The sequence below is a fragment of the Janthinobacterium sp. NKUCC06_STL genome (assembly GCF_019345455.1).
GTDB lineage: Bacteria > Pseudomonadota > Gammaproteobacteria > Burkholderiales > Burkholderiaceae_D > Janthinobacterium > Janthinobacterium rivuli.
The window spans coordinates 681,553-739,223 of record NZ_JAHKQY010000002.1 but is presented as its reverse complement, the minus strand read 5'-3'; the positions used below and the strand labels follow the sequence as shown (position 1 = coordinate 739,223).

General features: G+C 64.8%; 50 protein-coding genes (2 of these 50 only partly in view). 39 read left to right on the top strand and 11 right to left on the bottom strand.

Translation table 11 applies throughout. The features are described from left to right. The 11 genes from gap to KO539_RS12310 all read left to right on the top strand — a co-directional run. Positions 1 to 328 carry the 3' end of a type I glyceraldehyde-3-phosphate dehydrogenase gene (gene gap, locus KO539_RS12360; RefSeq protein ID WP_099402139.1) on the top strand. Its footprint begins 683 nt before the window's first position, so the window shows 328 of its 1,011 coding nt (coding positions 684-1,011); its start codon lies beyond the left edge, outside the window; the stop codon is at positions 326 to 328. An 86-nt stretch (positions 329 to 414) separates the two neighbouring features. Beyond that, entirely contained in the window at positions 415 to 1,875 is a 1,461-nt protein-coding gene (pyk, locus tag KO539_RS12355; RefSeq protein WP_081922461.1) for a pyruvate kinase, read from the top strand. Positions 1,876 to 2,031: 156 nt separating this feature from the next. Continuing rightward, a complete protein-coding gene (locus KO539_RS12350) occupies positions 2,032 to 2,205 on the top strand; it encodes a hypothetical protein (protein WP_161784151.1) in 174 nt (57 codons plus the stop codon). A gap of 59 nt (positions 2,206 to 2,264) precedes the next feature. Continuing rightward, the gene (locus tag KO539_RS12345) at positions 2,265 to 2,747 is read left to right on the top strand and encodes a DUF3617 family protein (protein ID WP_219309644.1); all 483 of its coding nucleotides are present in this window, start codon (positions 2,265 to 2,267) and stop codon (positions 2,745 to 2,747) included. Between the two features lie 81 nt (positions 2,748 to 2,828). After that, complete coding sequence (locus KO539_RS12340; RefSeq protein WP_219309642.1) at positions 2,829 to 3,389, top strand: sigma-70 family RNA polymerase sigma factor; 561 nt, start codon at positions 2,829 to 2,831, stop codon at positions 3,387 to 3,389. Further along, a complete protein-coding gene (locus KO539_RS12335) occupies positions 3,386 to 4,351 on the top strand; it encodes a FecR domain-containing protein (protein WP_219309640.1) in 966 nt (321 codons plus the stop codon). The genes KO539_RS12340 and KO539_RS12335 overlap by 4 nt, the downstream gene beginning before the upstream one ends. A gap of 222 nt (positions 4,352 to 4,573) precedes the next feature. Further along, entirely contained in the window at positions 4,574 to 7,033 is a 2,460-nt protein-coding gene (locus KO539_RS12330) for a TonB-dependent siderophore receptor (protein ID WP_257626249.1), read from the top strand. Positions 7,034 to 7,107: 74 nt separating this feature from the next. Further along, on the top strand, positions 7,108 to 7,476 hold the full coding sequence (locus KO539_RS12325) for a hypothetical protein (protein ID WP_219309628.1): 369 nt from the start codon (positions 7,108 to 7,110) through the stop codon (positions 7,474 to 7,476). Further along, the gene (locus KO539_RS12320) at positions 7,473 to 8,129 is read left to right on the top strand and encodes a hypothetical protein (protein ID WP_219309625.1); all 657 of its coding nucleotides are present in this window, start codon (positions 7,473 to 7,475) and stop codon (positions 8,127 to 8,129) included. Before KO539_RS12325 ends, KO539_RS12320 begins: the two co-directional genes overlap by 4 nt. A gap of 358 nt (positions 8,130 to 8,487) precedes the next feature. Next, entirely contained in the window at positions 8,488 to 12,195 is a 3,708-nt protein-coding gene (locus KO539_RS12315) for a PAS domain S-box protein (RefSeq protein ID WP_219309623.1), read from the top strand. A 13-nt stretch (positions 12,196 to 12,208) separates the two neighbouring features. Continuing rightward, on the top strand, positions 12,209 to 13,204 hold the full coding sequence (locus KO539_RS12310) for an HD domain-containing phosphohydrolase (RefSeq protein ID WP_176389884.1): 996 nt from the start codon (positions 12,209 to 12,211) through the stop codon (positions 13,202 to 13,204). 218 nt (positions 13,205 to 13,422) lie between these two features. On the opposite strand, the gene KO539_RS12305 is transcribed toward KO539_RS12310, so the two are convergent. From KO539_RS12305 to KO539_RS12290, 4 genes are all read right to left on the bottom strand, one after another. Continuing rightward, a complete protein-coding gene (locus KO539_RS12305; RefSeq protein WP_219309621.1) occupies positions 13,423 to 13,857 on the bottom strand; it encodes a hypothetical protein in 435 nt (144 codons plus the stop codon). Positions 13,858 to 13,897: 40 nt separating this feature from the next. Then, entirely contained in the window at positions 13,898 to 14,542 is a 645-nt protein-coding gene (locus KO539_RS30210) for a hypothetical protein (RefSeq protein ID WP_257626248.1), read from the bottom strand. Between the two features lie 124 nt (positions 14,543 to 14,666). Then, positions 14,667 to 16,547, bottom strand: a complete 1,881-nt coding sequence (locus KO539_RS12295) for a triacylglycerol lipase (RefSeq protein WP_219309619.1) — start codon at positions 16,545 to 16,547, stop codon at positions 14,667 to 14,669. Between the two features lie 13 nt (positions 16,548 to 16,560). Then, the gene (locus tag KO539_RS12290; RefSeq protein WP_176389881.1) at positions 16,561 to 17,343 is read right to left on the bottom strand and encodes a YdiY family protein; all 783 of its coding nucleotides are present in this window, start codon (positions 17,341 to 17,343) and stop codon (positions 16,561 to 16,563) included. 256 nt (positions 17,344 to 17,599) lie between these two features. Here KO539_RS12290 and KO539_RS12285 point away from each other — a divergent pair, with 256 nt between their 5' ends. The 11 genes from KO539_RS12285 (at position 17,600) to hmgA (ending at position 29,418) form a co-directional block, all read left to right on the top strand. Beyond that, positions 17,600 to 18,286: a winged helix-turn-helix domain-containing protein gene (locus KO539_RS12285; RefSeq protein WP_035819315.1), complete on the top strand. Its 687-nt coding sequence runs from the start codon at positions 17,600 to 17,602 to the stop codon at positions 18,284 to 18,286. After that, on the top strand, positions 18,279 to 19,631 hold the full coding sequence (locus tag KO539_RS12280; RefSeq protein WP_219309616.1) for a HAMP domain-containing sensor histidine kinase: 1,353 nt from the start codon (positions 18,279 to 18,281) through the stop codon (positions 19,629 to 19,631). Before KO539_RS12285 ends, KO539_RS12280 begins: the two co-directional genes overlap by 8 nt. Positions 19,632 to 19,795: 164 nt before the next feature. Beyond that, positions 19,796 to 20,698: a DUF535 family protein gene (locus KO539_RS12275; RefSeq protein WP_219309614.1), complete on the top strand. Its 903-nt coding sequence runs from the start codon at positions 19,796 to 19,798 to the stop codon at positions 20,696 to 20,698. A 110-nt stretch (positions 20,699 to 20,808) separates the two neighbouring features. Then, a complete protein-coding gene (gene hemB / locus KO539_RS12270) occupies positions 20,809 to 21,783 on the top strand; it encodes a porphobilinogen synthase (RefSeq protein ID WP_070218449.1) in 975 nt (324 codons plus the stop codon). Between the two features lie 107 nt (positions 21,784 to 21,890). Next, positions 21,891 to 23,234, top strand: coding sequence for an MBL fold metallo-hydrolase (locus KO539_RS12265; RefSeq protein ID WP_219309612.1), 1,344 nt, complete (start codon positions 21,891 to 21,893; stop codon positions 23,232 to 23,234). A gap of 56 nt (positions 23,235 to 23,290) precedes the next feature. After that, complete coding sequence (gene msrA / locus KO539_RS12260; protein WP_219309610.1) at positions 23,291 to 23,812, top strand: peptide-methionine (S)-S-oxide reductase MsrA; 522 nt, start codon at positions 23,291 to 23,293, stop codon at positions 23,810 to 23,812. 10 nt (positions 23,813 to 23,822) lie between these two features. After that, entirely contained in the window at positions 23,823 to 24,641 is an 819-nt protein-coding gene (locus KO539_RS12255; protein ID WP_219309608.1) for a helix-turn-helix transcriptional regulator, read from the top strand. 175 nt (positions 24,642 to 24,816) lie between these two features. Further along, positions 24,817 to 26,145: an MFS transporter gene (locus tag KO539_RS12250; protein ID WP_257626247.1), complete on the top strand. Its 1,329-nt coding sequence runs from the start codon at positions 24,817 to 24,819 to the stop codon at positions 26,143 to 26,145. Between the two features lie 21 nt (positions 26,146 to 26,166). Further along, positions 26,167 to 27,834, top strand: coding sequence for an FAD-dependent oxidoreductase (locus tag KO539_RS12245; RefSeq protein ID WP_219309604.1), 1,668 nt, complete (start codon positions 26,167 to 26,169; stop codon positions 27,832 to 27,834). A 100-nt stretch (positions 27,835 to 27,934) separates the two neighbouring features. Further along, on the top strand, positions 27,935 to 28,120 hold the full coding sequence (locus tag KO539_RS12240; RefSeq protein WP_034755818.1) for a DUF2783 domain-containing protein: 186 nt from the start codon (positions 27,935 to 27,937) through the stop codon (positions 28,118 to 28,120). After that, positions 28,117 to 29,418 (top strand): homogentisate 1,2-dioxygenase, encoded by a 1,302-nt coding sequence (hmgA, locus tag KO539_RS12235; protein WP_219309602.1) that lies wholly within the window; start codon positions 28,117 to 28,119, stop codon positions 29,416 to 29,418. Before KO539_RS12240 ends, hmgA begins: the two co-directional genes overlap by 4 nt. A gap of 3 nt (positions 29,419 to 29,421) precedes the next feature. Here hmgA and KO539_RS12230 read toward each other — a convergent pair whose 3' ends face one another. Next, a complete protein-coding gene (locus tag KO539_RS12230) occupies positions 29,422 to 30,717 on the bottom strand; it encodes an LLM class flavin-dependent oxidoreductase (RefSeq protein WP_219309834.1) in 1,296 nt (431 codons plus the stop codon). 169 nt (positions 30,718 to 30,886) lie between these two features. Here KO539_RS12230 and KO539_RS12225 point away from each other — a divergent pair, with 169 nt between their 5' ends. The 4 genes from KO539_RS12225 (at position 30,887) to KO539_RS12210 (ending at position 37,165) form a co-directional block, all read left to right on the top strand. Beyond that, the gene (locus tag KO539_RS12225) at positions 30,887 to 32,077 is read left to right on the top strand and encodes a sigma-54-dependent Fis family transcriptional regulator (protein ID WP_219309600.1); all 1,191 of its coding nucleotides are present in this window, start codon (positions 30,887 to 30,889) and stop codon (positions 32,075 to 32,077) included. A 233-nt stretch (positions 32,078 to 32,310) separates the two neighbouring features. Beyond that, positions 32,311 to 33,390: an LLM class flavin-dependent oxidoreductase gene (locus KO539_RS12220; protein ID WP_219309598.1), complete on the top strand. Its 1,080-nt coding sequence runs from the start codon at positions 32,311 to 32,313 to the stop codon at positions 33,388 to 33,390. A 27-nt stretch (positions 33,391 to 33,417) separates the two neighbouring features. Next, on the top strand, positions 33,418 to 34,572 hold the full coding sequence (locus tag KO539_RS12215; RefSeq protein ID WP_219309596.1) for an LLM class flavin-dependent oxidoreductase: 1,155 nt from the start codon (positions 33,418 to 33,420) through the stop codon (positions 34,570 to 34,572). Positions 34,573 to 34,792: 220 nt separating this feature from the next. Next, positions 34,793 to 37,165: a TonB-dependent receptor gene (locus KO539_RS12210; RefSeq protein ID WP_219309594.1), complete on the top strand. Its 2,373-nt coding sequence runs from the start codon at positions 34,793 to 34,795 to the stop codon at positions 37,163 to 37,165. 49 nt (positions 37,166 to 37,214) lie between these two features. On the opposite strand, the gene KO539_RS12205 is transcribed toward KO539_RS12210, so the two are convergent. Then, positions 37,215 to 38,267, bottom strand: a complete 1,053-nt coding sequence (locus tag KO539_RS12205) for an ABC transporter substrate-binding protein (RefSeq protein ID WP_219309592.1) — start codon at positions 38,265 to 38,267, stop codon at positions 37,215 to 37,217. A 33-nt stretch (positions 38,268 to 38,300) separates the two neighbouring features. Between KO539_RS12205 and KO539_RS12200 the strand changes: the two genes are divergently transcribed. Genes KO539_RS12200 through KO539_RS12160 form a run of 9 tightly spaced genes read left to right on the top strand, consistent with a single transcriptional unit; the run spans position 38,301 to position 46,267 of the window. After that, positions 38,301 to 38,447 (top strand): hypothetical protein, encoded by a 147-nt coding sequence (locus KO539_RS12200; RefSeq protein WP_219309590.1) that lies wholly within the window; start codon positions 38,301 to 38,303, stop codon positions 38,445 to 38,447. 45 nt (positions 38,448 to 38,492) lie between these two features. Then, on the top strand, positions 38,493 to 39,242 hold the full coding sequence (locus KO539_RS12195; RefSeq protein WP_219309588.1) for a class II aldolase/adducin family protein: 750 nt from the start codon (positions 38,493 to 38,495) through the stop codon (positions 39,240 to 39,242). Between the two features lie 22 nt (positions 39,243 to 39,264). After that, a complete protein-coding gene (locus KO539_RS12190) occupies positions 39,265 to 40,338 on the top strand; it encodes an ABC transporter substrate-binding protein (protein WP_219309586.1) in 1,074 nt (357 codons plus the stop codon). Then, entirely contained in the window at positions 40,335 to 41,171 is an 837-nt protein-coding gene (locus KO539_RS12185; protein WP_219309584.1) for an ABC transporter permease, read from the top strand. The genes KO539_RS12190 and KO539_RS12185 overlap by 4 nt, the downstream gene beginning before the upstream one ends. Continuing rightward, positions 41,168 to 41,932 (top strand): ABC transporter permease, encoded by a 765-nt coding sequence (locus tag KO539_RS12180; protein WP_257626246.1) that lies wholly within the window; start codon positions 41,168 to 41,170, stop codon positions 41,930 to 41,932. The genes KO539_RS12185 and KO539_RS12180 overlap by 4 nt, the downstream gene beginning before the upstream one ends. Then, the gene (locus KO539_RS12175) at positions 41,925 to 43,190 is read left to right on the top strand and encodes an MFS transporter (protein ID WP_219309582.1); all 1,266 of its coding nucleotides are present in this window, start codon (positions 41,925 to 41,927) and stop codon (positions 43,188 to 43,190) included. Before KO539_RS12180 ends, KO539_RS12175 begins: the two co-directional genes overlap by 8 nt. After that, complete coding sequence (locus KO539_RS12170) at positions 43,187 to 44,068, top strand: ABC transporter ATP-binding protein (RefSeq protein ID WP_219309580.1); 882 nt, start codon at positions 43,187 to 43,189, stop codon at positions 44,066 to 44,068. The genes KO539_RS12175 and KO539_RS12170 overlap by 4 nt, the downstream gene beginning before the upstream one ends. A gap of 39 nt (positions 44,069 to 44,107) precedes the next feature. Further along, positions 44,108 to 45,163, top strand: a complete 1,056-nt coding sequence (locus KO539_RS12165; RefSeq protein WP_219309579.1) for an ABC transporter substrate-binding protein — start codon at positions 44,108 to 44,110, stop codon at positions 45,161 to 45,163. A gap of 48 nt (positions 45,164 to 45,211) precedes the next feature. After that, positions 45,212 to 46,267 (top strand): ABC transporter substrate-binding protein, encoded by a 1,056-nt coding sequence (locus tag KO539_RS12160; RefSeq protein ID WP_219309577.1) that lies wholly within the window; start codon positions 45,212 to 45,214, stop codon positions 46,265 to 46,267. A gap of 19 nt (positions 46,268 to 46,286) precedes the next feature. Here the strand turns inward: KO539_RS12160 and KO539_RS30205 are convergent, their stop codons facing one another. After that, positions 46,287 to 46,409 carry a hypothetical protein gene (locus tag KO539_RS30205; RefSeq protein ID WP_255206395.1) on the bottom strand — a complete coding sequence of 41 codons (123 nt, stop codon included), beginning with the start codon at positions 46,407 to 46,409 and terminating at the stop codon, positions 46,287 to 46,289. A gap of 161 nt (positions 46,410 to 46,570) precedes the next feature. On the opposite strand from KO539_RS30205, the gene KO539_RS12155 reads away from it, so the two are divergent. Together KO539_RS12155 and KO539_RS12150 are read left to right on the top strand one after the other, a co-directional pair. Then, positions 46,571 to 49,264: a polysaccharide deacetylase family protein gene (locus tag KO539_RS12155; protein ID WP_219309575.1), complete on the top strand. Its 2,694-nt coding sequence runs from the start codon at positions 46,571 to 46,573 to the stop codon at positions 49,262 to 49,264. A gap of 2 nt (positions 49,265 to 49,266) precedes the next feature. Further along, positions 49,267 to 49,647, top strand: a complete 381-nt coding sequence (locus KO539_RS12150) for an immunity 22 family protein (protein ID WP_219309573.1) — start codon at positions 49,267 to 49,269, stop codon at positions 49,645 to 49,647. Here KO539_RS12150 and KO539_RS12145 read toward each other — a convergent pair. Further along, a complete protein-coding gene (locus KO539_RS12145; protein ID WP_219309571.1) occupies positions 49,632 to 50,849 on the bottom strand; it encodes a response regulator in 1,218 nt (405 codons plus the stop codon). The two genes, KO539_RS12150 and KO539_RS12145, sit on opposite strands and share 16 nt — an antisense overlap. A 111-nt stretch (positions 50,850 to 50,960) precedes the next feature. Between KO539_RS12145 and KO539_RS12140 the strand changes: the two genes are divergently transcribed. Together KO539_RS12140 and KO539_RS12135 are read left to right on the top strand one after the other, a co-directional pair. After that, positions 50,961 to 53,039 (top strand): TonB-dependent receptor, encoded by a 2,079-nt coding sequence (locus tag KO539_RS12140; RefSeq protein WP_219309569.1) that lies wholly within the window; start codon positions 50,961 to 50,963, stop codon positions 53,037 to 53,039. 17 nt (positions 53,040 to 53,056) lie between these two features. After that, the gene (locus KO539_RS12135) at positions 53,057 to 53,602 is read left to right on the top strand and encodes an RNA 2'-phosphotransferase (protein ID WP_219309567.1); all 546 of its coding nucleotides are present in this window, start codon (positions 53,057 to 53,059) and stop codon (positions 53,600 to 53,602) included. On the opposite strand, the gene KO539_RS12130 is transcribed toward KO539_RS12135, so the two are convergent. The 3 genes from KO539_RS12130 to KO539_RS12120 form a co-directional block, all read right to left on the bottom strand. After that, the gene (locus tag KO539_RS12130; protein WP_219309565.1) at positions 53,603 to 54,802 is read right to left on the bottom strand and encodes a PepSY domain-containing protein; all 1,200 of its coding nucleotides are present in this window, start codon (positions 54,800 to 54,802) and stop codon (positions 53,603 to 53,605) included. After that, on the bottom strand, positions 54,802 to 57,276 hold the full coding sequence (locus KO539_RS12125; RefSeq protein WP_219309562.1) for a TonB-dependent siderophore receptor: 2,475 nt from the start codon (positions 57,274 to 57,276) through the stop codon (positions 54,802 to 54,804). The genes KO539_RS12130 and KO539_RS12125 overlap by 1 nt, the downstream gene beginning before the upstream one ends. A gap of 103 nt (positions 57,277 to 57,379) precedes the next feature. Further along, positions 57,380 to 57,671: the end of a FecR domain-containing protein gene (locus tag KO539_RS12120; RefSeq protein WP_219309561.1), read on the bottom strand. Its footprint extends 695 nt past the window's final position; 292 of the gene's 987 nt are visible here — the last part of the coding sequence; the start codon falls outside the window, past its right edge — the gene reads right to left on this strand; it ends in the stop codon at positions 57,380 to 57,382.

Genomic DNA, 57,671 nt, shown 5'->3' with positions numbered 1-57,671 from the left:
CAAGCTCGATGGCTTTGCCATCCGCGTGCCGACGATCAACGTGTCGCTGGTCGACCTGTCCTTCATCGCCAAGCGCGACACCAGCGTCGAGGAAGTCAACGCCTTGCTGAAAACGGCGTCGGAAGGCGCCCTGAAAGGCATCCTGACGTACCAGACGGAACCGCTCGTCTCCATCGATTTCAACCACAACCCGGCTTCGTCGAACTTCGATTCGACCCTGACCAAGGTTTCGGGCCGCCTCGTGAAAGTGTCGTCGTGGTACGACAACGAGTGGGGCTTCTCGAACCGCATGTTGGACACCACGGTCGCCCTGATGGCGGCCAAGTAAGAACGTAGTACCGCTGATCCAGCGCACCAGGACGGCCGGCCCACAAGGCTGGCCCTTGTAGCAACTTATTTTAGAAAGCAGCAACCATGACCATGCAAGTACAGCAACGCGCCACCAAGATCGTTTCCACCATCGGCCCCGCTTCGAACGATATCGATACCCTGGTCCGCATGTTCAAGGCCGGCGTCGACGTCGTGCGCCTGAACTTTTCGCATGGCAAGGCGCAAGACCATATCGACCGCGCCCGCATGGTGCGCGAAGCGGCAGCCCTGTGCGGCCGCGAAGTGGCCATCATGGCCGACTTGCAAGGCCCGAAGATTCGCGTCGGCAAGTTTGAAGAAGGCAAGATTTTCCTGGAAAATGGCGCCAAGTTCATCCTCGACGCGAAATGGGGCGAAAACGGTGAACTGGGCAATCTCGAGCGCTGCGGCCTCGACTACAAGGAATTGCCGCGCGACTTGCGCGCCGCCGACGTATTGCTGCTCAATGACGGCCTGATCGTGCTGACGGTCGACAAAGTCGTCGGCAGCGAAATCCACACCACCGTCAAGATCGGCGGCGAGTTGTCGAACAACAAGGGCATCAACCGCCAGGGCGGCGGCTTGTCCGCGCCAGCGCTGACGGCAAAGGATATGGAAGACGTGAAAACGGCGATGAGCTTCCAGGCCGATTACGTGGCCGTCTCGTTCCCGAAAAACGCCACCGACATGGTGATGGCGCGCCAGCTGGCCAATATCGCCGGCGAAGCGTGGGACCACAAGCCGATGATGATCGCCAAGATCGAACGCGCGGAAGCCATTCCTGCGCTGCAAGAAATTCTCGACGCCTCCGACGGCATCATGGTGGCCCGCGGCGACCTGGCCGTCGAAGTGGGCAATGCGGCCGTGCCTGCCTTGCAAAAGCGCATGATCAAGATGGCGCGCGCGTCGAACAAGCTGGCGATCACGGCCACGCAGATGATGGAATCGATGATCGTCAACGCCGTGCCGACCCGCGCGGAAGTGTCCGACGTGGCCAATGCCGTGCTCGACGGCACGGATGCCGTCATGACGTCGGCGGAAACGGCGTCGGGGCGTTATCCGATCGAAACGGTGGAAGCGATGGCCGCCATCTGCCTGGACGCGGAGAAATGGGACACTTGCAAGCTGGACGCCGATTTCCTCAACGCCACGTTCTCGCGCATCGACCAGTCGATCGCCTACGGCGCCCTGTTTACGGCCCACCATTTGCGCGTCAAAGCGATTGCCACCCTGACGGAATCGGGTTCGACGGCACTATGGATGAGCCGTTGCAACATCGACATCCCCATCGTCGCCCTGACCCCGAGCGTGGGCACGCGCCGCAAGCTGGCCCTGTACCGCAACGTCAGCACCCTGGAACTGACGTCCGGCACCGACCGCGACAAGGTCTTGCAGCAGGCGGAAGATTTGCTGGTCGAGCATAAAGTCGTGGCCAAGGGCGACACGGTCGTGCTGACCTGGGGCGAGCCGATGGGCAAGGTCGGCGGCACGAATGCACTGAAAATCATGAAGATCGGCCAGCACTGACCGTCTCGCCCGCCGCCAGTCGCCTGCAGCCTTAAGAATGGCTGAAAAACAGGCGCTTGGCCACCCGCCGCAATGGCAGATGCCCAATCTGCCATTGCGGTCGCCACATTTCCGTGTCAGCATGGCTTCCTGCCCTCCAGGGCGCATCCGGAGTTCATGATGACCGAGTACTTGCCTGCCTTGATCTGGTCGCTGTCGGCCTTCGCTTGCCTCTTCATCGCCAAACACCGCGCCTTACGAATAACGGCCATCCGTGCCGTCCTGGTGACTTTCCTGGGGCCGTTTGTTATTCCCTTCGTGCTGGCCGCAAGGCCCGAGATACGCCGCTAAGCGTGTGGCCTGCGCGCGTTCCTCTTTGCTATAGTCAAGTTTTTAGCTGAGGAATGCCCATGCAGCGCAGCGCGCCCCTGTTTCTGATGACCATCCTTGCCCTGTCCACGGCCACGTTCGCTTCGGCGGCCGAGCCGGCGCAGCGCTTGCAACGTGCTACGGGGCTGTGGAAGGTGACGCCCGCCACCTCGCCATTTTCCTGGGAAATCTGCGTCGACCACGCGCGCGACCGACTGATCGACGATGACCTGTGGTCCGATTTCGAACAGGAATGCAAGATCGAGTCGCACAGCCGCCAGGGCGATAGTTACCATTTTCAGTCCAACTGTCCGGACGCCAGGCTGGCCGTCACCTTCAAGGGCGACCTGGCCATGGCATATACCCTGAGCGCCGACACCACCGTGCAAGTCAATGGCAAGAGCGAAGTGCAGCGCACGGAACTGGCGGCCGTGTTCCATGGCGCTTGTCCGGCCGGGCTGGCGCCGGGCGCGAAGAAAATGCGCGGCGGCATGGTGATGAAGAGCTTGTATACCGACCGCTAGAAAATTGCCGCCACGTTGAAACAACAGTTTCCAGGGATAGGCAGGCATTGGCATTGACGCCGGAGGCCATGATTTGTGATAATGAGAATTATTATCAATTGGCCGCGCCTTGCCTTGCGCGCATCGGAGTCCCCAGTGAACATTGCGCAGTCCAGCGAGTCGATAGCCGGCATTTACAGCCACCACCATGGCTGGCTGATGCGCTGGCTGCGCGCCAAGCTGCAGTGCGCTGACCATGCGGCCGACCTGGCACAGGATACCTTCGTGCGCCTGCTGACGGCGCCACCGGAGAACCGGCAAAGCTTGCGCGAGCCGCGCGCCTATCTGACGACCGTGGCGCAGCGCCTGCTGATCGATCATTACCGGCGCCTGTCGCTGGAGCAGGCCTGGCTGGAAACGCTGGCGCAGCAGCCTGAATTGCTGATGCAGTCGCCGGAAGAACGGCTGCTCGTGCGCGAAGCCCTGCAGCGCATCGATGCCATGCTCGACGGCTTGCCGCCGCCGGTGCGCAGCGCCTTCCTGTTGGCCCACGTTGACGGCCTCGGCTACGGGGAAATCGCCCGGCGCCTGGCCGTGAGCGAGCGCAGCATCAAGCGCTACATGGTGCAGGCGTTCGAGCGCTGCATCCTGCTGATCCTGTGAGCGCCATCGATCCCCGCGCCGCGCGCGCGGCGGCGCAATGGCTGGTGCGCCTGCACGGCGGCGCCTTGACTCACGACGAGCAGCAAGCGTTCCAGGCCTGGCGCGCCAGCGATCCCGCGCATGAAACGGCCTGGCAGCGGGCCGAACTGGTGTGCAGCACCCTGGCCAGCGTGCCGCCCGCGCTGCGCCAGGCGGCGGACGCGGCGGGGCCGTCGCCGCAGCGGCGCGCCGTGCTCTATGGCCTGGCGGGGTTGATCGCGGCCGGGCCGGCGCTGTGGCTGGCCAGCCAGTCGGCACCCTGGCAAGCGTGGCGCGCCGACGTCCGCACGGCCAGGGGCGAGATTCGCCACATGACATTACCCGACGGCACGCAGCTGGTGCTCAATACGGACACGGCCATCGACGTGCGTTTTGACGCCGCGGCGCGACTGGTGGACTTGCATGCGGGTGAACTTCATGTTGCCACGGCGCAGGACGGGGCCGTGCCGGCGCGTCCGTTTCTCGTGCGCAGCAGCAATGGTTCCGTGCGCGCGCTGGGCACGCATTTCAGCGTGCGCCAGCGCGGTACTGTGCTGGCGCCGCGCACCGAGGTCAGCGTCAGCGAGGGGGCCGTCGAGATCGCGCCATCGCAGGCGCCCGAGACCTTGCACAGGGTCGATGCGGGCCGGCAGGGCAGTTTCGACGACGTCGCCGTTTCCGCCTTGACGCCGCTGTCACCGCATGCGGATGCCTGGCTGCGGGGCGTGCTGATCGCCGAGCGCATGCCGCTTGGCGAGGTGCTGGAACAGGTGGCGCGCTACCGCTATGGCGTGCTGCGCTGCGATCCCGCGCTGGCCGCCATGCCCGTGGACGGTATCTTCCAGCTGAACGACCCGGACAACATCCTGCTCTTGCTGCAGCGCTCCCTGCCGATCCGGCTGGCGCGCCGCACGCGCTACTGGATCAGTGTCGAGGCGGCTTGAGCTGGTCGGATTACGCGTGGCCTTGCCCCGCTAAGCCGACCTACGCCTGTCGGGTATGGTAGGTCGGCTTAGCCCGTAGGGCGTAAGCCGACGTGCTCCAATTTACTTCTTGCCTGTCCCTTTTTGCGGATTGCTTCGTCATACAAGATAGAGAACGAACAATCCGAACCATCGAAAGGGCTTTACATGGCTTTGCAGCACCGCAGTTTGACAACGGCACGCATGACGCTCCATCCCACCACCGGCGCCGTGCGCGCCGCGCTGGTTCTGTTCCTCGCCGTGGGCGCCGCCGGCGCCGGCTTGCCGCAAATGGCGCTGGCCGCCGAGTCCGCCCCGGCCGTCACCGCGCGCGACTATCATATCCCCGCCGGCAGCCTGCGCGATGCGTTGCCCGCGTTTGCCATCGCCGCCGGGATCAATCTGTCCACCCAGGGCGTGGCGCTCGACGGCATGGCGACGCCGGGCTTGCAGGGGCGCCATGGTGTCACGGCCGGCCTGCAAAAACTGCTGCAAGGCAGCGGCCTCGAAGTGACGGATGGTGGCAATGGCAATTACCTGCTGCGCAAGATCAATGCCAGCACGGCCGATGGCGGCCTGGCCAGCATGCCGGCCGTCGTCGTCAGCGCCGAAGCCGACCGCGCCACGGAAGGCACGGGGCTATACACGTCGAGGAATATGTCGACGGCCACAGGCTTGAACCTGTCGCAGCGCCACACGCCGCAAACGGTGAGCGTCATTTCGCGCCAGCAAATGGAAGATTTCGATCTGACCACCCTGCAGGACGTGGCGCGCGCCACACCCGGCATCTATGGCAAGACGCAGGGCGTGTCCGACCAGGAAACCAGGTATTTCGCGCGCGGCTTCGCCTTGAGCCACGTGAATGTCGATGGCTTGCCGCTCGACGTCACGGATTTCAATGAGCGCAACGTCTCCGCCGACATGCTGATGTACGACCGCGTGGAAGTGGTGCGCGGCGCCACTGGCCTGATGGAAGGGGCGGGCGCGCCGTCTGGCAGCATCAACATGGTGCGCAAGCGTCCCACGGCCACGCCTTTGCTGGACGCCTCCATTCACCTGGGCAGCTGGAAGGACCGGCAATTGACGGTGGACGCCAGCAATGCGCTGAACGACTCGGGCAGCGTGCGCGGGCGCGTGGCGGCCAGCCTGCGCGACAGCGATAGTTTTGTGGACGTGGTCAACAACAAGAACAGCACCGTGTATGCGATCGTCGAGGCGGACCTGACGCCATCGACCACGGCCGGCATCTGTTTTTCGCGCCAGCACAGCCGCACAGACGGCGTGTTCGTCGGCTTGCCGACCTTGCTTGACGGCCGTCACATGGACTTGCCCCGCTCGACTTTCCTGAACAATGCTGATTCCTTCCAGAAACGCGACAACAACGTCGTCTTCGCCGACCTGGAAACAAAGCTGGAGAAGGGCTGGCGCAGCCGCTTTGCCATCACGCATATCGACGCCTCGTCGGACACGCGCAATACCACCAACAGCCGCGTCGCTGGCGAAACGTATCTGCTGGAACAGTCGGAAACGGGCTGGAAGTACGGCACGAAGCAAGTGGTGGCGGACTGGCGCTTGAGCGGCCCCGTCACCTGGTTCGGCCGCCAGCATGACGTCATCGTCGGCGCCAGCTACCGCCATGACGATTCGGACGCGGCCCAGAGCTGGGAAGGCGCGCAAACGCGCGTGATCGATATCCGCCGCTGGAATCCGCGCGCCTACCGCATGAACGGCGCGCCATTTGAGCCGTACAACTGGGGCCGCAAGACGGACGAGAAGGGCCTGTACGCGGCCGGCAACTTCAGCCTGGCCGATCCGCTGCGCCTGGTGCTGGGCGGGCGCTTCGGCTGGTATGCGCAGGATGTCACGGGCTGGTATGCCACCAATCCGACGTGGCGCCGCAGCCTGACGGAGAACGCGAAATTTACGCCGTACGCTGGCCTCGTCTACGATCTGGACCAGCACCACTCCATGTATGCGAGCGGCACGCAGATTTTCGAGCCGCAAAGCGTGCTCGATGTCAAAGGCAGTACCTTGCCGCCGTTGAGCGGCACCAACCTGGAAGTGGGCGTCAAGGGAGAATATTTTGGCGGCAGGCTCAACGCCAGCGGCGCCTTGTTCCGCATCCGGCAAAACAACCGCGCCATGACCGATGAAGTCAATTGCCCCACGGGCGGCCCCATCTATTGCGCCCGCGCGGCCGGTCAAGTGCAAAGCGAAGGCGTCGACTTGCAATTGTCGGGCTCACCATTGCCGGGCTGGCAGATTTCGGGAGGCTACACCTATGTGCTGGCCAAGTACACGAAGGACAGCGTGGCCGCCAACATCGGCCAGCGCATCGCCACCGATGAACCGAAGCAATTGTTCAAGCTGTACACGAACGTGCAGCTGAACGGCAGCCTGGCGCCATGGAATGTGGGTGCCTCCGTGTACGCGCAGGACAAGATCTACCGCCGCGATACGGCCTACCTGACGCGGCAGGGCGGCTACGCCACCGTCGGGTTGACGGCCGGCTATCGCATCAATGAGCAGCTGCAGCTGCGCGTGAATATCGATAACGTGCTCGACCGCCGCTACTATCAGGCGCTCGGCTATTCCTGGTCGGGCGGGCTGGAGCGCTATGGCGCGCCGCGCAGCGTGCTTGTCTCGCTGAACTACAAGATGTAGCGGCTGCGCCAGCGGAGCGCGCCCGTGCGGGCGCCTCTGCTACACTGCCGCCGTCTTTATCTTTCCCCTTTGCCATGACCGCTACTCCTGTCCTCACACCCCTGAAAAGCGCCTTCCAGCAATCGCGCGCCGAGAATAACATCGAGCTGATCCTGCCTGAACTGCTGGCCGCGCAACTGCACGTCGTCATCGGCGGGCAAAGCGAGCAGATCGACCTGTTCCTCGTGCCGTCGCCCAATCCCGAGCGCCAGTGCGTCACGGTGGCGGAAGATCTGGCCTTCCTGGCCGGCATCGCCTTTCCGAAGATTCCCGTCACGGGCGCGCAATTGGTCGCCTCGATTCCGGCCGAGATCGAAATCGTCATCCTGCATGGCGATGGCGCCAATTACCTGACGCGCGAGCAACTGGCGTGGTTCCGCGGCATGCTGGCGCAGCATACTTGAGCGGCATTCCCGCCAGGCGCTTCAAGCCGGCGCGCGCGGAATGGATACGCTTTGCGGCCGCCGACGATGCCAGCGCGCAAGCGGCGATGCTGGCCAATCTGCGTCCCGTGCTGTGGCGCAGCGTGCTGCTGGGCGGCTGCGGCCTGATCCTCGCCTTTGTCGGACAAGCCGTCTGGCGCGATGCGGCGTACGCGGGCGAGGCAGTGCTGCTGCTCCTGCCGGCGCTGGCCGCATGGATCGTCGCCCTGTTGGTGCTGACTGGCCCCGCTCTGTCTTTTCATGTCGAGATCAACGACGCCGGCCTGTTGCTGCGCCGGGTGGCGCGGCGCCTGCCTGGCCATGACAAGGTGCTGCAACTGGCGCCGCGGCAGATCCGCGCGCTCGAGGTGGTGACCTACGCGGGCGCCGTGAATGTCTACCGCGGCGGGCCGCCGATGGCGCGCGTGGAGCTGCTGCTGCACACGACCCTCGACGACTGTCCGCTGATCCGCGTGGTGGGCATGGATCTGCCCGTGCCGCAGCGCTGGTCCTTGCGGCAGATCAAGGACGAATTGAGTCGCCGCTGTACGTTGGCCGGTATCCCTGTGGCCGTGCGGGCCGGTCCGTCCTATCAGGCATCTGCCGCGATACGCGCGCAGTGGCCGCCAGCCTGAACAGACGAGCGCTGTCGCATGGCGACCTCAGAATATTGCCTTTCTTGTCATAATATTGCTGAAGTCCTATGAATATGTTCGCAAAGCAACTATACTCATGGCTCTTTAAAAATCATCGTCACGCTGGCGGCCAGCCATCCGCGCCAGAGTTCGTACGCATTCCGCTTTTTCCCTCTGTAAAAAGCACCTTTCCCCCGCGCGGCAGGCGCGGGCGTGATGACCGAGCCTTGCCCTGGTCGACTGCTACCGTTGTCTTTTCCGCTGTGTTGCCGCTTTAGTAAAAAGCGTGGCGCCGGCGCGCGCGGTGCGCCGTCATGTTTTGCGACGTCACGTTTCACTCTATTGAGTTCACGACAGTATGCTGAGTTCCATCTTTGCCGTATCGACCGATACCATGCAGTACATCTATGGCACGCACAATGCGTGGCTGGTGCTGTTTTCCATCGGCATCGCCATCTTTGCCTCGTTCATGGCCTTGCAGATCGCCGGCATGGCGCGCAGCAGCGAGCGCGGCTTCCAGCGCCAGACGGCCATCATCACGGGCGCCATCGCGCTGGGCGGCGGCATCTGGTCGATGCACTTCATCGGCATGCTGGCCTTCGACATTTGCACGCGCGTCTCCTTCGACCCCAGCCTGACCTTGCTGTCCATGCTGCCCGGCGTGGCCGCTTCGTGGGTGGCGCTGCACATGCTGGCGCGTCCGAGCATCAACTGGCGCCAGCTGGTGGTGGGCGGCGTGCTCGTCGGCGTGGGCATCGGTTCCATGCATTACAGCGGCATGGCCGCCATGCAGACGTCGCTGACCCTGCATTACCAGCCGTGGCTGTTCGCCCTGTCGCTGGTAGTGGCGGTCGTCATGGCCATGCTGGCGCTGTGGATACGCTTCGGCCTGAGCGCCATGCGTTTGCGCCTCAGTCCCCTGGCGTCCTTGCTGGTCAGCAGCGTCGTCATGGGGTTGGCCATTTCCGGCATGCATTACACTGGCATGCTGGCGGCGCGTTTTTCCGGCACCCCCACGGCGGGCGAGAACACAATTACCGTGCAAGCGTCGTTCGTGGCGCTGGCCGTGGCCCTGATCACCGTCACCCTGACCGTCTTCGTGGCCGCCGCGAATGGCTTGCTGCGCTACCGCCAGTTGCTGCGCCACGCCAGCGCCAGCGAATCGCGCCTGCGCGCCATCGTCGATACGGCGGCCGACGGCTTGATCACCATCGATGGCCAGGGCAAGGTGCGTTCCTTCAACCCCGCCGCGGAAAGCCTGTTCGGCTGGCGCGAAGCGGACATCGTGGGGCGCGACGCCAGCGTGCTGCTGCAGCCGGCCGATGCGGCCGAGTACCAGGGCTATCTGCGCGACTACCTGGAAACGGGCGCCTCGCGCATCCTCGACAGCGGACGCGAACTCGATGGCTGCCACAAGGATGGCACGGTGCTGCCCATGCGCGTGGCGATCGGCAAGATCGACACGCCGGGCCAGCCCCTGTTCGTGGCGTTCGTCACGGACATGCGCTCGTCGCGCAGCATGGAGCAGGCGCTGAAAGACAGTGAGCGCCAGTACCGCACCCTGATCCGCAATATCCCGGGCGTGTCCTTCCACTGCAGCTTCGCGCCCGAATGGAAGATGATCTTCATCAGCGACGCCGTTTTCAACCTGACGGGCTGGATGCCGCAGGACTTCATCGAGGGGAGAGTCAGGCTGTTCGAGCTTGTGCACCCGGACGACCGCCAGCGCGTCAACGACACCTGCGTGCAGGCGGCCGGCGAAAAGCGTGATTTCGAAAACGTCTACCGCATGATGCACCGCGACGGGCGCGAGCGCTGGGTGCGCGAAAGCAGCGGGCCCGTGCTCGATAACGACGGCGTGGTGCGCTGGATCGACGGCGTCATCCTCGACATCACGGAAAGCGAATTGCGCAACGCCGAATACGAAGGCAAGGTGACGGCCATCTCGCGCGCGACGGCCGTCGCCGAGTTCGACCTGCAGGGGCGCATCCTGGCGGCCAACGAGAACTTCCTCGACCTGGTCGGCTACCGGCTCGACGACGTGCTGGGCCTGCACCACAGCATCTTCTGCGAACCGGGTTATGTGACTTCGCCCGATTACATCGCGTTCTGGCAGCACCTGGCGCAGGGGGAATTCAACACGGGCGAGTACAAGCGCATCGACAAGGATGGCCGCGAAGTGTGGATACAGGCCTCGTACAACCCGATCTTCAACACGGACGGCAAGCCGTTCAAGGTGGTCAAGCTGGCCACGGACGTGAGCGAACGGCGCGCCATGCAGGAAAACCTGCGTGCGGCAAAAGACCGCGCCGAACTGGCCGCCGAATCGAAGACCAGCTTCCTGGCCAACATGAGCCATGAAATCCGCACGCCGATGAACGCCATCATCGGCTTTACGGAAGTGCTGCTGGGCACAGCCCTGGACAGCCTGCAGCGCCGCCACCTGGGCACGGTGCGCCAGTCGGCCCGCTCGCTGCTGGAACTGCTGAACGACATCCTCGATACGGCCAAGCTGGAAAAGGGCGCCACCGAACTGGAACTGGTGGACTTCTCGCTGCCCGACCTGGTCGATCACGTGGCCGCGTCGCTGCGCGTCACGGCGCATGCGCGCGACCTGGTGCTGCATGTCGATGTCGATCCCGGCATGGGCCAGTTCTTTCTGGGCGACGCGCGCCGGGTGCAGCAGGTGCTGACGAACTTGATCGGTAACGCCGTCAAGTTCACGGAAGTGGGCCATGTGCGCGTGGCCGTCGACATGCAGGGCGAGCAGGTGCATATCGCCGTGCACGACACGGGCATCGGCATTCCTGCCGACCGCCTGGATAAAATCTTTGCCCCGTTTACGCAAGCCGATTCCTCGATGAGCCGGCGCTTTGGCGGCACGGGCCTGGGCACGACGATTTCGCTGCAGCTGGTCGAGCTGATGAAAGGTACCATCACCGTGGAAAGCACCCTGGGCGTGGGCAGCGTGTTCCACGTGCTGCTGCCGCTGGCGCCGGGCAAGGCCGTGGCGCGCCGCAGCGAGCAACCGGTGGTGGCCCTGCCGCCGCTGCGCATCCTGGCGGCCGACGACGTGCCGCAGAACGTGGAGCTGCTCTTGATCAGCCTGGGCGCGGCCGGCCACCAGGTGATCGCCGCCAGCGATGGCGAGAGCGCCGTGCGCGAGTTCAGCAAGGGCAGTTTCGACATCGTCCTGATGGACGTGCAGATGCCACGCATGGATGGCCTGGAAGCGACGCGCCTGATCCGCGTATTCGAGCGCGAGCAGGGCCTGAAGGCGACACCCATCATCGCCCTGACGGCCAGCGTGCTGGAACAGGACCGGCGCGCCGCGCAGACGGCCGGCATGAACGGCTTTGCTTCAAAGCCGCTGGAAATGCACAAGCTGACGGCGGAAATCGCCCGCCTGCTCGATATCGCCGTGGCCATGCCGCCGCCAGCCGCTGGTGCTGCGGCACGCGCGGCGGCCGGCCAGGTCGACTGGCAGCGCGGCATCGCCCTGTGGGGTGGACGCGAAGCCTTGCAGCGCGCGATTGGCCGCTTCGTGCAGGCCAATGGCGATTGCGCCGCCATGCTGGCGGCGGAACTGGAGCGCGGCGGCGTCAGCGTGGCCGGCCATCTGCTGCACCGTATCAAGGGTGCGGCGGGCAACCTGTGCCTGGTGCAGGTCGAAAGCCTGCTGGGACGCATCGAGCAAGCCATCGCGCGCCAGCTGCCGGTGACGCAATTGCTGGTGCAGCTGGCGGCCGCCTTCATGGCGCTGGCCGGCGAGCTGGAAGAGGCGGGGCTGCCGGCCGTGGCCATGCAGGCGCCGGCCGCCGGCGCGCTTCTCGATGCATCCGCCGCGGGCGCCTTGCTGCGGCAAGCCATCGCCAGCCTGGAAGGCGGGCAACTGGACGACGCCCTGATGGCGCAGATCGCCGCCATGCTGGCGCCGCACGGCCAGCAGCCGCGCCTGCAGGCGCTGGCCAGCGCCATCGACGACTTTGAATTTGCGCGCGCCGCGGGCGTGCTGCGCCAGCTGCTGGCGTGGCTGGAAACGCCAGCGCCTGCCGACCTTTCCTGATACTGGGCTAACGATGACCTTACACGAAGACAAACCGATCCTGCTGCTGGTCGACGATGAAGCGACGAATCTGCAGGTGCTGCGCCAGATTTTGCAGGACGATTACCGCCTGCTGTATGCGAAGGATGGCGAGAAGGCGCTGGAACTGGCGCAGAACAATCCCGTCGAACTGATCCTGCTCGACATCATGATGCCCGCCATGACGGGCTATGAAGTGTGTCGGCAACTGAAGGCCATGCCGGCCACCGCGTCCATCCCCGTCATTTTTGTGACGGCCCTGTGCGACGTGAAAGACGAGGCGGACGGCTTTGACGCGGGCGCCGTCGACTACATCACGAAACCCGTCAGCCCGCCCATCGTGCGCGCCCGCGTGCGCACGCATCTGTCGCTGGTCGACGCCGAGGAATTGCGCCGCTCGCGCCTGCAGGTGATCCAGACCCTGGGCCAGGCGGCCGAGTACAAGGACAACGAGACGGGCATGCACGTCATCCGCATGAGCTATTACGCGCGCCAGCTGGCACTGGCGGCCGGCTACAGCGCGGCCAGGGCGGAAGATTTATTGAATGCGGCGCCCATGCACGACGTGGGCAAGATCGGCATCCCCGACGCCATCCTGCAAAAGCCGGGCAAGCTCGATGCGGACGAATGGCAAGTCATGCGCCGCCACGCGGAAATCGGCGCGGCCATCATCGGCGAGCACGCAAGCGGCCTGCTGAAAATGGCGCGCACCATCGCCCTGACGCACCACGAGAAATGGGATGGCAGCGGCTATCCGCAAGGCTTGAAAGGCGAGGAAATCCCCCATGAAGGCCGCATCGTCGCCATTGCCGACGTCTTCGACGCCCTCACCAGCGAACGCCCGTACAAGCGCGCCTGGACCATCGACGAAGCCATCGCCACCATGCAGCGCGACAGCGGCACGCACTTCGACCCGGAGCTGCTGGCGCTGTTCGTGGAACAGCTGCCAGCCATGCTGGAGATCAAGGACAAGTGGCGCGAGCCGGTATAGGGAATCTCAGATCAGGGCGGGTCCACGCGCAGGTGATCGGCCAGCAACTGTGCATACGCAGCGCTGTCGCCAAATGCCAGCTGTGAGCACGCCATGGTCTGGCCCAAGGTTGCCATGTGGCGCGATGAAATGGCATACGCAAGTTTGCCGGGCTGGCGGCGCGATGGATACATGAAACCGTGAATCGCGCCGGCTTCCTGTGCGATGATCTGATCCAGCTACCAGCCCAGCCATTGGCACCAGCCGTGATCGGGGCTGCGCAATTGGTCAAAAATGCCGAGCCGGCTGGCGGCAAGCCCTGTCAGATCGAGCAATTGCAGCGGGGTGCTGAATGGCAAGGTCGCGATCAGCGCTTGTTCCGCCCTGTGCGCGATGTAAAACGTGCCCGGGCGCGTGACGTCGTTGCGGCAAAGCTGGGCTTCCCAGGCTGCCGTGTAGGCATCCTCCGCAATATATACCCAGTGATAGGGGAAGCCGTTTGAGTCAGCCAGCTCGGCGGGCGGCCCGAAGCGGTAGGTGCGTTCGACCTTCGCGGGCCAGATGGATGCCACGTTCCACGCTGCGCGTATCAGGGCCTGGCCAGCTGGAAAGGTGACGATATTGCGCAATAATTCTGCGCTCAACGATGCCAGCGCCGGCAGGCGCGCAGCCATGTCCGCTGGGACGGGGGACGTTGTATGTCCGTGTTGCATGTTAACCCACGATGTCAGCCATCCCCCTATGCTGCCACTTCGCCACCGCAAGCACCTTGCGCAATCTCTCGTTTGCCGGCAGATTCAGCAGCGCCTGCTGGCCTGGATGGATCTCGGCCCGCGTCTCGAACGATTTGCCTGCAAGCATCTCTGCTGGCGACAGTTCGTTGAGTTCGTCTGCACCACTGATCCAGAAGGCATGGATTTCACTGCTGGGCTGGCCGGCAAGGATGGCCAGTACCGGCGCGATCAGTTCCGGTACGGGCTGGACAAATTGCCACGCAGGAAATTCCTTGCCGATACTGCGCCCCTTGGGCGTTACGCAATAAAACCGATTGTTTTCCACCGCGCGATACAGCGACGCCTGCGATAGTTCCACCCATCCTTGTCCAATGACATCGGATACCTTGAGTTTTGACCCTGGGAGCTGGCGCGGCGTGAGCGGCGGCGGGGCGCCCAGCGAGGCGCGCGCCTCATGGAGCGCACGCGTGGCCAGGTCGATCAGGCGCGGGCGCTCGGGCCCTTGCGCCAGTATGTCGAGCTGTGCGGTCACGAGGCGCGAGAATTGTTCCACCAGCCGCAGGTCGCTATCCGTTAATGCCTGAAGCTCGGGCGCCAGAGTATCGTGATGCAGATGCGCTGTCATGATGATTCCTTTGCAGTAGCGTGGTAAAGAACATCATATACAAGATTCTCATGTTTCGCAACTTTATCATGCGATGTAACTTTCTTATCCAGCGATAAGGCATGCGGAAAGAATGCCAGGTGCATCAGGGCAAGGTGTCAGGCATGCGCAAAATCCGCCGTATCTCCAGAATCGCCTGCGGACTTTCCTGCACGCTGTGCCACGACGGGATGACTTTTTCCGACAGGGCGCCGTCGAGGTGGGCGCTGGCGTAGGGCACCACGCCGTCGCTCGATTCCGCCAGCGGCAGCTCCGGCGTGTCGTTGCCCATGATGGAGTAGTAGCGCACCTTCGGGCTGATGGGCAGGTCGGCTACCAGGCGCACGAACGGATCCTTGTCGCTGAGGTTATCGATGCTGTTGGGGATGCGCAGCGGTTCGCTGCTGCCCGTGTCGAGCTGCGCCAGGCTGCCGGCTGCGTCGGACAACTGGTCGAGCATGTTGATGGGCAGAGTGATCAGGTTGGCGATCCAGCGCGCCACCTTGTGGTTGGCGAACGAGGTGCCGCGGTGCGGCGCGGCGATGAAGATGGCGCGGTTCACTTGCGGCATGGCCGTGAAATTCAGGTAGGGCGCCAGGCCGGCGCGCACTTTTTCCGCCTTCTTGCCCTTCAAATTGTATTCTTCCGTGATGGCGTCGAGCAGGGTGTTGCTGGCATCGGAGACCATCAGGCGCGCCAGCACGCCGCCCATGCTGTGGCCGATCAAGACCATGTCGTTGGCCGCGTCGGCCTTGGCCGAAGGGTCGAACTGCGCCAGGGTCGCATTCAGCGCCTTGCGGATGGCGGCGTTGTTGGCCGCCAGCGGCGCATTGCTCGGGTAGTACACTTGCCAGATCTGGTAGCGGCGACGCAGCTGTTCGTCGCCCATCAGTTCATTCGCCACGTTGATCCACGCTTCCGGGCTGCTGGCCAGGCCGTGCAGCATGACGATGGTGCGCTTGTTCGGATCGTAGGGCTGCATCAGGTGCACCTGCGGGCGCGAGATGCCGTCGGCGCGGCCGAACAGGGTGCGCAGCGCCTGCACGCCGAAGCCGGAACGGGCCAGCCACAGGCCATAGCCGGCCGTGAAATTGGCGGCCACGGGCAGTTCCTGGCCCGCCATGCGCGTCGATTCGCTGCGCGTCGGGTCGACCAGCATCACCAGCAGCTGCTGCGTGGCCAATACTTCCTGCAGGCTGTTGCCGTCGAAGCGGATCAGCGCCGTGACGACGGGGAAGCGGGTTTCCTGGTACGGTACGTACTCGCCTTTCGACGCCTGGGGCTTGGGCATGACGGCCACCAGGTCGGCGCCGAAGCCGTCGCGCCGGTACACATTGCGCAGGCCGGAAAACGACAGCGAGGTGGCCGGCAGCAGTTCGTCGGGCAGGGTGCCGTCGTCGGGCAGGCGCAGGGCCGACAGTTCGCTGTCGATCTGCCAGCCGGCGACGCGGATCACATTGCCGTCCGGCCGGTATTCGCCACGGTGGCGAAACAGGTTGCCGACGGCTTTTTGCACGGCATAGTTATAGTAGTCGCGGATTTGCGTCTGGCGTTCCTCGAAGGCGCGCTGGCCCGGCGTGCGCGTCGTGTAGAACAAATAGGCATACGCGTAGCGGGCCGATTCGAGCCAGGCGGCCAGCGTTTCGGCACTCGGGTGGCCGCCCTGTTTTTCTTCCGCCAGCGCGCTTTCCAGCCACAGTTCGGACAAGGTGGCCAGGCGCTGCTCGTCGCTGAGCAGCTCGGAGCGGGCCAGGTCGGCGCGGCAGCTGCCCGTATTGGCTTCGCAAGCGGCGATGTCGCTGCCGATGATGCGCAGCACTTCGCTGGCCGAGGCGCTGAGTTTGCCCGTGGTGAGGATGTCGCCGCGCCGCTGCTGCAGGTAGTCGGCCGGCGAGATCGCGCTGACGGTGACGGCGGCGCAGCCGCTCAGGAGCGCCGCCGCGCACAGCAGGGCGCATACGCGCAGGCGCCGCATCGGCATTAGCATGTAGGCGCGCGCCTTAGAACGAGTAGACCAGGGTCAGCGACGTTTGCGTATCCGTGTTCTTCTTGTCGTCCGGTACGCGCGTGTCGTTGCGGGCGCTGAAGGCGGCCTTCATCTGCATGGTGCCGTTGATTTTCGTGCTGAGCGCTGTTTCGGCGATCGAGTGGGTGTTCGAGGTGCCCCGTTCCACGCTGACCGTCTGGGTGAACATGGCTGACTGGCTGATCTTCCACTTCATGGCGGCCGCGCCGCGCACCGTCAGGCCGTGTTCCGATTCACCCGCGTCGTTGGTGCCGCTGAAATAGCCCGGACCGACTTCCACGTCGACGCTCTTGTCGCTCGACTGGTACCAGCGCGAGCCATGACCGACGGCCAGCGTCGAGTATTTGGTGTAGGCGCCGAACTTGTCGTTGACATGCGAGGCCAGCACGAACAGCTTTTCATGGTCGGCCATCAGCTTGTAGGCGGCCTTGGCGGAGGCGGAAAAGCGTTCGGCCGAGCGTTCGCGCACTTTCTCGCCATCGTCGTTGGTCGTTTCGTCTTCCTTGAAGTAGCCGCTGAAGATGTACTGGTTGCTCCAGTCATCGAGTTCCTGGCGCGCGTCGATCTTGCCCGTGACGGAAGTGCCGACCGTATTGCCCGAGGTGGTGATGGCGCCCAGTTCGGCGGAAGTGCTCCAGCTGCCGATGGGGATTTCATCGAACAGCATGCTTTGTTTGGTGTCTTTGGTGTCTGCGGCGGCGCTGCCGCAGCTGATGGCCATGGCCAGCGCCAGTGCGAGAGAGTGGGTCGATTTCATGGCAGTATTGGTTTGTGGCGTGCGCCAGGCGCGCCTGATCTTCGTTAATGGCAGTGGTGGTTTGCAGGCCGCGGCAAGCCGGAAGGCGCCGAAAACATGCGCACATCAGCATGCGCGCGCGGGCGCGGCCAAACATTGTCGAGGCTGTATTGTACCCGACCCTGCCATCGCGCGCCGCACGCGGCGGGGCTGGCAAGTGGCGCGCGCCTGGCGTATGCTGCGCCTATTTGCTGCCTGATCTTTACAAGGAACTCCCGTGCGCTGCCTGGTCATCGAAGACGAAGCTGAAACTTCCCGCTATATCTGTGCCGGCCTGCGCGAGGCGGGCCACGACGTCACCGCCTGCGACAATGGCATCGACGGCATGCGCCTGGCCTGCGGCGAAGACTGGGATGCGCTGGTGCTCGACCGCCTGCTGCCCGGCGAGATCGATGGCCTGGCCATCGTCGCGCGCCTGCGCGGCATGGGCCGCAACACGCCCGTGCTGGTGCTGTCGGCCCTGTCCAGCGTCGACGAGCGCGTGCGCGGCCTGCGCAGCGGCGGCGACGACTACCTGTCAAAACCGTTCGCCATCGCCGAACTGCTGGCGCGCATCGAGGCGCTGCTGCGGCGCGCCGCGCCCGTGCCCGAAGCGACGCAGCTGCAGGTGGCCGACCTGGTGCTCGACATGCGCACCATGCGCGTGACGCGCGCCAACCGGCAGATCGCCCTGCAGCCGCGCGAATTTCGCCTGCTGGAATACCTGATGCGCCACCAGGGCCAGTCCGTCACGCGCGCCATGCTGCTCGAAGCCGTGTGGGACTACCATTTCGACCCGCAGACCAACGTCATCGACGTGCAGGTGAGCCGTTTGCGCACCAAGGTGGACAAGGAATTCTCGCCGCCGCTGATCCACACGGTGCGCGGCGTCGGCTACACACTGGGCGTGATCGACGGTGCGTAACTGGCACCGCTCGATCGCTGCCCGCCTGGCGCTTGGCTACGGCGTGCTGGTGGTCGTCTCGATCAGCATCGTCTGCGCCGTGTTCTATTTCGGCACCATCGGCGTGCTCGATCGCAGCGTGGACCGCAAGCTGACCCTGCTCTCGGAGCGCCTCGCCGCGCTGTACCAGCAGGGCGACAGCAGCCGCACGACGGCGGAAATCGCCCATTTGCTGACCGACCGCACCGACAGCGACACGGAGATCTTTTTGCTGGTGGGCGCCGATGGCCGCCGCGTGGCGGGCAATCTGTCGGCCTGGCCCGACGTGGGCAGCCCCGTGGGACGCTTGCTGCACCGCGACGTCACGCGCGAAGGGCGCAGGGTGCCCGCGCGCATGCTGATCCGCGATCTCGATGGTGGCGCGCGCCTGTTCGTCGGGCGCGACATGGAAGAGGGCAAGTCGATCCGCACGCTGGTGCTGCGCTCGCTGGCCTATGGCGGCGGGGTGGCCATTTTGCTGGTGGTGGCGGGCGCGTGGCTGTTCCGCCGCCAGCTCGAGGCGCGTATCGGGCAGATCCGCCGCACGGCGGGCGAAATCGAGGCCGGTGACCTGAGCCGGCGCATTCCCGTCGCCAGCGAGGATGAATTCGGCTTGCTGAGCCGCGACATCAACCGCATGCTCGACCGCATCGAACACCTGATGGAAGGCGTGCGCCACGTGTCGAACGCCATCGCGCACGACCTGCGCACGCCGCTGGGCCGCATCCGCAACAAGCTCGATGGCGCCTTGCGCCAGCAGCAGGACGTGGCCGGCTATGCGCAGACGGCGCAGGCGGCCATCGATGATATCGACGACCTCACGCGCGTGTTCGACAAGCTGCTGCAGATCGCGGCGGCCGAATCGGGCATGCGCCCCGAGAATTTCGACGACATCGACCTGCAGCAGATCGGCGCCGACATCGTGGAAATGTACGAGGCCACGGCCGACGAGCAGGGCGTGCTGCTGGTGCAGATGTATGGCGACGGCGTGCCCGCGCGCGGCGACCGCAACCTGCTGGGCAGCGCGCTGGCCAGCCTGGTCGACAACGCCATCAAGTATGCGGGGCTGGGCGCCACGGTGGAAGTGTCGGCCGGCAGCGACGAGCAGGGCGGCTGGCTGGCCGTGCGCGACAACGGCCCCGGCGTGCCAAAGGAAGAACTGCCGAAGCTGACGCAGCGCTTTTACCGGCTCGACAAGAGCCGCCACTTGCCCGGCAATGGCCTGGGCTTGTCCATCGTGGCGGCCATCGCGGCCCTGCATGGCGGCAGTCTGGAGATCGAGGACGCGGCGCCGGGCTTGCGCCTGCGTTTGCGGCTGCTGCGCTAGCATGGCCGGCGTGGCGTATCGGCACATTACCAACTTGTAACCCCCTTCATTTTCGCCTCCCCCTATCATCGGCTCTACCCGGCGTGGAGCGGCTGCGTGCGCGCAGCCGCCTGTTCCGGGCTGCCCGCGGCCGTCGCCGCGTCCATTTCAGTAGAGCCGTTTTCATGCATACTTTTACCGCCACCGGCGACAACGCCGCGCCGCAGCAGGCGCCACTGCGCCAGCATGGCCACCGTATCAAGGCCGCGCTGGGCGCCATCGTCTTTCCCGTGCAGCGCGCGCGCTGGCAAGCGTTCATTGCCGCGACGCCGGGAATGGCGGCGCTGGCGCAAGCCCATCCCAGCCTGCTGTACAAGATTTATCGTCCCTACGCCAGTCGCCAGTTCGGCTGCGCGGCGCGGGTGGACCTGCTGTGCGGGCATTACCGTTTCCTGTGGCAGGCGGGCGCTCGGCCGCTGGTGGAATACGCGGCGCGCCGCGCGCTGGTGCTGGCCGCCATCGAGGGCAAGGATGGCGCCAGCTACCGCTTGCAGCTGACGGCCATCCACGACAGCCACCGCGAAGGGGAGTTGTGCCTGCGCCTGACGCGCGACGGCGTGCCGCTGTACCTGGCCAGTTTCCTGTTTCGGCCCCAGCCTGGCGGCGCCGTCATCCAGCTGGGCGCCTTGCAGGGCTTGCGCTCGCCCGCCGGCGCGCAGGCGGTCAAGGACGCCACGCGGGCGCTGCACGGCTGCCGGCCGAAAAACCTGATGGTGGCCGCCTTGCGCGACCTCGGCGATTTTTTTGGCTGCATCCACCTTGACCTGGTCAGCAACGCCAACCGCATCGCGCTGAACTGGCGCCGGCGCCGGCATATCTCGTGCGATTACGACCTGGCGTGGCGTGAATTGCATGCGCTGCCCACCAGCGGCGGCAATTACCGCCTGCCTTGCGGCCCTTGCCGGATGCCGGATATCGAGCTGGTGCCGTCGAAAAAGCGGGCGGACGCGCGCCGCCGCGGCGCCATGCTGCTGCAGCTGGCGGCGGACATGCGCTGGCAAGTGGCGGCCCTGCTGCACGCGCAATGACGGGGCGGGGCCGGGTTTCTTGACCTGCGCGGCTTTTTTGCCGGGCGGCCCGGCGCAAGCGCCTTGATCGGCGTATACTTGCGGGCGTCCTTAACCTGAAGCCAGTTACCATGCCAGCACAATTCCCCACTTCGCGCATGCGCCGCCTGCGCGCGACCCCGCAACTGCGCGAGCTGTTCCGCGAAACCGAGATCAATCCGCGCGACCTGGTCCTGCCGATCTTCGTCGACGAAGGCAGCAGCGATTTCATCGACATCAAGTCCATGCCCGGCGTGCGCCGCATTCCCGAAGCGAAGCTGGCGCAGGAAATCGAGCGCTACGCGCGCGCCGGCCTGCGCTCCGTCATGACCTTCGGCATTTCGCACCACAAGGACAGTCACGGCACGGACACCTTGAACCCGGACGGCCTGGTGGCGCGCATGTCGCGCATCATCAAGGACGCCGTGCCGGAAATGGTGGTAATGTCCGACACCTGCTTCTGCGAATACACGGACCATGGCCATTGCGGCATCCTGCATGGCGATACGGTCGACAATGACAGCACGGTGCTCAACCTGGGCAAGCAGGCCGTCATCGCGGCCCAGGCGGGCGCCGACATCATCGCGCCATCGGCCGCCATGGATGGCCAGGTGGCGGCGATCCGCAGCGCGCTCGACGCGGCCGGCTTCCACGATACGCCCGTGATGGCGTATTCGACCAAGTTCGCCTCCGGCCTGTATGGCCCGTTCCGCGACGCGGCCGGCAGCACCCTCAAGGGCGACCGCAAGACCTACCAGATGGACCCGATGAACCGCCGCGAAGCCGTGCGCGAGTCCTTGATCGACGAAGCCGAAGGCGCCGACGCGCTGATGGTCAAACCTGCCGGCGCGTATCTGGACATCATCCGCGACCTGCGCGAAGTGACGCGTTTGCCGATCGGCGCCTACCAGGTCAGCGGAGAATATGCGATGATCAAGTTCGCCGCGCAAGCCGGTGCCATCGACGAGCGCCGCGTGGTGCAGGAAACCCTGGGCGCCATCAAGCGCGCGGGCGCGGACATGATTTTTACGTATTTTGCGATGGATGTGCTGAATAATCCGTATTGAACATTCCCTGCATTTTTTTCACCCCAAAAGCAAATTCCGGGGTCAGACCCGCCGGGTCTGACCCCAGCATTTACGCTGTTGGGGTTCTTTCTGCATTCCCGCCTCCCATGCCTCTGAAAATCTCCCGCATCCTGCACGCCGGCTATGTCTTCGAATGCGAAGGCACGGCCATCGCCTTCGACCCCATCGTCGAAAACCCGTTCAGCCGCAACTGCCACGCGTTTCCGCCCGTGCGCTTCGACCTCGACGCCGTGCGCCGGCTGCGCTGGGATGCCGTCTTCATCTCGCACTTCCACGACGACCACTGCTCGCTCGACAGCCTCGATGTGCTGGACCGCGCCACGCCCATCTATTTGTACTGCGTCTTCGACGAACTGTTCGCCATGCTGCGCGCGCTGGGTTTTAGCCGCGTCGAGCGGCTGCACGTGGACGTGCCGGTACAGGTGGGCAGCATCGAGGTGATCCCGCGCCGCGCGCTCGATGACGATGTCGATTCGCTGTTCCAGGTGCGCGCCGCCGGGCTGAATGTGCTCAACGTCGTCGATTCCTGGATCGGTCCTGAAACTCTGGCGCAGCTGGCCGCTTTTGCGCCGTGGGACATGGTGCTGTGGCCATTCCAGACCATGCGCGAGATCGCCGTCATCGCGCCGTCGCAAGCGCAGCCTGGCCCAGTCGAACTTCCCGATGACTGGATTTCCCAGCTGCGCGCGCTGGCGCCCCGGTACCTCGTGCCCAGTTCCTGCCAGTTCGTGCAGGAAGACTGGTCCTGGTACAACCATGCGATGTTCCCGATTACCTATAGCCGCTTTGCCGATGAAATCGGCGCCGCGCTGCCCGAGACGCACATCTTCCGCCTCGACCCATCGACGGCCGTGTTGCTCGATGCGCACGGTGTGAGCAGTGCCGAACCCTTGCCCTGGGTCATACCCGTGGGCCCGCAAGACGTGGATTTCGACTACCGCCCCGAGGCGCTTGCGCCCGCCACGGCGGACATCGCGCGCCGTTTCGCGCCATTGAGTGACGCCGATGCGGCCCTGGTGCTCGATTTCTGCCGCCACGGTTTGCTTGAGCGCTACCGCGACATGGAGCTGCCCGAAGACAGCTATTTCCAGGCTCCGCGTGTGTGGCGGCTGTCGCTGTACGGCCATGACGGCGCGGCCACGGTCCTGCATTACCGCACGCATGGCGACCTGATCGACCTCGTGCCGGACACGGGCGAGGCGCCGGGATGGACCACCGAGGTACCGCTGGTGAAATGCCACGCGGCGCTGGTGCTCGGTGAATCGCTCACCTCGATGTACATGCGCATCAACGATGGCCCTTTCGATGCCGAGGCGCGGGCGGAACTGGACGAGGCCGACATCGTGGACGACCCGCTGATCCGCTGCCTGTTCAACGACGCCATCGGCGCCTACCAGGCGGCGCAGCTCAAGCGCTTGCTGGCCCGCTGAAGAAAGTCGCGCGACAGGGTAAGATAGCTGCTTCTGACTAGAACGGGAAAGACACCATGGCACAAGACAATGCACAAGGCAATGAAACCGCGATCCTGGCCGGCGGCTGTTTCTGGGGCGTGCAAGACTTGCTGCGCCGTTATCCGGGCGTGATCGCCACGCGCGTCGGTTACAGCGGCGGCGACGTGGCCAACGCCACCTACCGCAACCACGGCACGCATGCGGAAGCGATCGAGATCATTTTCGACCCGACCACCATCAGCTACCGCAAGATCCTGGAATTTTTCTTCCAGATCCACGACCCCAGCACGGAAGACCGCCAGGGCAATGACCGCGGCACGAGCTACCGTTCAGCCATCTTCTACACCAGCGACGAGCAAAAACGGGTGGCCGAAGACACCATCCGCGACGTCGACGCTTCCGGCCTGTGGCCCGGCAAGGTGGTGACGGAAGTGGCGCCCGCCGGTCCGTTCTGGGAAGCGGAACCCGAGCACCAGGATTATCTGCAGCGCTTGCCGCACGGCTACACCTGCCATTACATCCGGCCGGACTGGGTCTTGCCGCAGCGCGGGCAATAAGGAGCGAGGCATGCGTTACTGGCGCGTCGAGCGGCAGCCGGCGGAAGGGCAGCTGGACTTCGGGCGTACCCTGGAGTTGATGGCGGCCATCGGCCATGCGGACGTGAATGCCGTCGCCGGGGCCATCCTGAAAACGGTCAGCACGGTTGCGCCGATTGCCCAGTGCACGATCTTTGCCTATGAATTCGGCAACCGCCCACGGACTATCGCCGTGGCCGACCGGCGCGGTGGACGTTTCCTGCAAGATATTGCCGACAGCTACGCGCGCCACTATTACGCGCTCGATGGCAACCAGCGCGTGATCGCGCCAGCGCCGGGGCGAAAAACCGATCCCGCCATCGTGCTGCACCAGCAGGCCAGCGACGAGATCGACCATCCCGGCTACCGCGCCGTCTGCTATCAAAAACCGCATGTCTCGGACCGGCTATCGCTGCTGCTGCAGCCGGCCGGCGATATCTGGCTGTCCGTCAATTTCTACCGCGACAGCAGCCAGGGCAAGTTCCTGCCCGGCGAAGTGGCGGGCATCGAAACTCTGTCACCGCTGTTTGCCCATGCCGTCAAGCATCACTACAGCCTGAACGGCCAGAATACGCAAGGCGTCGCGCCCATGATGCTGGCACGGCTGCGCCAGCATTGTCCCGCCTTGAGCAAGCGCGAACTGGACGTGCTGCGCTGCGTGCTCGAAGGCCTGACGGCCGTGGAAATTGCCGAGATCATGGGCGTGCAGCCGTCCAGCGTGATCACTTACCAGAAACGCGCGTATAAACGCCTGGGTATTTCCAGCCAGCGCCAGTTGTTCGCCCTGTGCATGGCGCCAGCGCACGTCTAGTCCCTTCGGCGTAGGGATGGCTCCGCCTTCTTGACTGTTTTGGCCGCAAAACGTCCCCAAAATGGGGACAGCCGCCGGCATTGTCGTCTGCATACTGTGTTTCAAGCCGGGATCACCCGGCCGCTCTCACCCAATAAAATCAACAAGGGGAGGGCGACACCTTATGGAGACAAGCATGACCATCGCCACCACTGCGCCCGTTCCCGACGTGGCCGCCAAGCAACTGGAACAGCAGGTGATGCGCAAGGTATCGCGCCATTTGCTGGGATTTTTGTTCCTGCTGTTCGTGTTTTCCTTCCTTGACCGCATCAATATCGGCTTCGCCGGCCTGACCATGATGCAGGACCTGGGCTTGAGTGGTACCCAGTTCGGCTTTGCCACCACCCTGTTTTACATCGCCTACATCGCCTGCAGCATTCCCAGCAACATCGTGCTGGCGCGCATCGGCGCGCGTAAATGGATAGGCAGCATGATGATCGCCTGGGGCCTGGCCTCGACGGCGACCCTGTTCGCCGCCGGCCCGGCCAGCCTGTATGCGCTGCGCTTTCTCGTCGGTGTGACGGAGGCGGGCTTCCTGCCCGGCATGCTGCTGTACCTGACGTACTGGTTTCCCAGCGCCTATCGCGCGCGGGCCAATGCCCTGTTCATGATCGCCATGCCCGTGACGGCCGCCATCGGTTCCGCCTTGTCGGGCCTGATCCTGGGCCTGGACGGCCACTGGGGATTGAAGGGATGGCAATGGCTGTTCTTGCTCGAAGGCATGCCTTCCGTGTTCCTGGGCCTGGCCGTGTACGGCTACCTCGACGACTCTCCCAACAAGGCAAACTGGCTGAGCAAGCTGGAACAGCAGGTGCTGGCGCGCATGCTGGCGGCCGAGCACAAGCCTGCCGTCGTACACCTCGCGCAGCAGCAGAAGACCTCGGTGCTGGCGGAAATGCTGTCGCCCACCGTGCTGAAATTCGGCGTCGCCTATTTTTGCCTGGTCAACACCCTGGCGATGGTGGCCGTGTGGACGCCCTTGATCGTGAAAAGTTTTAACAGCAATGCCAGCAACACGCAGATCGGTCTGCTGGCCGCCATCCCGCAAGTGTGCACCGTCATCGGCATGATTGCCTGGGGCCGCCGCTCGGACCGCCTGCAGGAACGCCGCTGGCACATCGTCTGGCCCATGCTGCTGTCGGCGGCCGGCTGGCTGTTCACGGCGTATTCCGGCAACCCCGTGGTGCAACTGCTGGGTGTGTGCATGGCCTCGACGGGCGCTTACACGGCCATGTCCGTCTTCTGGACCACGCCGGACCGGGCCCTGAGCCTGGGTGCGCGCGCCATCGGCATCGCCGTCATCAACGCCACGGGCAATATCGGCTCGGCCCTGAACCCCGTCGTCGTGGGCTGGCTGAAGGACATCACGCACAGCTTTGCCACGGGCTTGCTGTACGCCAGCGTGCTGCTGGTGGCGGGCGCGGCCATCGTGCTGACCCTGCCCATCGCCCGTGGCAGCAAATAATATTGTTGAAGAGGAAACATCATGAGCGACACCTTCCACCCTTATCCCCATGTGCCGAAAGTCTATCCGCCTGGCAAACCAGCGTGCGCATCGACGCAGCACGTTCCTGTCCTGATCGTCGGCGGCGGCCCCGTCGGCCTGGCCACGGCCCTGGGCCTGGCGCGCCACGGCGTGCGCTCGGTGCTGATCGAAGCGGACGATGGCGTCTGCACGGGCAGCCGCGCCATCTGCATTTCGCGGCGCAGCCTGGAAATCATCGAACGCCTGGGCGCGCTCGACGGTTTTATCCGCAAGGGCTTGCCATGGGCGGGCGGGCGCAGCTTTTACCGCGACGAGGAAGTGCTGCATTTCACGATGCCGCAAGACGCGAACCAGAAGCTGCCGCCGATGGTCAACCTGGCGCAATACCATATCGAACAATTTCTGCTCGACGCGGCCGAACGCCAGCCGGAGCTGATCGATATCCGCTGGCAAACGCGGGTCACCGGTGTGGACCAGCGCGCCGATGGCGCCACGGTCACCGTGGCCACGCCCGATGAAACCTACAGGATCGACACGGACTGGCTGGTGGCGGCCGATGGCGGGCGCAGCGTCGTGCGCGAAGCGCTGGGCCTGAAATTGCAGGGCACGAGCTATGAAGGGCGCTATGTGATCGTCGACATCCATCTGAAGAGCGAGCGCCCGACGGAGCGCCTCGCGTATTTCGACCCGCCATCGAATCCCGGTTCCACCGTGCTGGTGCACAAGCAGCCCGACGATATCTGGCGCATCGATTACCAGTTGCGCGACGACGAGGATGCGCAGGCGGCCGTGCTGCTGGAAAACGTGGCGCCGCGCGTGGACAGCCTGCTGGCCATGATGGGCGAAACAGCGCCGTGGCATCCCGTGTGGATCACCATCTACAAGGCCAACGCGCTGACCCTGGAAAAATACCGGCATGGCCGCGTGCTGTTCGCGGGCGATGCGGCGCATTTGGTGCCCATCTTCGGCGTGCGCGGGGCGAACTCGGGCATCGACGACGCGGACAACCTGGCCTGGAAGCTGGCGTATGTCGTCAAGGGGCTGGCGCCGGACAGTTTGCTGGACAGCTATTCGGACGAGCGTGTGTACGCCGCCCATGAAAACCTGCGCCACGGCACCAAAAGCACGGAATTCATGGCGCCGCCGACCTTCGCTTTCGATCTCATGCGCACAGCCGTGCTGGGCCTGGCGGGCAAGCATGCGCACGTGCGCTCGCTGATCAACCCGCGCCAGACGAGCGCCATCGCGTATGCGCAGTCGTCCCTGAACGCGCAGGATAGCGAGACGTTCGCCGCCGGTCCCGCGCCGGGCACGGTCTTGCCCGAATGCCCGCTGGCGCTGCTGCAAGACGGCAGGCAAGAAGCCGGGTATATTACCGATTTGCTGAAACGCGCCGATGGCGATTTCACGGGACTGTACTTCAGCGAGGACGGCGCCGTGCCAGCCGAACTGCTGGCGCTGGGCGATACATTGCCGTTGAGTACCGTGGCGATCGCCCGCGGCGGGGCGCAAGGGTGCGCCTGGGACCATACGGCGCAGGTATTCCCGCTGTTTGACGCGCAGCCTGGCAGTTTTTATCTGGTGCGCCCGGATGGGCATGTGCTGGGGCGCTGGCGTGAGGTGAAAGCGGGGCAGGTGATTGAAGCGCTGGCGAAAGTTTTAAACTGAATAAACCCAAGAGCTGAACGGCTGGGGTCGGACCCTCAGGGTCCGACCCCGGAATTGGCAAGGGGTTAAAAATGGCGAGAGCCAGAGAAGAGGCAAAAACATGACCGACATCGAACTGGATAATTTGTACACCGAGCTGTGCCATACCATGGGCGGCCTGGGCGAGCAGCGTTCGCCCCTGTTCCTCGCCCGCTTCGCCCTGCTGGCCATGGGCGCCATCGGCAAGGCCGACGTGGTGCAAGGCTTGCTGCGCGACGCGGCCGACGGCCTGGCGGAGCGCGCATGATAGGCGCCGGCTACCAAAGCGGCTTCGGCAACGAATTTGCCACGGAAGCCGTGCCCGGCGCCTTGCCGCAGGGGCAGAATTCGCCGCAGCGGGCGCCATTGGGCCTGTATGCGGAACAATTGTCTGGCACGGCCTTCACGGCGCCGCGCGCGCAGAACCGGCGCTCGTGGCTGTACCGCATCCGTCCCGCCAGCCAGCATCCGCCATTTACCCTGGCTGAAAATACCCGCATCGTCAGCGATTTCCACGCCATGCCCCCCACGCCGCCGAACCAGCTGCGCTGGGACCCGCTGCCGTTGCCCGACGGCGCGACGCCAACAGACTTCATCGACGGCTGGCAGACGATGGCCGGCAATGGCAGCGCCGAAACCATGAGCGGCTGCGCCATCCACGTTTACGCGGCCAACCGCCCGATGCAGCGCTTCTTTTATTCGGCCGATGGCGAATTGCTGGTGGTGCCGCAGGAGGGCCGGCTGGCGATTGCCACGGAGCTGGGCTTGATCGAGCTGGAACCGCAGGAAATCGCCGTGATTCCCCGCGGCGTGCGCTTCCGCGTGACCCTGCCCGATGGCGCGGCGCGCGGCTATGTGTGCGAAAACTTCGGCACGCCCTTCCGCCTGCCCGACATGGGCCCCATCGGTTCGAACGGCCTGGCCAACAGCCGCGACTTCCTCACGCCGCACGCGGCCTATGAAGACATCGATGGCGCATGCGAACTGCTGGCCAAGTTCGGCGGCCATCTGTGGCGCACGACGCTCGACCATTCACCGCTGGACGTGGTGGCCTGGCATGGCAATTACGCGCCCTATAAATACGATTTGCGCCGTTTTAATACCATCGGCTCGATCAGCTACGACCACCCGGACCCCTCGATCTTCCTCGTGCTGCAGGCGCCCAGCGAAAATCCGCTATTTGGTTCCATCGACTTCGCCATCTTCCCGCCGCGCTGGCTGGCCGCCGAACACACGTTCCGTCCGCCCTGGTTCCACCGCAATGTGGCCAGCGAATTCATGGGACTGATCCACGGCGTGTACGACGCCAAGGCGGCCGGCTTCGTGCCGGGCGGCGCCAGCCTGCACAACTGCATGTCCGGCCACGGCCCCGATGCGCAAACGTTCGAAAAGGCGTCGCACAGCGACACGTCCGCGCCCGTGAAGGTGGGCGACACCATGGCCTTCATGTTCGAAACGCGCACCATCCTCAAGCCCACGCCATTCGCCTTGAACAGCGAACTGCTGCAAAACGATTATTTCGAGTGCTGGCAAGGCTTGCGCAAGCATTTCGACCCGGAGCCGTGATGGTCACGCGGCTCGCGCCAGCGTATGCGGGTTGGCGGGCCGCGCCAGTCCCAGATGCCCGCGCAGGGTGCTGGCAGCATATTCGGTGCGGAACAGGCCGCGCCGCTGCAATTCCGGCACCACCAGCCGGGTAAATGTCTCGAAGCCTTGCGGCAGCAGGGGCGGCACGACATTGAAACCGTCCGCCCCCCGTTCCACGAACCATTGCTCCATTACGTCGGCCACCGTCTTGACGGAGCCGATCGCTTGCAGATGGCCGCGCGCCACGCGAAAGCGCAGCACCAGCTGGCGCAAAGTCAGGTTCTCGCGGCGGGCAAGCTCCAACTGCTGCTGAAAACGCCCCTTGCCATTGTCGCCTGCCTGGTAGGGCAGGTCGGGCAGGGGGCCGTCGAGCGGATAGCCGGACAAGTCAAAGCCGCCAAATTCCAGATTGCTGAAGTCGACCAGGTCCTGCAGTTCGCCAAATTGATCCTGCGCTTCCTGGTCCGATTCGGCCACCACCACGGACAGTCCGGGCGTGACCTTCAATTGATCTTCCGCGCGGCCGTATTTCGCCATGCGGCCCTTCACGTCCGCGTAATACGCCTGTGCCACTGGCAGCGAGGTGGCGGAGCAATACACCATTTCTGCCAGGCGCGCGGCAAACTCGCGGCCCGTTTCGGAATTGCCGGCCTGGACCAGCACGGGGCGAGGCAAGTCCAGCAAGCCTTGCGAGGCAAAGTAGTCTCCCTGGAAGTCGAGCGGGTGGCCCGCCGCCGGCGGGTAGAACTGGCCGCCGGCGCGGTCGGGCCGGTCGAAGGCATCGTCGTCCCAGCTATCCCACAAGGCCTTGGACAGGGCGACGAATTCACCGGCCCGCGCATAGCGCTTCGCATGGCTGCGCGCTGCATCGATGCCGAAATTGCGCGCCGTATGCTCGCCAAACGAAGACACGACATTCCAGCCCGCCCGTCCGCCGCTCAGGTGGTCGAGCGAACTGAATTTGCGCGCCACGTGATACGGGTGCTCATAATTGGTATTGACGGTGGCGATCAGGCCGATATGGCTGGTGACGGCGGCAATGGCCGACAGCAGGGTGAAAGGCTCGAACGGCAGGCCGATGGCGGCGCGGCCCGTTTCCGGCGTAATGTCGCCGGCGCGGCCGATGAAGTCGGCGATGAAAAAGCTGTCAAACCTGGCCGCCTCGGCCAGCCTGGCGGCGCGCAGCCACCAGGCCAGGTCGGGCCGTCCGCTGGCGCTGGCCGACGGATGGCGCCAGGCGGCAGGATGGTGGCCGTGGCGTTGTAAAAAGACATTCAGGACAAGCTAGCGTGCTGGCATGGGGAGGTGCTCCGTGGTGGGCAGGCGACATTGCCTGCTCCTTTGCCGCAGCAAGGTTCGGGCCAACGCCCCGCATATGCAAAATCCGGATAAGCAAGCGCGGCACCATTCGTTCACGCCTGGAGATGGAGCGCGGTATAGTCGGTCCATGGAACTCTTAGCCCACAACTTCAGCAGCGATTTCGCGCGCAGCGCCCACCTTGCCCGTGGCGCCGGCGATGACGGCGACAGCGAGGCGCTCGTTGCCTTCCGTGACCCGCAGCAAATGAGCTTGCTGGTGCGCGCCACGGCCTTTGTCTTTGCGGACCCCCTCTCGCGCCAGTTGCACGAACTGATCGAGCGCATCGCCCCCAGCGAGGCGACGGTGCTGATCACGGGCGAAACGGGAACGGGAAAAGAACTGATCGCGCGGCACGTGCACGGCTTGAGTGGGCGCGCCGACCAGACCTTCGTGGCGATCAACTGCGGCGCGTTTTCCGAAACCCTCGTCGAGAGCGAACTGTTTGGCTATGAAAAAGGCGCATTTACGGGCGCCCAGCAGGGCAAACCTGGCTGGTTCGAGACGGCCAGCGGCGGCACCCTGTTCCTCGATGAAATCGGCGACTTGCCGCTGGCGATGCAGGTCAAGCTGCTGCGCGTGCTGCAGGAACGCGAAGTGGTGCGCCTGGGCGCGCGGCGCGCCATCCCCATCGACGTGCGCCTGATCGCCGCCACCAATGTGGATCTGGCCGAAGCCGTGCGGGCCGGGCGCTTCCGCGAAGACCTGTATTACCGGCTGCAGGTGATCGGCCTGCCGCTGCGTCCCTTGCGCGAACGTCCGGGCGACATCATGCCGCTGACGCGTCACTTCATGGCTATCTATGCGCAGCGATTGCACCTGGGCGAGGTGGAGCTGGGCTTCGACGCGCAGCAGGCCTTGCTTGGCTACCCGTGGCCGGGCAATATCCGCGAACTGGAAAACGTCATCCATCGCGCGCTGCTCGTGTGCCGCAGCGGCGTCGTGCGGGCCGAGGACTTGAGTTTGTCGGGTTGGCACCGCGCGCCTGCCGCACCTGTCTCTGCGCCTGTTCCCGACGCCTGGGCCGGCGGCGCCGACATCGCCTACGCGGCGCATGGCGCGGCCGGCCGGGACGATATGCTGGCCGCCGAGCGCTTTGCCCGCGCCTGGCAAGCCTTGCTCGACTCGGGCGAAGCCGTGGAATTCGAAGCCATGCAGCAGGAACTGGTGCGCGCCGCGTGGGAGCGCAATGAGCGCAACCAGGTGCGTACGGCCAAACACTTGAACCTGAGCCGCAACATCCTGCGCACCTTTTTGAAAAAGGCGGGCGCCATCGACTAGGCGCATGAGGAACCTCCCGGAGCCGGACCCGCAGCGATGCGGCTCCGGCTTTTTTCATGGCTGCTGCGCGCGCAACACGTTGCTGCCATGGGTGCAGCCAAGTGCTGCCAAATCAGCAGCGAATGGCGCTGTTGGGCCTATACGGCATGGCATGTTTTCTGCGAGGAGGGAAGGGCAGATCGCTACGCATGATGCGCCGCGACCTTTTTTCGATCCACGACAGGAGTCCATGCATGACCATCGAATTCATCTGGCAATTGCCTACCAGCGGCGACGGCCGTTACGCGGCGCCCGGCATCACGCGCAGGGGCGAGCGGGCCGCTGGCGCGCCCAGTCCCCTGCAGGCGGGCGTGAGCGACCCGCGCGGCGCACGTCCTCCCTTCAATTATTTCGACTACCTGCACCAGATCGCCCGCGCGGCCGATCTTTCGGGCTTCGACGGCATCCAGATACGCCACGATACGCAGGGTGATGAAAGCTGGATCGTCGCGGGGTATCTGGCCCGCAGCACGCGCCATTTGAAACTGATCGCCGAATTCGACGCTGCCTGGGGTTCTGCCGTGTACGCGGCAAAGAACGCCGTCAGCTTCCAGCGTTTCACGGGCGGACGCTTCGCCTGGCAGATCGGTCATGGCGGCGATGCCGCAGCGCGCCGGCGCCAGGGCGATGCCGTACCGGACGCCGACATTCTGCCGCGCATCGATGAATTCATCACGGTGGCGCGCGGCGTGCAAAGTAATTCGCCGTTCAGCTTCAAGGGCAAGTTCTTCGAGGTGCAGGACGGCGGCTTCAAGGGACCGCTGGCAAACCATCGCGTCAACAGCATTTATTTGACCGGCAATACCCCTGAATCGCTGGCCCTGTCGGCGCGCCAGGCCGACGTGCACGTGTTCGATGCGGCACCGCTGGCGGATTTGTCGCCAGCCATCGCCGGCCTGCAAACGCAGGCGGGCCAGTTGGGCCGCACCGTGGCGGCGGGCTTGCGCATCGACGTGCTGGCGCGCGACACCTTCGAGGAAGCCTTGCGCGATGCGCGCCGCTACCGCAGCGGGGCGGGATTGTCCGACGATAGTGCGTTTGATGGGGGCACGGCCGCCTTCTGGCCCGGCTTTGCGCAAGCGCAGACGGGCGCCCACGGCGCCTTGGTCGGCAGCTATGCACAGGTCAGCGCGGCGCTGGAAGCCTACGCGCAGGCGGGAGTTTCCAGCTTCGTGCTGGCGGCCATCCCCCATTTCGAGGAAGCCTACCGCATCGGCGAACACGTGCTGCCGCTGGTGCGGGCAGCGTTGAACACGCAACGGCAAGCAGCCTGAATCCCCTTATTTGAAGGAGTACCCCACATGGCAATCGATTTTTTCTGGCGCATTCCCACGCATGGCGAACCGAGTTCGCACCGCGCCCGCACCCCGTTTCGCGGCGACTGGTTTCCCGGCAATGACAACCTGCGGCAGGCCGGCCTCGGTGGTGGCGGCGCCGACGGTTTTACGTACATCGACTACCTGGCGGAAATCGCCCGCGCGGCCGAATTGTCCGGCTTCCAGGGCGGCTTGATTCCGTCTTTTCCGATGACGGATGAACCATGGGCCATTTCCGCGCTGCTGGCGCGCGAAACGAGTACATTCCGCTTCATGATCCCGTTCCAGCCCGGCTTTTTGAACCCCGTGGTGGCCGCGCGCATGACGGCCAGCCTGCAGCGGGCCACGGGCGGCCGCGCCCTGTACAACGTGATCACGGGCGGCGGCGGCCCTTCGCAGCTGTGGTGGGGCGACTCGGCCGGCCACGACGACCGCTATACGCGCACGACGGAATTTCTCGACGTGGTGCGCGGTGTGTGGCGCGGCGGGCCGTTTTCTTACCAGGGCAAGTTCTACCAGGTGGAAGACGCGGGCCTGGCCACGCCGTTGTCGGAGCAGGATTTCCCCGAGATCTATTTTTCCGGCTCGTCCGACGCGGCCCTCGGTTCCGCCTCGAAGCACGCCGATTACTACCTGACGTGGCTGGAACCGTTCGAGCAGCTGCGCGAGAAATTCGCCCGCGTGCATGAAAAGACGGCGCTGCTGGGCCGCAAGATCAAGTGCGCCGTGCGCGTCGACATCGTCGCCCGCGCCACGGAAGAAGAAGCGTGGGATGAAGTGCGCAAGGGCTTTGACGCCGTGGACCCCGCCACCCTGCGCCAGTTCCTCGGCGCCGATGGCGGCGATTCCGTGGGCGCCGCGCGCCAGCGGGGCAACCGCCCGACCACCTTGAACAGCTACAAGGACTTGACCACGGCGCCGAACATCTGGTCCGGCTTCAACCTGCTGCGCGGCGGGCAGACGCAGGGCATCGTCGGCAGCTACCAGCAAGTGGCCGAGCGTCTGGACGAACTGGTGCAACTGGGCGCCGACGCCTTCATCCTGGCCAGCACGCCTCACCTGGAAGAAGCGTACAGGGTGGGCGAGGAAGTGCTGCCACTCGTGCGCGGGCATACGGCGGCGCTGTTGCGCGCCGCCTGAGTATCACCTGTTGCCGCGACAGCAGCGTCACCGCCTGCTGTCGCGCAGGCAGCACGCGGCAGCGCCGCTGCTGCCAAATCAACAGCACTATCATTACGATAGTCTTCCTTTGTAATCAATCACTTACCGACGATTTTGCTGCGCCGCGGCAGCGGGCATGCGCCTTGCAGTAACAGTCATCACCATCTCGCGTTTTGACTTTACTCAAGGATAACCACCCATGCGCCGTTCAACTGCCCCCGCCGCCGTTTCCTCTTTTCCCTTTCATCTGACACCGCTGCGCCGTGCGCTGCGCTCGGCCTTCGCCATCGGCGGCTTGATGCTCGCTTCGAGCATGGCGCATGCGGAAGCGCCGGGCGCCGATGTCATTGCCGCGGCCGACGCGAATGGCGGCGGCGAGGGCGCTTCCCTGCAATCGGTGACGGTGACGGCGCAAAAGCGCGAGGAATCGGCGCAAAAAGTGCCGAGTGCGATCACGGTCTTGGGCGGCAAGGAGCTGCTCGATACGGGCATCGGCCGCTCGGCCAGCGAAATCCTCAATTATGTGCCGAACGCCTCGGCCGGCACGCAGCAGCATGGCCGCCCGCGCTGGTGGATACGCGGCGTCGGTGCTGGCCAGCAGCAGATCGACTTTCCGAATCCCGTCGGCTTCTATCTCGACGATGTCTACATCAGCAATTCCAGCGCCACGGGCTTTCCCCTGTTTGACCTGGACCGGGTGGAAGTGCTGCGCGGTCCGCAAGGCACGTTGTGGGGCAAGAACACGACGGGTGGCGCCATCAACGTCATTTCGCGCAAGCCTTCGTTCAAGTCCAGCGGCTACGCCAAGCTTGACTACAGCAGCTACGACACCACCCTGGCGGAAGGCGCCATTGGCGGCGCGCTGGTCGACGAGGTGCTGGCGGGGCGCCTCTCCTTCCATACGGAGCAGCAGGACAAGGGCCGCTTCCACAACCAGTTTACGGGCGAGCGCGATGGAAAGCTCAAGGACAGCGCCATTCGCGGCCAGCTCAAGGCCCTGATCGGGCGCGACCTGACGGCGAACCTGAACCTGCATTACCGCGACTACACGACCAAGGGCGCCACCACCACCGTGGCCAGCTATGGCGCCAATGGCGTCTACCGCAATGGCTATATCCCCAGCACCAATCCCGATGACGTCAGCACGAACGCGCCGGCCGACAGCGACGTGACGCAGGGCGGCGCGCAGCTGAACCTGGAATACGCGCTGGGCGAGCTGACCCTGACGTCGATCACGGGCTATGAAAACTTCCGCAACGAGGCGACAGGCGACAGCGACAACACACCGCTGGAAGTGGGCCGCAGCCGTTCAAAAGCCAGCAGCCGGCAAGTGTCGCAGGAGCTGCGTTTGACGTCGCCGCAAAACGGCGCCGTGAGCTGGGTGGCGGGTCTGTTCTACTTCAATGAAAAGATCGATTCCGATGCGGCCGGCGCGCGCCTGCCCAACGGCACGGTGCCGGCGCTGGCGGGCAGCACGCAGCCTGTCGGCTACAACCGCACCATCTACCAGCACAAGGCGCGCAGCGCGGCCATCTTCGGCAGCACGACCGTCAACTTCAGCGAGCAGTTCCTCTCCACCTTCGGCCTGCGCTGGACGACGGAAACCAAGGACCTGGACTTGCAGCGCGTGCAGGCCGCATCGAATACGGTGACGTTTGGCGACGCGGCCAACTGGTGGAACACGGTCCGGGGCGGCAATTACGCGGCCGCATCGGTGGCCAACAACAACTTCACGTCGAACCCCTCGACCACGTGGAACGCGCTGACGTATGACGTGACGCCGGAATACCGTTTCAGCCGCACCTTGCGCGGCTACCTGAAATACGCGCACGGCATCAAATCGGGCGGCTATAACACGAGCGCCACGGACGTGCGGGCATTGAATACGGTGAAGCCGGAAACCCTGAACTCGTTCGAGGCGGGCATCAAGTCGGAATGGCTGGACGGGCGTTTGAATTTCAACGCCAACGTTTTTCACTATGACTACAAGAACGTGCAAGTCAATATCACGGGTGTGTACAACGGCGACCCCACGCAAAGCGTCAATTACCTGCAAAACGTGCGCAAGGCCCATGTGAACGGCGCGGAATTCGAGATCGAGGCGCAGCCGACGGACAAGCTGCACATCAACGCCAATATCGGCCTGCTGCGTACGGAATTCGACGATTTCGCCATCCAGAACAATGGCGGCGACCGCTCCGGCAATGAATTCGTGCGCTCGCCCCACGTGACGGCCTTGCTGGCGGCCGACTACCGCTACCCGCTGGGCAATGGTGCGCAGCTGGTCTTCAGCGGCGACGTGCGCTACACGTCGAAGCAGTATTATTATGTCGACCCGCAAAACGCCGCGCGCGACCTGCTGAACCAGGGAGGCTTCGCGCTGGCCAATGCGCGCCTGTCATATGTGCTCCCCGGTGGCAAGCACCGCATCACGGCATATGCGAATAACCTGGCCGACAAGGTCTACCGCAACCACACCTTGACCAGCTTTGTGCCGGGCGCCGTCAACGGCGACACCGTCATCATCGGCCAGGGCCGCACGGTGGGCGCGTCGTATACGATTCAGTTCTGACCCTGATTGCCTGATGCAGAAAGGCCGGCGCTTGCGCCGGCCTTCTCATTTAAGCTGCCTGCAGCAGCAATGCCTCCAGCCGCCGCTGCGCCTCCTCCAAAGGCCGGCGGTCGATCCAGCTTTCGATATCCACGTCGCGGTCCAGGAAACCATGCTGCAGCTGAAAATCCTTCTGCTGGCGGAACAGCGCCACCTTGTCATCGGACAGGTCGGGCGCCAGGGTCAAATGAAAACCATCACGGTAGGCTTCGGCCACGGCATCGGCGCCGGCCCGCGTCTCGCCCTGCAGGATGGCCAGCACGTCGGCCTGGTGGCTGCGGGCCCAGTGCGCGGCGCGCAGCGTCTGCGTCAAAAAGCGCACGACCAGCTCGAAATGCTGTTCCAGCATGGATGCATGCACGGTGATCGGGCGTGGCGTGCCATTGTTCACGCGGAAGCGCCGGTCGGGTAGGGCGTCGATATCGATGCCTACTTCCAGTCCCGCCGCGCGGGCCGCCTCGGCCGCCGCAGCGCCTTTCACGTAGACGGCGTCGACTTCGCCGCGCAGCAGCGGCGTGATGCCTTGCCACAGGCCCGCGCCCAGATTGGCCGATGCCTGGGCGTTGGCGCCCACTTCCACCAGCTGCACATCGTCCAAGGTGAGGCCTGCCGACGCCAGCACGCCCTTGTAGCCGGCCAGGCTCATGCCGCGCGCGATGCTGCGCCCGCGCCGGTTTTCGCGCAAGTCCTCGGCGCGGAAAACGGGCAGCGCCAGACGCTTGCCCTGCAGCTGCGCCGGCGTCGTGATGCCGGAGCCGGGGCGCACGAGGATGGCTTGCCATTCGTCGATCCAGGTCAGGCCGATCAGGCGCGTAGGCGCCCCTTGTGCGCGCGCGGGCAGGGCCAGCAGGTTGCCCCCTTCGCGCACGAGCGTGGACAGGCCGTGGTCGTAATGGTGGCGCGCCAGCTCGCCGCCCACTTCCTGCAGGGTTTTCAAGGCGATGCCGTCGCGGGCGAATTCCTCGTCCAGCCAGCCCAGTTTATAGGCCAGGCCCGTGGCCGTGGGCACGGGGCAGCGCGTGAACCAGACGGTATCGACGGCGGGAGATGGTGCGGTAGTCATGGGATTCCTTGGTGGTGGGTGGAGCCTGGAACCGTGCAGGAAACGTGCCCGCGCCGCGTGCTGGCTGGCCGACAGAGCGTGCGCACGCCACTGCTGCCACGCCAGCAGGCGCTGTTGCGCAGGCAGCAGCGTTCCACCATTTTCCCGGCATCGGCGCTGGCACGCGTCTTGCAAACGTAGAGGCATGATTGACCCGTATTCCAACCCAAGCAAATGGAGCATGACATGACGGACGTGGCACAAGCGGAAGCACAACAAGTACAGGCGCAGGATCTGACGACGGCCGAACTGGCCTTCGTGGAGCAGGTGCGGCGCGATGCGCAGGTCGCCTTTGACGGCTTGCGCGAGACGGGCAGCCTGACGGCCAACGGCACGGTGGGCTTTGTCGAGCGCACCCCTGGCGGCGACAAGGTGGTAGTGGTCAACGATCCGGGGCCGTTCCGCCGTGGCCAGCCGCTGAAGGCGGCCGTGCTGGCGCTCGATGGCACGGTGATCGTGGGCGACGCGAACAACGGCGGCGCGCGTTACTTAAAACTGTTCCGCGAGCGGCCGGAAGTGACGTCGATTTCGCACGTGCACTCGCCGTCCCTGGGCGCGTGGGCGCAGACGCACCGCACGCTGCCGATCCGCTACGTGCCCGTGCAGCGCTTCCAGCTGATCCGCGAAATTCCCATCTATATCGACCGCCGCCAGCCGGAAGTCGATTTCATCCTCGGCGAAATCGCCCGCAACACGCACGCGACGGCCATCCTGGAAGCGAACGGTGGCGCCACCGTGTGGGGCAAGCAGGGCTTGCTGAAGCTGGCTGAATTCATCCTGCTGCTGGAAGAGGGCGCGCAAATCCAGATCGCTGCCGAAGCCATCGGCGGCTCGCGCGACTTCGGTCCCGGCGTGCTGCTGCAGCAATGGAAGATGAGCAAGCTGATCGACACGGCGCGCGCCTTGTCTCTGCTGCCTGCTACCGATTTGATATAAACCTTTCAAGAACAGGCCCCCGATGTCATTGAAATTCTTACGTTTGATCTGGCGCAAAGTATTTGCTACCGCCGTGGCGGTCAGCCTGCTGGCGCCAGCCATCGCGGCCGCGGCCGAGCCGCTGCCGGCCGCCGTGCGCATCGCCGTCGTGGCCCGCACGGCGCCGTCCGGCAAGACCGTGTTTGCCGGTTCGGCCGCCCAGGTGGCATCCCAAGGCTGGCTGGCGGCCGAGCTGGGCAAGCTGGGCGTGAAGCTGGAGTGGGTGCCCGTCACGACCAATTCCGTGGCGACGCAAGTCAACGAGGCCTTTGCCAACCACTCGATCGACCTGGCCCAGTATGGAGACTTGCCGTCGATTATCGCCAATGCCTCGGGCTTGCAGACGCGGCTGATTTTGCCGGGCGGCAGCGCCAACAACACCTATCTGGTGGTGCCGAACGGTTCCACGGCCAGGTCGATCAAGGAGCTGAAGGGCAAGAAGATCGCCCTGCACCGGGGCCGGCCGTGGGAATACCCGTTTGCGCGCCTGCTGGAAGCGAACGGCATGACCTTGCGCGACGTCAAGATACTCAACCTCAATCCGCAGGCGGGCGCGGCGGCCGTGGCGACGGGCGGCGCGGACGCCTTTTTTACCCTCAGCGACGCTTTCCTGCTGGAAGATAAAAAGGTCGGCAAGATCATCTGGTCCAGCAAGGCGCCGCCGCAGGACTGGAAGATGCGCGCTGAACTGTGGGCCGACAGCGGTTTCCTGCAACGCTATCCGCAGCTGGCCCAGCTCGTGGTGACGGCCTATGTGCGCGAGCACCACCGGGCTGCTGGCGCCGGTGGCGAAGATGAATACGTGCGCACCGAGGCGGCTGCGGGCCAGGTGGAAAGCGTCGTGCGGCGCGAACTGGCGGGCGACCACACGCCATGGCAGGCGCGCTGGTCGCCCTTGTTTACGGCCAGTCTGCGCCAGCACTACGTGGGCGAGGCGGCATACGCGAAGAGCGCGGGCCTGATCGGGCGGCCCCTGCAAGTCGACAGCCTGTTCGCGCCCCAGTTCGTCAACCAGGCGCTGGCGCAGCTGAAGCTGCAAACTTACTGGGCGCCATGACTTCTTTCACTATCGCCTTGCCGCGCGCCACTGCGCCAACGCGTGCGGCTTCTGTTCCCTGGCTGCGGCGCTTCGTGCGCTCGCCCTGGTCCGTGTGGGCGTCGCCGCTGGCCTTGCTGCTGCTGTGGACGGCCGCCACCACGTTCGAGTGGATGCCTGCGCACATCTTGATGTCGCCCTGGCAAGTGCTGCTGACGGCGGCAGACCTGGCCGACAGCGGCGAACTGGGCCAGCACCTGGGCATCAGCCTGTTCCGCCTGTTGGCCGGCTTCGGCCTGGGCGCCAGCGCGGGCCTGGCGTTTGGCGTCGTGCTGGGGCTGTCGCCTGGCTTGCGCAGCTATGTCGACCCGACCTTCAATGTCTTGCGCCAGCTGCCGACGGTGGCCTTGATTCCCCTGTTTATCTTGCTGTTCGGTATAGGCGAGAGTTTCAAGGTGTTTATCGTGGCCAAGGCCAGCTTCTTTATCGTCGCGCTGGCCGTGCATGACGCCATCCGCAACTTGTCTGCGCGCTATTTTGAGGTGGCGCAAGTGTATTGCTTTTCGCGCTGGCAGCGCATCCGCCTGATCGTCTTGCCCGCCATCGTGCCGGCCGCGCTGACGGGCATGCGCATCGCGCTGTCGCGTTCGTGGATGGTGCTGGTGGGCGCGGAATTGCTGGCTGCCGACAGCGGCCTGGGGCAGATGATGGAAATGGGCCGGCAAATGTTCCGCCTCGACGTGGTGATGGTGGGCGTGGTGCTGACGGGCGTGATCGGCTTTGGCCTGGACCGGCTCTGCCATGTGCTGGAGGCACGGTTGATGCGCTGGAAGCGCGGTGGAGAGTCCAAATGAAGCAACGGATGATACTCATTATCAAGGGCGCGCTGCTGCCGCTGGCCTTGCTGGGTGCCTGGCAGTGGGCCTCGGGCCAAGGCGCGGCGGCCGCCTACATCTTTGTCTCCTTGGGCGACTTGGCGCACAGCTTGCGCGACCTGGTCTTGACGGGCGAACTGTGGGTGCATCTGCACGCCAGTCTGGGCCGTACTTTGGCCGGCCTGCTGCTGGGCGGCAGCGCCGGCATCGTCACGGGTGCGCTGATGGCGCAGTCGCCGCTGGCGGACCGATTGATCGGCCCGCTGTTTCACAGCATCCGCCAAGTCCCCCTGCTGGGCCTGATTCCCTTGCTGGGCTTGTGGGTGGGCAATGGCGATGGCGCCAAGCTGCTGGTGATCGCCATCGCCGCCTTTTACCCAACCGTGCTCAACACGTATGCGGGCATGCGCCAGGTGGAGGGGCGCTTGCGCGAAGTGGGGCAGGTGCTGACCCTGACGCGCTGGCAGACCCTGCGCCAGATTCTGTTGCCGGGCGCCATGCCGGCCATCGTCACGGGTGTCACGCATGCGCTGGCTTTCGCCTGGCTCGCTTGCCTGGGCGGCGAACTGCTGTTTTCGGCTGGCCCCGGCATGGGTTCCTTGCTGCTCAATGGCGAAGTGTCGGGCCGCATGGACGTCGTCCTGCTGGCCGTGCTCGTGATCGCCTTGCTGGCGCAAGCGATGAACGTGGCGTTTGCGCGGCTGGCGCGTTTGCTGGTGAAGGGGCGCAGCAGTGAGTGAATCATTGCCATTCCAGCCAGACGCGGCAGTCAGCGCCCGCGAAGGGGAGCTGCGCGCCTTTTTGCTGCGCTTTATCGGCCTGACCTTGCTGTCGGGCGTGACCATCGGCATGAACAAGGTGCTGGCCACCTTGCTGGGGTTACATTTACACGTGAGCAATTTCCAGCTGGCCGCGATCAGCAGCGCGGAAACCCTGGCCATGGCGCTGGGTACCATACCGGCCGGCTACATCTTGTCGCGCGGCAACCCGAAGCATCTGTATGCAGGCGTCAGCCTGAGCCTGGCGCTGGCTTTTTGCGTGCTGCCGTGGCTACCCGGCTGGCAATGGGTGGCTTTGCTGATGTTTCTCGTCGGCCTGTGCATCTCGCTGCGCATTGTTGCCATGAGCACGGTCTTCCTTGTGCGCCTGCCGGAACTGGGCCAGGGCAAGGCGGGCTGGTACAAGGGGACCTTGATCCTCGGCATGCAGTTCCTGGGACCTTTGTGCGGCAATTACCTGATCGCGCAGCTGGGCCTGAAGGCGGGCTTTTTGATCTCCGCCCTGATGTTCGCCATCCTGGCCGTGCTGGGCTGGCAAGTGTTGCCCAGCAATACGGCGCCGCGCAAGCTGGATGGCCAAGCCTTGCTGCCCGGTGCGGCCAGCCTGCGCGAACTGCTGCGCCTGCCTGTTGTGCGCGTGACGTACCTGTTCGAAATCCTCGCCAGCTTCACGGCGTCCAGCGTGGGCGTGTTTTCCATCTTGCTGGCCATCCGCATGCTGCACTGGCCTCCTCACCACTCCGTCTGGCTGATGGCCGTGCAGGGACTCAGCTGCGTGCTCGTGCTGCTGTTCCTGGGGCGCTTCGTGCTGGCCAGCCGCTATCGCGAGCAATTGTATGGCGGCGCGCACCTGGCCATCATGGCCGCCTTGCTGATCCTCGGTCTGTGGCCGAACAGCATCGCTTACCTGGCTGCCTCCGTGCTGCTGGGCCTGGGCCTGGGCGTGAATAACCTTGTCAATACGGACAATATCGCCCGCGCGCCCGTCGACAAGGCCAGAGTCTCGGCCCACTTGACCCTGTTCGGCATGGTGGGCGGCACGGCTGGCGCGCTGGCGGCAGGACGTCTGGCCGACGTGACGGGTTTACGCAATGTGTTTCTGATTTGGCTATTTCCCTGGCTGGCCGCCTGGCTGGTTTTCCACGGCAGCCGCTGGCTGCGCCGGGCGCCGCCCGCCGCCATTCCTTCCCTCGCCCCTACCGCAGAGAGTGCGCCATGAATGATTTCGTTTCCCCATCGACCTTGCTGCCCCAGCGGCAGCACCTGAGCGGCGGCTTGCAAGTGCAGCACGTGAGCAAGTCGTTTTCGCTGAAAGGCGCGCCGCTGCTGGTGCTCGATGATATTTCGCTGACGATTGCGCCCGGCGAATTCGTCGCCATCGTGGGCGCGTCCGGTTGCGGCAAGTCCACCTTGCTGCGCCTGCTGGCGGGCCTGGACACGGATTACACAGGCTTGCTGCTGCACGATGGCGTGCCGATTCGTGGCACGGATCTGCACCGGGGCCTCGTGTTCCAGGATCACCGTTTGTTTCCGTGGCTGACGGTGCAGCAGAACGTGGCCGTGGCGTTCAGCAATACCAGGGTGCCGCCGGCCGAGCGGGAAGCCCGCGTGGCGGCGGAAATCACGCGCGTGGGCCTCGACGGCTATGCGGATGCCTACCCGCATCAGTTATCGGGCGGCATGTCGCAGCGGGCCGCCATTGCCCGCGCCCTCGTGGGGCGGCCCGACGTGCTGCTGCTGGACGAGCCGCTCGGTGCGCTCGACGCGCTGACCCGTTTGCGTTTGCAGCAAGAGTTGCGCCGCTTGTGGCAAGACGAGGGCATCACCATGGTGATGGTCACGCATGACATCGACGAAGCCGTCTACCTGGCCGACCGCATCGTCGTGCTCGATGCGCGGCCCGGCAAGGTGCGCCGGGTGCAGGACGTGCCGCTGGCCCACCCGCGCCAGCGCGGTTCGCCCGGTTTTGTCGCCATCCGCGACGGCTTGCATGCGGATTTCAGCGATCTCGACGAATCGCATGCACCCGTGGCGCAGGAAGAACACCCCAGCAGCTTGTGGGATGGCAATGAATGGGCGCGCAGGATGGCGCTGTAGTTTACTTTTTGGCTGGTCCACCCACTCTGGAGATACACCATGAGCAATGACACACTCGACACCCTGTGGTACACGCGCTGCCCCGTTCCGACGGGCCTGGGGATAGCCTTGCAGCAAGGCTGGCTGGAAGAAGCGTTGCGCGCCGACGGCACCAGCTTGCGCTCCTTGCGCGAATCGGAGCAGGAAGCCGTGCGCGAATCGCATTTCGACCATACTCTGCAGAATTCCGTGCGGCACGGCGGCAATATTCCCGCCCTGTGGGCACGCGCGGCGGGACGCGAAACGCGCGTGATCGGCCTGTCGTGGTCGGATGAGACGCAGCTGATATTGACCTTGCCCGACAGCGGTATCCAGACGGTGCGCGATTTGAAGGGGCGGCGCTTCGGCTTGCCTTTGTGGGCCAAGGCACAGATCGACTTTGCGCGCGCGCAAGCCTTGCGTGGACTGGAAAATGCGCTCAGCCTGGAAGGGCTGGCGGTTGCTGACGTGGAACTGGTCGATTATGTGATCAACGCGGGCCAGAGCGAAACGGCGCCGGAGCAGGGCGCGGCGACGAATCTGTTCAGCGGTGCGCGGCGCGGCGGGCAAAGCCCGGAATTGCTGGGACTGCTGCGAGGCGAGGTGGACGCCATCTTCCTGAAAGGCGCCTCGGCCGCGCAGCTGGCGCAGCAGTTTGGCTTGCATACGGTGATCGACACGGGCATCCATCCGGAACCCTTGATCCGCGCCAACAACGGCACGCCGCGCACCCTGAGCGTCGATGCGCACCTGCTCGACAACCATTTCAATTCCGCCGTGACCCTGGTCGACCAGGTGCTGCGGGCCGAAGCGTGGGCGCGCGGTCATGCGGATGAGACGCGGCGTTTCCTCGCGCGCGAATCGAATGCCAGCGAGCACTGGGTGCAAGTGGCGTACGGCAAGGATGCGCATCTGCGCCTGGACACGAACCTGGCGGAAACGTCGGTCGCGGGCTTGCAGGATTTCAGCGACTTTTTGTTCCGCTGGAATTTCCTGCCCAGCAAGGTCGACGTGCGCGCCTGGATCGACCCGCGTCCTTTCGAGGCGGCGCTGGCGCAGACGCGCCGGGCGGCTTGAGCGGGAAGCACGTCAACAGTGGCCATGTTCGATGATGAGGAGAATACGATGCGGCGACGCACGGTGATGGGCGGGCTGGCTTTGCTGCCCCTGGCGGGACAGGCGGTGTCGGCGGCGAAAACGGCGGGGGCGCCGCCGGCGGCCCTGCGCATCGCCTCGACAGGCTTTGCGGAAAACGGCAAGGCGGAACTGGGCGGCATCGCTTACCGGGTGCAGCAGGAAGGCTGGCTGGCGCGCGAACTCAAACAGCGGGGCGTGCGGCTGGAATGGCTGCCCGTCACGGGCGACACGGGCGCCACCATGAACGAAGCGTTCGCCAGCGGGCGCATCGACATGGCTGCGTATGGTGACTTGCCGTCCGTCATCCTCAACGCGGGCGGCGTGCGCACGCAGGTGATCGTGCCGGCGGGGCGGGGCACGGACCAGTTCCTGCTGGTGCCCACCGGTTCGCGCGCCACGTCTTTGGCCGAGCTGAAGGGCAAGCGCATCAGCGTGCACCGGGGCCGGCCATGGGAACTGGGCTTGCGCCAGCTGATCGCCGACCAGCGCATGTCGCCTACGGATTTTCGTTTGATCAATATGGATTTGAAGCCTGGCACGGCCGCGCTGGCCACGGGCGCCGTCGACGCCTTGTTCATGATCAATGGCTATCCCTTGGAAGACAAGGGCATTGGCCGCATCATCTGGTCCAGCAAGGGGCTGCCGGAACGCAAGATGCGGGCGGAACTGTGGGCGCGGCGCGATTTTACGCAAGCCCATCCCGACATCGCCGAACTGGTGGCCACGGCCTGGCTGCGGGCCCAGCACTGGGCGGCGTTGGACGGCAACCGCGAGGCGATCATCAAGGATGGCACGCGCAACGGTACGCCCGACAGCGTGGTGCGGCGCAGCTACGACGATCCGGGCTTGCAGTGGAAGGAGCGCTGGTCGCCCCTGTACGACGACGCCGTGTACCGCCATTACCGCCGGGTGCTGGCGTTTGCGCAGGAACAAAAGCTGATTCGCCAGCCCTTGACGGCGGAAGAATTGCTGGAACCGCGCTTCGTGGCAGCCGGCCTGAAAAAGCTGGGACTGGCCAATTACTGGGAACCGGCCAAGGTGTAGTGCTGGCGTGGGATGTGGTTCAGTGCGGCAGGCACACGCGCCCCGCCACATTGATCACGTCGTCGCCCGCATGCGCGCGCAGTTGCAGCAACATCAGGGCCACGCCCAGCATCAGCGCCGCGGCGCAGAGTTTCTTGTGCATCGTCTTTTCCGTTTTCACTATCTATGGAGGTGTTCGGCGATATTATTGCCGAAATTCATCGTGCGGACTGAGCTTGTGCCAGGCGTGCTTTACAATTATGCATCGTGCGCATCCGCGCCATCTGAATGTTATGCATAGTATGTGAAGGGAATGACAAGCCTGTGACTTCCAAACCGATCAAGATCGCCGCCACCGTTGTCGTGGCACTCGCCGCTGGTGCCGGCATTTACACGTACACCCGTCCCGCAGCCACCGCCACGCCCGGCGCACCCACTGCGGGCAGCCCGGCCGCCGCGCCCCAATCCACCGTCGATACGGCCGCCGTAGCCAGCCAGTTCCGCGACTTGCTGGGCAATTTCCGCAAGATCATCGTGTTGCTGGCCGACGAGCAAAGTCTGCCCGAAGGGGCGCGCGACGAAGCCCGCAAAGTGGGGCAGGCGTTGTTCCATGAAAACCAGGAACGCATCGCCAAGCTCGATCTTGCGCTTGATCAATTGACGGCGCCCACCAATCCGGGCCGCTTCGAGGCGCTCGACAGCCTGTTGACGTATATCGAGTCCGATCCCGGCCTGTACGACGCGGACCGCCTGGCTTTCCGCGAACTGCTGCAAAGCATGCTGGCCGACGTGGCCAAGGATTCGTCCTTGCCGGCGATCAAGCTGCACAAGCGCATTTCCGAAGACCTCGATGCGCTGGGCGAGATCGAGCGCAATTACGAGAAGGAAATCCGGCAAATTTTCGGCAACCTGGGCCAGCGCGCCATCGAACTCAAGCGCGAGCGGTGGGACGATTATGTGGCGCAGCTGAAAAAACTCTACAGCCGCGAACAGATCCTCAAGGAAAACGGCATCGTCGTGCCGTATGCTGTTCCTCCGGCTGGTTCTGTGCCCGAAGCCAAGCCGGCGCCGAAGAAGGATGAGGCGGAAATCTTCGGCCTCGGCTTGCCGAAGAAAACCATCGTGCTGACCTTTGACGACGGCCCGCACCGTCGCTACACGGAAGAAATCAGCGCCATTTTGAAACAGTATGGCGTGCCGGCCGTGTTCTTCAACGTGGGCCGCAACCTGGGCAGTCTGGACGCGGAAGGCCACGCCAAGCTGAACGCGGGCGCGGAAGTGAGCCGCAAGCTGATGAAGGAGGGCTATGCCGTGGGCAACCACAGTTTCAGCCACGCACAATTGTCGAAACAGACGGGCGACAAGCTGAAAGGCGAAATTCTCGGCACCGACACTTTATTAAAGGCCATCAGCCCCGAGCGGGCCGCGCTGTTCCGCTTCCCGTATGGCGCGCGCAACAGCGAAGGCATGGCCGCGCTGGCCGATGCGCATTTGAAATCCGTGATGTGGAATATCGATTCGCTGGACTGGGCCGACCCCGTGCCTAGTTCCATCACGAACCGGGTGCTGGCGTCCGTCGACAAGGCGGGACGCGGCATCGTCCTGTTCCACGACATCCACGAACGCACGGTAAAAGCCTTGCCGGCCGTGCTCGACAAGCTGATCGCGGAAGGCTATCAATTCGCGGGCTGGGATGGCACCAGCTTCCAGGTGGCAAAAAGCACGGCCCCGGCGCCCGAGAAAGTGCCCGTGACCACCGGTTACGCCAATTCCTGGGCCGTCGTGATCGGCATCGATGATTACGCGAAGTGGCCGAAATTGCAATATGCGGTGCGCGACGCGCAAGGCATCCGCGAAACGTTGATTGAAAAGTTTGCGTTTGCGCCCGAGCGTGTCGTGACCCTGAAAAACGGCGAAGCGACGCGCAACAATATCTTGGCCGCCTTCCACGACAAGCTGGCCCATGGTGGCGTGCAAAAGAATGACCGCATCTTCGTGTTTTTCGCCGGCCACGGCGCCACGCGCAAGCTCAGTTCCGGGCGCGACCTGGGCTACATCGTGCCCGTCGATTCCGACCCGGCGCAGTTCGCCACGGATGCGATTCCGATGACGGAAATCCAGAATATCGCGGAATCGCTGACGGCCAAGCACGCGTTCTTCGTCATGGACGCGTGCTACAGCGGCCTGGGCCTGACACGCGGCGCCGGTTCCAGCTCCTTCCTGCGCGACAACGCCAAGCGCATCGGCCGGCAAATGCTGACGGCTGGCGGCGGCGACCAGCTGGTGGCCGACGGCGGGCCGAACGGTCACTCCGTGTTCACGTGGACCTTGTTGCAGGGCCTGGCGGGCAAGGGCGACCTCAACGGCGACGGCCTCATCACTGCCACGGAATTGGCCGCGTATGTGGCGCCGGCCGTGTCCAGCGTATCGAACCAGACGCCCGCGTTCGGCAGCTTGCCTGGCTCGGAGGGGGGCGATTTCGTCTTTGAATTGCCGGGCGAGACGGAATTCCTCAGCCCGAATACGACGCAGTTGTCGACGGAAGCCATCGCCCTGAACAGCAAGCTCGATGCGAAACCGGCGGCAGCCAGCGTCACGGTGAAGGATTTGCAGGGTGGCGAACAGAAGATCGTCACGCCGGGCGCCGTGCCGAGCTCCACGCGTCAGCTGGCGCAGCGGGCCAACGACCGCGGCTTGCAGCTGTACAAGGAGAAACAGTATGCGGCGGCGGAAGCGCAATTTACGGAAGCGCTGAAACTGCGTCCCGACTTCGCGTTGGCGGCGAATAACTTGGGTTTTGTCTTCTACAAGCAGGAAAAGTTCCGCGAAGCGGCCCGCTGGTTTGAAAACACGGTCAAAATGGACCCGTCGCGCGCCATCGCCTATCTGAACCTGGGCGACGCCTATGCCAAGGCCGGCGATGCGGCCAAGGCGAAAGCCGCCTATAAAACCTATCTGGAACTGGCGCCGACGGCGGCGACGGCCCCGGCCGTGCGGCAAAAGATGGAGAAGCTGTAAGCGTGTCCGGCAGTTTGCCCATCGTCCACGTGTTTGCCTGCAGCGGCCGTTTTCCCAGCTGGGAAGCGCTGCAGGCCTACCTGTCGCCCACGTACACGGAAGATGGCGATGCCGTGCCATCATCATTCTTCCTGGAAACGGGCCTCACGTGCTACGAGCCAGCCTGCTTTGAAAGCGCGATGCTGGCGTCGGCCGTGCCGCTGGCGCAATTGCTCGATGGCGTGTCGTATCCCGACAGCTGGCTGGCGCAGGCGTGCGCGGACGCGGATGGGCAGCACTTGCTGGCTGACACGAGCGTGTGCGTGTTTGCGCCGAACCAGCTGGCGCACCCGCAGCGCAGTTCGCTGCATTACGTGGGCAGCTACCATTACCGGGTGGATTGATCGCCATCCTGGCGTTCCTCATGTAATAGCTTGTTGACGGCCGCCAGCAGGCTGGTGCCCGACGTGGTGATGAAACGGGCGCCGGCCGCCTCCGCTTCCGTGCCGTAACTGGCGACCGTATCTTTGCTGCAATACACGATGATCGGGAGCGCAGGCAGCGCCTGGCGCACTTCGCGCACCGTGCGCACGCCCGCATCCTTGATGCGGCGGCGGTTTTCCACCCGCGCCATGTCCGTGATGAACAGCGCATAGGGCTTCTGTTGCAGCATGGCCAGCGCCTGCCGCGTCGACACGGCCTGGTCCACCTTGATGTTTTCCCGTTCCAGCTGTTCCACCAGCAAGGTATTGTTGCGCGGGTGGTCGTCCAGCCACAGCACCAGGCTGGCGGGTTTTTTCTCCGCCGGCATGCCGGCCAGGGCCGTGACGGCCACGTCTCCGTCCGGCGGATGCGCCAGCAGCAGCTGCGTGACGGCTTCCTGCATGTCGTCGAGCGATTTTTGCTGCAAACGGCTCAGTTCCGTCACTTCGATTTCCTTGCCGCTCTCCAGGCGCACGGATTCGTTCTTGACCATGCTGTCGGCCCGCTTGATCATGATGGACAGGTAGATGCGCGTGAGCAGGTAGCCGATCAAAAAACCATGCACGGAAAAGAACAGCATGATGCCGCCCACGACGGCCATGGCTGTGCCCGTATCGGTGGCCAGGCTCGGTGCGATGAAGGCGGCCATGCTGCGCGCGCTGCCGGGCAGGCTTTTGAGCTCGATCAAGCCCACGCCGACGATGATTTTCGTCAGCCAATCCGACACTTCCACCAGATTCGAATTGATTTCCATGGGCGTGGGCGTGCCCAGGAACAGGGTATTGCTGGGGTTTGCGGACGCCGCATCGGCCCCGGCGGCCGGCGGCTCGTCCGTGGGGCGGGTCTTGCCATTGGTGCGCTCGTCGGGCGGAGCTGCGTTGACGGTGCCCGATGGCAGGGTGCGCGGTATGCCGAACAAAAAACCCAGCAGCATGCCGCTGACGCAGAATCCCAGGCTCCACAGCAGTGCCGGCACGGCGTGGTAGTAGGGCGGCAGCAGGGCGCCTGCCAGCACGGCCAGCAAGCCCGCCAGCAGGATGAACAGCAGGATATACGGCAGCGCATCGCGCTTGCGCACGGCGGCGGCGTTTGTTGCCTTGCCGGTGCTGTCGCCCAGGTCCATGATCGTTCCTTCAAAAAATACTGAATCCAAACAAGCTGCCATCCACGTATATATCGGGTAGGCTAGACCAGGCCGTGGGCCCATATTGACATCATAAAAACTGGAGACGCGATGCGATTGAGAAAACGCAAACTGGTAGCAGCTTGTGCACTGGCATTGTTGGGCATGGGGCGCCAGGCGGCGGCGCAGGACCCGGCCGAGGCCGTCGCCATCGCCGATGAGGCGCGCACGGTAAGAGTGGCGGGCCATTACGACAACGCCGTCGGCACCTCGGATGCGGCCAGCCAGGGCGTCATCACTACTGAATTGATTGTCAACCGGCCTGCCTTGCGTACGGGCGAATTGCTGGAATTCGTGCCGGGGCTGATCGTCACCCAGCACAGCGGCGACGGCAAGGCCAACCAGTACTTTTTGCGCGGCTTTAATCTTGACCATGGCACGGATTTCGCCACGTATGTCGACGGCATGCCCGTCAACATGCGCACGCATGCGCACGGCCAAGGCTATTCCGACCTCAATTTCCTCATTCCCGAGCTGGTGCAGCGTATCGATTACAAGAAGGGGCCGTATTTTGCCGGCGAGGGTGATTTCGCCTCGGCAGGCAGCGCCCGCATCCGCCTGGCCGATAAGTTGCCGCAAGGCCAGGCCAGCGTGTCCGTGGGCCAGCACGGCTATCTGCGCGGCGTCGTCGCCGATTCGGTCGCGGCCGGGTCTGGCACCTTGCTGGTTGGCCTGGAAGTGAACCGCAACAACGGTCCCTGGGACGTGCCGGAGCGCGTGCGCAAGGTCAGCGGCGTGCTGCGCTACAGCCAGGGCACGCAAGATGACGGTTTCAGCGTGACGGGCATGGCCTACAAGAATAGCTGGAATGCCACCGACCAGGTGCCGCTGCGGGCCGTGGAATCGGGCCAGATCGGCCGCTTCGGCTCGCTGGCGCCCAGCGATGGCGGCGACACCTCGCGCACCAGCCTGTCGTACGCGATGCGCCAGCGCACGGAAAACCGCTTGTTCGAGCTCGACGCCTACCTGATCCGCTCGCAGCTGGAACTCAATAGCGATTTCACCTACTTCCTGGCCGACCCGGTAGCCGGCGACCAGTTCCAGCAAAGCGAGCGGCGCACGGTGGCGGGCGTGAACGCCAGCGAAAGCTGGACCATGGAGCTGTTCGGTCTTCCCCTGCGCAACAAGCTGGGCGTGCAGGCGCGCTATGACCGCTTGTCGCCCGTGGGGCTGTACAACACGGTGGAGAGAGTGCGGCAGAGCACGGTGCGCGAAGACAGGGTGCGCGAAGCCAGCATCGGCCTGTATGGGGAAAACACCGTGCAATGGCTGCCCTGGCTGCGTTCCGTGGCGGGCGTGCGCTATGACGCCTACCGTTTCAATGTGGACAGCAGTATCGAGGGAAACAGCGGCGCGGCGAATGACCACGTGGTGTCGCCCAAGCTGTCATTGATCCTTGGGCCATGGAGCAAGACGGAATTCTTCGTGAATTATGGCAAGGGTTTCCATAGCAACGATGCACGGGGCACGACGCAGACGCGCCTGGCCGATGGCGAGCCGTCCACGCCCGTGACGCCTTTGGCGCCGACGAAAGGCATGGAATTGGGCGCGCGCACGGAATGGCTGCCGGGACTGCAAAGCTCGCTGGCCCTGTGGCGCCTCGACATCGCGTCGGAATTGCTGTTCGTCGGTGACGCCGGCGAGACGGAGCCCAGCCGCGCCAGCCGCCGCCACGGCATCGAGTGGAACAACCATTACATAGCCGCGCCATGGCTGCTGTTCGACCTGGACCTGGCCGCCTCGCGCTCGCGCTATACGCAAAACGATGCGGCCGGCAATTTCATCCCTGGCTCCATCGACAAGGTGGCCTCGTTCGGCGTGACGGTGACGGACCAGGGCCCGTGGTCGGGTGCCTTCCAGCTGCGCTACTTCGGCCCTCGTCCCTTGATCGAGGACAATAGCGTGCGCTCCGCTTCCACCACCTTGGCCTACGCGCGCGTGGCGTATCAGCTCAACCGCAAGACGCGCATTGCGCTCGACGTGTTCAACCTGTTCGACAAGCGCGCCAGCGACATCGATTATTACTACGCCTCGCGCCTGCCCGGCGAAGGGGCTGACGGGGTGAATGACCGGCATTTTCATCCGGTCGAACCGCGTTCCGCACGCCTGACCTTGTCATATGCGTTCTGATAACGGTAGACTGGGGCATGACAGATCACTTGGTAAATACCAGCAAATTCCTTTCCCTCATACTGCGCCACGCCCCCGAGAAAATCGGCTTGACGCTCGATGCCCAAGGCTGGGCCGACATCGGCCAGCTGCTGGCGCTGGCTGCCCGGCATGGCCGACGCCTTTCCCGTGAACAATTAGATGACGTGGTGGCGCGCGACAGCAAGACGCGCTATGCCATCAGTGCCGACGGCTTGCGCATCCGCGCCAATCAGGGGCATTCGCTGGCGGCCGTCGATATCGCCTTGCCGCCCGCCACGCCACCGGCCATGCTGTACCACGGCACGGCCAGCCGCTTTGTCGAGGCGATCCGGGCCGGCGGTTTGCTGCCGGGATCGCGCAACCACGTGCATCTGTCGTCCAGCCGTGAAACGGCCGTGGCCGTCGGGGCGCGCCATGGCAAGCCCGTCGTGCTGACGGTGGACGCGGCCGCCATGCGGGCGCAGGGCCACGTGTTTTATGTATCGGACAATGGCGTGTGGCTGACGCAGGCCGTGCCGGCGGCGTTCATCGGCTTTCCCTGACTAATGGCGTAGCACCCTGGCCTTGGCTTGCCCCTGCCGCTTGCGGCGCCAGATCAGCACGCCGGTCACGCTCAGGCCCGCCACCAGCACGCCCATGGCGCAGATGAACAGTTTGAAGGGCCAGCCCCACATCGAGGCCATGTGCAGGGCGCTGATCCAGCTGCGGATGGTGTCGCCGCTGGCCGCGCCCGTGGGCAGCCAGGCGGCCAGCTGCCGGCCGCTGGCTGCATCGAAAAAGACAGTGGTGAGGCCCTTGTGGGCGCGCACGTCGCGGCTGCTGCGCACGCTGTAGCTGTACACGCCCAGCGCGCGTTCATACGCCAGCGCGTTTTCCTCGTGGATGGTGAATGCGTGCTGGCGCGCCAGCGCGTCCATCAACTGGCGGCCCTGCGCGCGCGCGGCCGGCCAGTCCAGCTGCGGCCCCGGCGACGGCATGTGTCGCGCGACGATCTCCTCGGCACCCTGGTGGGCAAACAGCGGATGCATGACGGCCGCATAGGCGCCATACAGGTTGAAGGCGACGCCGCTCCACGCAAACACCAGCAGCATGGCCCACAGCCACAGTCCGCCCGCGCGGTGCAGGTCGAATATGAGTTTATAGCTGCCGCCGTGGCGGCGCAGCAGCCAGGACGGGCGCCAGCGCAGCAGCCACGGTTTTGCTCCCGGCGCGCGTTTCTTCAGGCGCGCGGGGAAGGTCAGGGCGGCGCCGATGAAGCAGTCGATCGTCCACACGATGGCGACCAGACCGAACACCAGCAAGCCTGTGTCGCCCAGCGCCAGCGCGTAATGCAGGCGCTCGATGAAGGGCAGCAGATTGATGGCGCCCTGGCTGATGGCGCCCCAGCGGCGCTGGCCAAGAATCGCGCCCGTGTAGGGATCGACGAACACCTCGTCGCTGGCCAGCGGCGCGTCGGCCGCCGGACGCAGGTAAAACACCATGCTGTGGCCTTGTGGCGCGGACAGCGGCGCGTAGCTCACCTGCGCTTGGGGAAAGCGCGCGGCGACGGATTCGCGCAGCAGCAGGGCGTCGAGCGGCACGGCGCCCGGCGTGGGCGGCGCGGCGCGGAAGACGGCGGGCAGCATGGCCGCCTCCAGTTCATCCTTCCATGCGAGCGCGCTGCCCGTCACGCCCGCGACGATGAGGAAGCCGGCCATCAGCAGGCCCGCATAGCGGTGCATGGCCGCCAAGACAGGGCGCATCAGAACCTGTACATCGCGCTGACGTTGGCCGTGCGTTCGGCGTTGCGGTAGCACAGGTTGGGCAGGTAGCCGCAGTCATACAGGGTCTGCTTGTTCAGCACATTGTTCACGTTGAGGGCGAACTGCCATGGCCCGCGCGACACGCCCAGCGCCGCATCCCACTGCGTCAGGCCGCCATTGCGGATATTCAGGTTCTCGCCATCGGAGTTCGAGCGCATGGCGCCGAGAAAACGCATGCCGAGCGCCGCATACGCGGGCAGGCTGCCGGCCAGCGTGAACGATTGGCGCGCCCAGGCCGAGGCGCTGTGGCGCGGTGCGCCCGCCTGCTGCAAGCCCAGGTCGCCGTTATTGCTCTTTGTGACCTCCGTATCGAGGTAGGTGTATTGCGCGATCAGGCTCAGACGGCTGGCGAACTCCGTGCGCGCTTCCAGTTCCACGCCGCGCGAACCGACTTTCCCCGTTTGCTGCAGGCGGCCCGGGTTGCCGATGTCGGACGTGGTGACGTTGTCGCGCACCAGGTCGAACACGGCCGCCGTGTAGCTGGCGCGCTGGCCCACGGGTTCGTAGCGTACGCCCGCTTCGAATTGCTTGCCGCGCGACGGCTTCAAGGCGTCGCCGTTGGCCGTGATGCCCAGTTCGGGCGAGAACGAGGTGGCGTAGCTGACATACGGCGACCAGCCGTCATCGAACAGGTAGACGGCGCCCACGCGGCCCGTGGTGGCCGAGGGCGACTGGTGGAAGTCGGGTTTGACGGCGCCGCTATGCAGATCGGTGACGTCGCGCGACTGCGTGGCTTTGTCGCGGCGCAGGCCCGCCGTGACGACCCAGCGGTCCCATTTCAATTGATCCTGCGCATACAGGCCCAGCTGGCGCGACGGCGCTTCAGCGCGCGTGGGCGCCTTGGCCGGAACCAGGGGCTGCTTGCCATACGCGGGCTGGTACAGGTCGATCGGCTCGATAAAACCCTTCTGGTGGCGGTAGTCGTCCGTGTTGCGGATATTCGCGTAATCGACGCCCAGCAGCACCTGGTGCGCCAGGCCGCCCGTGGCAAACTTCGCCTGCAGCTGCGTATCGGCGAACAGGCTTTTCGACGCCGTATCGACGGGCATGAAATAGCGCTCCACCGTGCCGTCCTCATTCAGGCCGCCGGGGAACATGTCCGTGCGGTCGTTCTTCAGGCGCGTATAGCGCAGGTTCTGGCGCAGCGACCACGTATCGTTGAACGTGTGCTCGAACTCGTAGCCCAGCATGGTGTTGCGGCGCTTGAAGCGGTTATCGTCGCCCATCAGGTTCACGCTCGGATCGACCTGGCCGCGCGGACCCGGCTGCAGCAGCTGGTTGGGAAACGCGTACTGCTGGTTGTCCTGCTCGTAGCGGGCCAGCAGGGTCAAGCGCGTGGCGGGTCCCGCCTGCCAGGTGAGCGAGGGGGCGAAGTACAGGCGGTTGTCGCGGTCGCGGTCCAGCCGCGTATGGGCTTCGCGGCCCAGCATGACGACCCGGTAAGTCCAGGCGCCCGGCACGTCAATGGTGCCGCCCATGTCGGCCTTCAGCTGGCAGCGCTGGTAGCTGCCATATTCCAAACCCACTTCGCGCACGGCGTCCGCGCTGGGACGCTTGCTGACGGCGTTGACCATGCCGCCCGGCGGAATCTGCCCGTACAGCACGGACGCGGGGCCGCGCAGCACTTCCAGGCGTTCCAGGCCATACGGTTCGATCGAGGCGCCAAAGGTGCGGCCCGAATTGCGCAAGCCATCTTGCAGGATGCCGTTCGTCTCGATGGTGAAACCGCGCAGCAGCGAGGAATCATCGCTGCCCAGCGGGCGCTGGTTCGGCGTCACGCCGGCCGTGTAGCGCAGGGTTTCATCGAGCGATTCGGCATTGCGGTCGCTGATTTCATCAGCCGTGACGACGGACACGGATTGCGGGTTTTCATTCAGGGCCGTATCCGTTTTGGTGGCCGAGCCGGCGCGCCGCGCCACGTAGCCGCGCACGGGACCCGTCGCTGTTTCGCGTTCGCTGCTGGCATTGATGGTGATGGCCGGCAGGGTGGCGCTGGCCTGCACCGGTGCCGGTGTGGCTGCCGGCGCTGGTGCATTCTCCGCACGCAGCGCATACGCGCCGTTGGCACCCGCCGCCACGCGCACGCCCTGGCCGCGCAGCAGTTCCTCGAAACCCTGGCGCACCGTGTAGCTGCCTGCCAGGCCGCCGCTGCGCTTGCCCTGCAACAGGGCCGCATCGGCCGACAGTTCCACGCCGGCCGCGCTGGCGAACGTGGTCAGGACCCGCTCCAGCGGTCCGGCGGGAACCGCGTACTGGCGCTTCGCTTGCGTCGTGTCGACCGTCTGGGCGTGGACGGCTGGCGCCGTGACGGCCAGGGCGCCGGCTGCGGCGCCAGCCAGGAACAGGGCCTGGATGGCGGCGGCGAGGGGAAACGGACGCGGTTTGTGCGCGGGTGCGGTCAGGCGAGGGGGCATGGTGCAAATCCTTGGAAAGTGGCGGGAAAAAATCGGTTCTTCCCGTATTCCGAACGAAAAGCCAAAACCCTCAACGTTTTTTCACTTATTTTGCATATATTTTTCAGGCGGCGGGGCGCGGCCCCACGCTGACCCAGTAGCGCGTGCGGTAGCGTAGCTGCACGGGCAGGCTGGCGGCCAGGTTGGCCAGCGAGCGGTCCGTGTCGCGCAGCGAATACACGCCCGTCACGCGCAGGCCGGCGATGGATGCGTCGCAGCGCAGCACGCCGTGACGGTAGCGTCCCAGCTCGGCCAGCAGCTGGTCCAGGCGCATGCGCTCGGCCACCAGGCTGCCATCGGCCCAGGCGGCGGCGCTGTCTTCGACGTTCGTCACGTCTTGCACCACCAGTCGCGTA

Excerpts from the sequence above, each read along its gene's own strand:
- hemB (WP_070218449.1), top strand. The coding sequence starts at position 20,809 with ATGCCAGCACAATTCCCCACTTCGCGCATGCGCCGCCTGCGCGCGACC.
- KO539_RS12210 (WP_219309594.1), top strand. The coding sequence starts at position 34,793 with ATGCGCCGTTCAACTGCCCCCGCCGCCGTTTCCTCTTTTCCCTTTCAT.
- KO539_RS12215 (WP_219309596.1), top strand. The coding sequence starts at position 33,418 with ATGGCAATCGATTTTTTCTGGCGCATTCCCACGCATGGCGAACCGAGT.
- KO539_RS30205 (WP_255206395.1), bottom strand. The coding sequence starts at position 46,409 with ATGCACAAGAAACTCTGCGCCGCGGCGCTGATGCTGGGCGTGGCCCTG.
- KO539_RS12220 (WP_219309598.1), top strand. The coding sequence starts at position 32,311 with ATGACCATCGAATTCATCTGGCAATTGCCTACCAGCGGCGACGGCCGT.
- KO539_RS12295 (WP_219309619.1), bottom strand. The coding sequence starts at position 16,547 with ATGCTAATGCCGATGCGGCGCCTGCGCGTATGCGCCCTGCTGTGCGCG.
- KO539_RS12255 (WP_219309608.1), top strand. The coding sequence starts at position 23,823 with ATGCGTTACTGGCGCGTCGAGCGGCAGCCGGCGGAAGGGCAGCTGGAC.
- KO539_RS12225 (WP_219309600.1), top strand. The coding sequence starts at position 30,887 with ATGGAACTCTTAGCCCACAACTTCAGCAGCGATTTCGCGCGCAGCGCC.
- KO539_RS12185 (WP_219309584.1), top strand. The coding sequence starts at position 40,335 with ATGACTTCTTTCACTATCGCCTTGCCGCGCGCCACTGCGCCAACGCGT.
- KO539_RS30210 (WP_257626248.1), bottom strand. The coding sequence starts at position 14,542 with ATGACAGCGCATCTGCATCACGATACTCTGGCGCCCGAGCTTCAGGCA.
- KO539_RS12305 (WP_219309621.1), bottom strand. The coding sequence starts at position 13,857 with ATGGCTGCGCGCCTGCCGGCGCTGGCATCGTTGAGCGCAGAATTATTG.
- KO539_RS12160 (WP_219309577.1), top strand. The coding sequence starts at position 45,212 with ATGCGGCGACGCACGGTGATGGGCGGGCTGGCTTTGCTGCCCCTGGCG.
- KO539_RS12130 (WP_219309565.1), bottom strand. The coding sequence starts at position 54,802 with ATGCGCCCTGTCTTGGCGGCCATGCACCGCTATGCGGGCCTGCTGATG.
- KO539_RS12140 (WP_219309569.1), top strand. The coding sequence starts at position 50,961 with ATGCGATTGAGAAAACGCAAACTGGTAGCAGCTTGTGCACTGGCATTG.
- KO539_RS12205 (WP_219309592.1), bottom strand. The coding sequence starts at position 38,267 with ATGACTACCGCACCATCTCCCGCCGTCGATACCGTCTGGTTCACGCGC.
- hmgA (WP_219309602.1), top strand. The coding sequence starts at position 28,117 with ATGATAGGCGCCGGCTACCAAAGCGGCTTCGGCAACGAATTTGCCACG.
- KO539_RS12135 (WP_219309567.1), top strand. The coding sequence starts at position 53,057 with ATGACAGATCACTTGGTAAATACCAGCAAATTCCTTTCCCTCATACTG.
- KO539_RS12145 (WP_219309571.1), bottom strand. The coding sequence starts at position 50,849 with ATGGACCTGGGCGACAGCACCGGCAAGGCAACAAACGCCGCCGCCGTG.
- KO539_RS12310 (WP_176389884.1), top strand. The coding sequence starts at position 12,209 with ATGACCTTACACGAAGACAAACCGATCCTGCTGCTGGTCGACGATGAA.
- KO539_RS12240 (WP_034755818.1), top strand. The coding sequence starts at position 27,935 with ATGACCGACATCGAACTGGATAATTTGTACACCGAGCTGTGCCATACC.
- KO539_RS12170 (WP_219309580.1), top strand. The coding sequence starts at position 43,187 with ATGAATGATTTCGTTTCCCCATCGACCTTGCTGCCCCAGCGGCAGCAC.
- KO539_RS12315 (WP_219309623.1), top strand. The coding sequence starts at position 8,488 with ATGCTGAGTTCCATCTTTGCCGTATCGACCGATACCATGCAGTACATC.
- KO539_RS12245 (WP_219309604.1), top strand. The coding sequence starts at position 26,167 with ATGAGCGACACCTTCCACCCTTATCCCCATGTGCCGAAAGTCTATCCG.
- msrA (WP_219309610.1), top strand. The coding sequence starts at position 23,291 with ATGGCACAAGACAATGCACAAGGCAATGAAACCGCGATCCTGGCCGGC.
- KO539_RS12125 (WP_219309562.1), bottom strand. The coding sequence starts at position 57,276 with ATGCCCCCTCGCCTGACCGCACCCGCGCACAAACCGCGTCCGTTTCCC.
- KO539_RS12350 (WP_161784151.1), top strand. The coding sequence starts at position 2,032 with ATGATGACCGAGTACTTGCCTGCCTTGATCTGGTCGCTGTCGGCCTTC.
- KO539_RS12290 (WP_176389881.1), bottom strand. The coding sequence starts at position 17,343 with ATGAAATCGACCCACTCTCTCGCACTGGCGCTGGCCATGGCCATCAGC.
- KO539_RS12180 (WP_257626246.1), top strand. The coding sequence starts at position 41,168 with ATGAAGCAACGGATGATACTCATTATCAAGGGCGCGCTGCTGCCGCTG.
- KO539_RS12345 (WP_219309644.1), top strand. The coding sequence starts at position 2,265 with ATGCAGCGCAGCGCGCCCCTGTTTCTGATGACCATCCTTGCCCTGTCC.
- KO539_RS12275 (WP_219309614.1), top strand. The coding sequence starts at position 19,796 with ATGCATACTTTTACCGCCACCGGCGACAACGCCGCGCCGCAGCAGGCG.
- KO539_RS12325 (WP_219309628.1), top strand. The coding sequence starts at position 7,108 with ATGACCGCTACTCCTGTCCTCACACCCCTGAAAAGCGCCTTCCAGCAA.
- KO539_RS12165 (WP_219309579.1), top strand. The coding sequence starts at position 44,108 with ATGAGCAATGACACACTCGACACCCTGTGGTACACGCGCTGCCCCGTT.
- KO539_RS12265 (WP_219309612.1), top strand. The coding sequence starts at position 21,891 with ATGCCTCTGAAAATCTCCCGCATCCTGCACGCCGGCTATGTCTTCGAA.
- KO539_RS12190 (WP_219309586.1), top strand. The coding sequence starts at position 39,265 with ATGTCATTGAAATTCTTACGTTTGATCTGGCGCAAAGTATTTGCTACC.
- KO539_RS12340 (WP_219309642.1), top strand. The coding sequence starts at position 2,829 with ATGAGAATTATTATCAATTGGCCGCGCCTTGCCTTGCGCGCATCGGAG.
- pyk (WP_081922461.1), top strand. The coding sequence starts at position 415 with ATGACCATGCAAGTACAGCAACGCGCCACCAAGATCGTTTCCACCATC.
- KO539_RS12250 (WP_257626247.1), top strand. The coding sequence starts at position 24,817 with ATGACCATCGCCACCACTGCGCCCGTTCCCGACGTGGCCGCCAAGCAA.
- KO539_RS12195 (WP_219309588.1), top strand. The coding sequence starts at position 38,493 with ATGACGGACGTGGCACAAGCGGAAGCACAACAAGTACAGGCGCAGGAT.
- KO539_RS12330 (WP_257626249.1), top strand. The coding sequence starts at position 4,574 with ATGACGCTCCATCCCACCACCGGCGCCGTGCGCGCCGCGCTGGTTCTG.